Source organism: Streptosporangium vulgare (genome assembly GCF_042428775.1).
Lineage (GTDB): Bacteria > Actinomycetota > Actinomycetes > Streptosporangiales > Streptosporangiaceae > Streptosporangium > Streptosporangium vulgare.
The window spans coordinates 1-57,325 of sequence record NZ_JBHMBS010000006.1; the positions used below are offsets into that span (position 1 = coordinate 1).

General features: G+C 66.7%; 50 protein-coding genes, 4 tRNA genes and 2 pseudogenes (1 of these 56 cut by a window edge). 33 read left to right on the forward strand and 23 right to left on the reverse strand.

From position 1 onward, the window contains the following. Positions 1 to 923 precede the first annotated feature (923 nt). Positions 924 to 1,625, reverse strand: coding sequence for a DUF6461 domain-containing protein (locus ACFFRH_RS14120; protein WP_344749657.1), 702 nt, complete (start codon positions 1,623 to 1,625; stop codon positions 924 to 926). A gap of 311 nt (positions 1,626 to 1,936) precedes the next feature. Further along, positions 1,937 to 2,009 (reverse strand) — tRNA-Arg (locus tag ACFFRH_RS14125). Positions 2,010 to 2,578: 569 nt separating this feature from the next. Between ACFFRH_RS14125 and ACFFRH_RS14130 the strand changes: the two genes are divergently transcribed. Both ACFFRH_RS14130 and ACFFRH_RS14135 read left to right on the forward strand, forming a co-directional pair. Next, positions 2,579 to 3,706 carry a sensor histidine kinase gene (locus tag ACFFRH_RS14130; RefSeq protein ID WP_344749656.1) on the forward strand — a complete coding sequence of 376 codons (1,128 nt, stop codon included), beginning with the start codon at positions 2,579 to 2,581 and terminating at the stop codon, positions 3,704 to 3,706. A 192-nt stretch (positions 3,707 to 3,898) separates the two neighbouring features. After that, positions 3,899 to 4,534, forward strand: coding sequence for a response regulator (locus ACFFRH_RS14135; protein ID WP_344749655.1), 636 nt, complete (start codon positions 3,899 to 3,901; stop codon positions 4,532 to 4,534). Positions 4,535 to 4,675: 141 nt separating this feature from the next. Here the strand turns inward: ACFFRH_RS14135 and ACFFRH_RS14140 are convergent, their stop codons facing one another. Continuing rightward, positions 4,676 to 5,140 (reverse strand): MaoC family dehydratase, encoded by a 465-nt coding sequence (locus ACFFRH_RS14140; protein WP_344749653.1) that lies wholly within the window; start codon positions 5,138 to 5,140, stop codon positions 4,676 to 4,678. Positions 5,141 to 5,150: 10 nt separating this feature from the next. Next, on the reverse strand, positions 5,151 to 5,651 hold the full coding sequence (locus tag ACFFRH_RS14145) for a hypothetical protein (RefSeq protein WP_344749652.1): 501 nt from the start codon (positions 5,649 to 5,651) through the stop codon (positions 5,151 to 5,153). Between the two features lie 171 nt (positions 5,652 to 5,822). Here ACFFRH_RS14145 and ACFFRH_RS14150 point away from each other — a divergent pair, with 171 nt between their 5' ends. The 3 genes from ACFFRH_RS14150 (at position 5,823) to ACFFRH_RS14160 (ending at position 10,643) form a co-directional block, all read left to right on the forward strand. Beyond that, positions 5,823 to 7,112: an esterase-like activity of phytase family protein gene (locus ACFFRH_RS14150; protein WP_386156833.1), complete on the forward strand. Its 1,290-nt coding sequence runs from the start codon at positions 5,823 to 5,825 to the stop codon at positions 7,110 to 7,112. A gap of 498 nt (positions 7,113 to 7,610) precedes the next feature. Then, positions 7,611 to 7,985 carry a hypothetical protein gene (locus ACFFRH_RS14155; protein WP_344749650.1) on the forward strand — a complete coding sequence of 125 codons (375 nt, stop codon included), beginning with the start codon at positions 7,611 to 7,613 and terminating at the stop codon, positions 7,983 to 7,985. A gap of 2,028 nt (positions 7,986 to 10,013) precedes the next feature. Next, positions 10,014 to 10,643 (forward strand): hemerythrin domain-containing protein, encoded by a 630-nt coding sequence (locus ACFFRH_RS14160; RefSeq protein WP_386157319.1) that lies wholly within the window; start codon positions 10,014 to 10,016, stop codon positions 10,641 to 10,643. 257 nt (positions 10,644 to 10,900) lie between these two features. On the opposite strand, the gene ACFFRH_RS14165 is transcribed toward ACFFRH_RS14160, so the two are convergent. Continuing rightward, positions 10,901 to 12,745, reverse strand: coding sequence for a pyruvate, phosphate dikinase (locus tag ACFFRH_RS14165; protein WP_344749648.1), 1,845 nt, complete (start codon positions 12,743 to 12,745; stop codon positions 10,901 to 10,903). Between the two features lie 17 nt (positions 12,746 to 12,762). On the opposite strand from ACFFRH_RS14165, the gene ACFFRH_RS14170 reads away from it, so the two are divergent. Next, positions 12,763 to 13,389, forward strand: a complete 627-nt coding sequence (locus tag ACFFRH_RS14170; protein WP_386156836.1) for a transcriptional regulator — start codon at positions 12,763 to 12,765, stop codon at positions 13,387 to 13,389. A gap of 406 nt (positions 13,390 to 13,795) precedes the next feature. On the opposite strand, the gene ACFFRH_RS14175 is transcribed toward ACFFRH_RS14170, so the two are convergent. Next, entirely contained in the window at positions 13,796 to 17,149 is a 3,354-nt protein-coding gene (locus ACFFRH_RS14175; RefSeq protein WP_386156839.1) for a S8 family peptidase, read from the reverse strand. A gap of 121 nt (positions 17,150 to 17,270) precedes the next feature. Between ACFFRH_RS14175 and ACFFRH_RS14180 the strand changes: the two genes are divergently transcribed. From ACFFRH_RS14180 to ACFFRH_RS14200, 5 genes are all read left to right on the forward strand, one after another. After that, positions 17,271 to 18,293 (forward strand): TrmB family transcriptional regulator, encoded by a 1,023-nt coding sequence (locus tag ACFFRH_RS14180; RefSeq protein WP_344749645.1) that lies wholly within the window; start codon positions 17,271 to 17,273, stop codon positions 18,291 to 18,293. Between the two features lie 438 nt (positions 18,294 to 18,731). Continuing rightward, positions 18,732 to 19,985: an SGNH/GDSL hydrolase family protein gene (locus ACFFRH_RS14185; protein ID WP_344749644.1), complete on the forward strand. Its 1,254-nt coding sequence runs from the start codon at positions 18,732 to 18,734 to the stop codon at positions 19,983 to 19,985. A gap of 236 nt (positions 19,986 to 20,221) precedes the next feature. Beyond that, entirely contained in the window at positions 20,222 to 20,740 is a 519-nt protein-coding gene (locus ACFFRH_RS14190) for a GNAT family N-acetyltransferase (protein WP_344749643.1), read from the forward strand. Positions 20,741 to 20,932: 192 nt separating this feature from the next. After that, positions 20,933 to 21,013, forward strand: a tRNA-Tyr gene (locus tag ACFFRH_RS14195). A gap of 2 nt (positions 21,014 to 21,015) precedes the next feature. Then, positions 21,016 to 21,089, forward strand: a tRNA-Glu gene (locus ACFFRH_RS14200). 293 nt (positions 21,090 to 21,382) lie between these two features. Here ACFFRH_RS14200 and ACFFRH_RS14205 read toward each other — a convergent pair. Both ACFFRH_RS14205 and ACFFRH_RS14210 read right to left on the reverse strand, forming a co-directional pair. Beyond that, entirely contained in the window at positions 21,383 to 21,727 is a 345-nt protein-coding gene (locus ACFFRH_RS14205) for a VOC family protein (RefSeq protein ID WP_386156844.1), read from the reverse strand. Between the two features lie 191 nt (positions 21,728 to 21,918). Further along, a complete protein-coding gene (locus ACFFRH_RS14210; protein ID WP_386156847.1) occupies positions 21,919 to 23,169 on the reverse strand; it encodes an amidohydrolase family protein in 1,251 nt (416 codons plus the stop codon). A gap of 121 nt (positions 23,170 to 23,290) precedes the next feature. On the opposite strand from ACFFRH_RS14210, the gene ACFFRH_RS14215 reads away from it, so the two are divergent. After that, positions 23,291 to 23,866 carry a TetR/AcrR family transcriptional regulator gene (locus ACFFRH_RS14215; RefSeq protein WP_386156850.1) on the forward strand — a complete coding sequence of 192 codons (576 nt, stop codon included), beginning with the start codon at positions 23,291 to 23,293 and terminating at the stop codon, positions 23,864 to 23,866. Between the two features lie 232 nt (positions 23,867 to 24,098). Next, positions 24,099 to 24,374 (forward strand): tyrosine-type recombinase/integrase, encoded by a 276-nt coding sequence (locus ACFFRH_RS14220; protein WP_386157321.1) that lies wholly within the window; start codon positions 24,099 to 24,101, stop codon positions 24,372 to 24,374. A 317-nt stretch (positions 24,375 to 24,691) separates the two neighbouring features. Here the strand turns inward: ACFFRH_RS14220 and ACFFRH_RS14225 are convergent, their stop codons facing one another. The 3 genes from ACFFRH_RS14225 to ACFFRH_RS14235 all read right to left on the reverse strand — a co-directional run bounded on the left by ACFFRH_RS14225 (position 24,692) and on the right by ACFFRH_RS14235 (position 25,899). Next, positions 24,692 to 24,952 (reverse strand): hypothetical protein, encoded by a 261-nt coding sequence (locus ACFFRH_RS14225; protein WP_344749638.1) that lies wholly within the window; start codon positions 24,950 to 24,952, stop codon positions 24,692 to 24,694. 110 nt (positions 24,953 to 25,062) lie between these two features. Continuing rightward, positions 25,063 to 25,491 (reverse strand): SCO4402 family protein, encoded by a 429-nt coding sequence (locus ACFFRH_RS14230; RefSeq protein ID WP_344749636.1) that lies wholly within the window; start codon positions 25,489 to 25,491, stop codon positions 25,063 to 25,065. A 153-nt stretch (positions 25,492 to 25,644) separates the two neighbouring features. After that, complete coding sequence (locus tag ACFFRH_RS14235; protein WP_344749635.1) at positions 25,645 to 25,899, reverse strand: hypothetical protein; 255 nt, start codon at positions 25,897 to 25,899, stop codon at positions 25,645 to 25,647. A 475-nt stretch (positions 25,900 to 26,374) separates the two neighbouring features. On the opposite strand from ACFFRH_RS14235, the gene ACFFRH_RS14240 reads away from it, so the two are divergent. After that, the gene (locus ACFFRH_RS14240; protein WP_344749634.1) at positions 26,375 to 26,770 is read left to right on the forward strand and encodes a hypothetical protein; all 396 of its coding nucleotides are present in this window, start codon (positions 26,375 to 26,377) and stop codon (positions 26,768 to 26,770) included. Between the two features lie 959 nt (positions 26,771 to 27,729). Here ACFFRH_RS14240 and ACFFRH_RS14245 read toward each other — a convergent pair. Beyond that, positions 27,730 to 28,149: pseudogene (locus ACFFRH_RS14245) on the reverse strand (DNA polymerase III subunit beta); the annotation flags it as partial. Positions 28,150 to 28,705: 556 nt separating this feature from the next. Further along, positions 28,706 to 29,737: pseudogene (gene dnaA / locus ACFFRH_RS14250) on the reverse strand (chromosomal replication initiator protein DnaA); the annotation flags it as partial. A gap of 513 nt (positions 29,738 to 30,250) precedes the next feature. On the opposite strand from dnaA, the gene ACFFRH_RS14255 reads away from it, so the two are divergent. Then, a complete protein-coding gene (locus tag ACFFRH_RS14255; protein ID WP_486389163.1) occupies positions 30,251 to 33,481 on the forward strand; it encodes a type I restriction-modification system subunit M in 3,231 nt (1,076 codons plus the stop codon). Between the two features lie 97 nt (positions 33,482 to 33,578). Here ACFFRH_RS14255 and ACFFRH_RS14260 read toward each other — a convergent pair whose 3' ends face one another. Continuing rightward, positions 33,579 to 34,382 (reverse strand): putative endonuclease domain-containing protein, encoded by an 804-nt coding sequence (locus ACFFRH_RS14260; RefSeq protein WP_386156859.1) that lies wholly within the window; start codon positions 34,380 to 34,382, stop codon positions 33,579 to 33,581. A 658-nt stretch (positions 34,383 to 35,040) separates the two neighbouring features. On the opposite strand from ACFFRH_RS14260, the gene ACFFRH_RS14265 reads away from it, so the two are divergent. From ACFFRH_RS14265 to ACFFRH_RS14280, 4 genes are all read left to right on the forward strand, one after another. Next, positions 35,041 to 35,880: a helix-turn-helix domain-containing protein gene (locus tag ACFFRH_RS14265; protein WP_344749631.1), complete on the forward strand. Its 840-nt coding sequence runs from the start codon at positions 35,041 to 35,043 to the stop codon at positions 35,878 to 35,880. A 95-nt stretch (positions 35,881 to 35,975) separates the two neighbouring features. Next, positions 35,976 to 36,383 carry an ATP-binding protein gene (locus tag ACFFRH_RS14270; RefSeq protein WP_344749630.1) on the forward strand — a complete coding sequence of 136 codons (408 nt, stop codon included), beginning with the start codon at positions 35,976 to 35,978 and terminating at the stop codon, positions 36,381 to 36,383. Positions 36,384 to 36,795: 412 nt separating this feature from the next. Beyond that, entirely contained in the window at positions 36,796 to 37,638 is an 843-nt protein-coding gene (locus ACFFRH_RS14275; protein ID WP_344749629.1) for a sigma factor-like helix-turn-helix DNA-binding protein, read from the forward strand. Position 37,639: 1 nt separating this feature from the next. Beyond that, positions 37,640 to 38,461: an integrase gene (locus ACFFRH_RS14280; RefSeq protein ID WP_344749628.1), complete on the forward strand. Its 822-nt coding sequence runs from the start codon at positions 37,640 to 37,642 to the stop codon at positions 38,459 to 38,461. 21 nt (positions 38,462 to 38,482) lie between these two features. Here the strand turns inward: ACFFRH_RS14280 and ACFFRH_RS14285 are convergent, their stop codons facing one another. Beyond that, a complete protein-coding gene (locus ACFFRH_RS14285; protein ID WP_344749627.1) occupies positions 38,483 to 38,743 on the reverse strand; it encodes a hypothetical protein in 261 nt (86 codons plus the stop codon). Between the two features lie 213 nt (positions 38,744 to 38,956). Here ACFFRH_RS14285 and ACFFRH_RS14290 point away from each other — a divergent pair, with 213 nt between their 5' ends. From ACFFRH_RS14290 to ACFFRH_RS14320, 7 genes are all read left to right on the forward strand, one after another. Further along, positions 38,957 to 39,391, forward strand: coding sequence for a plasmid replication, integration and excision activator (locus tag ACFFRH_RS14290; protein ID WP_344749626.1), 435 nt, complete (start codon positions 38,957 to 38,959; stop codon positions 39,389 to 39,391). Beyond that, positions 39,388 to 39,711, forward strand: coding sequence for a hypothetical protein (locus tag ACFFRH_RS14295; RefSeq protein ID WP_344749625.1), 324 nt, complete (start codon positions 39,388 to 39,390; stop codon positions 39,709 to 39,711). Before ACFFRH_RS14290 ends, ACFFRH_RS14295 begins: the two co-directional genes overlap by 4 nt. Positions 39,712 to 39,795: 84 nt before the next feature. Continuing rightward, positions 39,796 to 41,220, forward strand: coding sequence for an FtsK/SpoIIIE domain-containing protein (locus ACFFRH_RS14300; protein WP_344749624.1), 1,425 nt, complete (start codon positions 39,796 to 39,798; stop codon positions 41,218 to 41,220). Continuing rightward, complete coding sequence (locus ACFFRH_RS14305; protein WP_344749623.1) at positions 41,217 to 41,411, forward strand: hypothetical protein; 195 nt, start codon at positions 41,217 to 41,219, stop codon at positions 41,409 to 41,411. Before ACFFRH_RS14300 ends, ACFFRH_RS14305 begins: the two co-directional genes overlap by 4 nt. After that, positions 41,408 to 43,102, forward strand: coding sequence for a replication initiator (locus ACFFRH_RS14310; protein WP_386156868.1), 1,695 nt, complete (start codon positions 41,408 to 41,410; stop codon positions 43,100 to 43,102). Before ACFFRH_RS14305 ends, ACFFRH_RS14310 begins: the two co-directional genes overlap by 4 nt. A gap of 1 nt (position 43,103) precedes the next feature. Beyond that, entirely contained in the window at positions 43,104 to 43,304 is a 201-nt protein-coding gene (locus ACFFRH_RS14315) for a helix-turn-helix domain-containing protein (protein ID WP_344749621.1), read from the forward strand. After that, positions 43,304 to 44,650, forward strand: a complete 1,347-nt coding sequence (locus ACFFRH_RS14320; RefSeq protein ID WP_344749620.1) for a tyrosine-type recombinase/integrase — start codon at positions 43,304 to 43,306, stop codon at positions 44,648 to 44,650. Before ACFFRH_RS14315 ends, ACFFRH_RS14320 begins: the two co-directional genes overlap by 1 nt. 89 nt (positions 44,651 to 44,739) lie before the next feature. Here ACFFRH_RS14320 and ACFFRH_RS14325 read toward each other — a convergent pair. Further along, positions 44,740 to 44,829 (reverse strand) — tRNA-Ser (locus ACFFRH_RS14325). Between the two features lie 272 nt (positions 44,830 to 45,101). Continuing rightward, complete coding sequence (locus ACFFRH_RS14330; protein ID WP_344749619.1) at positions 45,102 to 45,665, reverse strand: YceI family protein; 564 nt, start codon at positions 45,663 to 45,665, stop codon at positions 45,102 to 45,104. Positions 45,666 to 45,767: 102 nt separating this feature from the next. Here ACFFRH_RS14330 and ACFFRH_RS14335 point away from each other — a divergent pair, with 102 nt between their 5' ends. Then, complete coding sequence (locus tag ACFFRH_RS14335) at positions 45,768 to 46,271, forward strand: MarR family winged helix-turn-helix transcriptional regulator (RefSeq protein WP_344749618.1); 504 nt, start codon at positions 45,768 to 45,770, stop codon at positions 46,269 to 46,271. A gap of 54 nt (positions 46,272 to 46,325) precedes the next feature. On the opposite strand, the gene ACFFRH_RS14340 is transcribed toward ACFFRH_RS14335, so the two are convergent. Beyond that, the gene (locus ACFFRH_RS14340; RefSeq protein WP_344749617.1) at positions 46,326 to 46,829 is read right to left on the reverse strand and encodes a SigE family RNA polymerase sigma factor; all 504 of its coding nucleotides are present in this window, start codon (positions 46,827 to 46,829) and stop codon (positions 46,326 to 46,328) included. A 306-nt stretch (positions 46,830 to 47,135) separates the two neighbouring features. Between ACFFRH_RS14340 and ACFFRH_RS14345 the strand changes: the two genes are divergently transcribed. Both ACFFRH_RS14345 and ACFFRH_RS14350 read left to right on the forward strand, forming a co-directional pair. After that, positions 47,136 to 48,086: a hypothetical protein gene (locus ACFFRH_RS14345; protein WP_344749616.1), complete on the forward strand. Its 951-nt coding sequence runs from the start codon at positions 47,136 to 47,138 to the stop codon at positions 48,084 to 48,086. Between the two features lie 5 nt (positions 48,087 to 48,091). Continuing rightward, positions 48,092 to 48,937 carry a MauE/DoxX family redox-associated membrane protein gene (locus tag ACFFRH_RS14350; RefSeq protein ID WP_344749615.1) on the forward strand — a complete coding sequence of 282 codons (846 nt, stop codon included), beginning with the start codon at positions 48,092 to 48,094 and terminating at the stop codon, positions 48,935 to 48,937. 119 nt (positions 48,938 to 49,056) lie between these two features. Here the strand turns inward: ACFFRH_RS14350 and ACFFRH_RS14355 are convergent, their stop codons facing one another. Together ACFFRH_RS14355 and rplK are read right to left on the reverse strand one after the other, a co-directional pair. After that, entirely contained in the window at positions 49,057 to 50,229 is a 1,173-nt protein-coding gene (locus ACFFRH_RS14355; RefSeq protein ID WP_425581868.1) for a DUF8462 domain-containing protein, read from the reverse strand. A 311-nt stretch (positions 50,230 to 50,540) separates the two neighbouring features. Continuing rightward, on the reverse strand, positions 50,541 to 50,966 hold the full coding sequence (rplK, locus tag ACFFRH_RS14360; protein WP_344748569.1) for a 50S ribosomal protein L11: 426 nt from the start codon (positions 50,964 to 50,966) through the stop codon (positions 50,541 to 50,543). A gap of 65 nt (positions 50,967 to 51,031) precedes the next feature. On the opposite strand from rplK, the gene ACFFRH_RS14365 reads away from it, so the two are divergent. Together ACFFRH_RS14365 and ACFFRH_RS14370 are read left to right on the forward strand one after the other, a co-directional pair. After that, entirely contained in the window at positions 51,032 to 51,934 is a 903-nt protein-coding gene (locus tag ACFFRH_RS14365; protein ID WP_344748498.1) for a MerR family transcriptional regulator, read from the forward strand. A gap of 57 nt (positions 51,935 to 51,991) precedes the next feature. Further along, on the forward strand, positions 51,992 to 52,837 hold the full coding sequence (locus ACFFRH_RS14370) for a M15 family metallopeptidase (protein WP_344748499.1): 846 nt from the start codon (positions 51,992 to 51,994) through the stop codon (positions 52,835 to 52,837). Positions 52,838 to 53,040: 203 nt separating this feature from the next. Here ACFFRH_RS14370 and ACFFRH_RS44750 read toward each other — a convergent pair whose 3' ends face one another. Continuing rightward, entirely contained in the window at positions 53,041 to 54,171 is a 1,131-nt protein-coding gene (locus tag ACFFRH_RS44750; protein WP_425581833.1) for a DUF4328 domain-containing protein, read from the reverse strand. Between the two features lie 175 nt (positions 54,172 to 54,346). Between ACFFRH_RS44750 and ACFFRH_RS14385 the strand changes: the two genes are divergently transcribed. Beyond that, positions 54,347 to 55,210, forward strand: coding sequence for an NUDIX hydrolase (locus ACFFRH_RS14385; RefSeq protein ID WP_386156879.1), 864 nt, complete (start codon positions 54,347 to 54,349; stop codon positions 55,208 to 55,210). A gap of 30 nt (positions 55,211 to 55,240) precedes the next feature. Here ACFFRH_RS14385 and ACFFRH_RS14390 read toward each other — a convergent pair whose 3' ends face one another. Both ACFFRH_RS14390 and ACFFRH_RS14395 read right to left on the reverse strand, forming a co-directional pair. Beyond that, positions 55,241 to 56,053, reverse strand: a complete 813-nt coding sequence (locus tag ACFFRH_RS14390) for a PrsW family glutamic-type intramembrane protease (protein ID WP_344748501.1) — start codon at positions 56,051 to 56,053, stop codon at positions 55,241 to 55,243. Positions 56,054 to 56,105: 52 nt separating this feature from the next. Next, positions 56,106 to 56,717 carry a cadmium resistance transporter gene (locus tag ACFFRH_RS14395; RefSeq protein WP_344748502.1) on the reverse strand — a complete coding sequence of 204 codons (612 nt, stop codon included), beginning with the start codon at positions 56,715 to 56,717 and terminating at the stop codon, positions 56,106 to 56,108. Between the two features lie 110 nt (positions 56,718 to 56,827). Between ACFFRH_RS14395 and ACFFRH_RS14400 the strand changes: the two genes are divergently transcribed. Continuing rightward, a protein-coding gene (locus ACFFRH_RS14400) for a hypothetical protein (protein WP_344748503.1) crosses the window boundary here: on the forward strand, positions 56,828 to 57,325 show its 5' portion. 219 nt of this gene lie beyond the right edge of the window; only the first 498 of its 717 coding nucleotides appear in the window; its start codon is at positions 56,828 to 56,830; the stop codon falls past the right edge of the window.

A 57,325-nucleotide genomic window follows, 5' to 3' on the forward strand; every position in this document is an offset into this window, starting at 1 on the left:
TCCGCTTCTGTCTGAATACCTCATACATCCAGGCTGTCACCCGCGAAAACGATCCCGATCAACGGGGCACAAGCTTGTCACGCCTACGTTTCTTGATCAGTACAGCACTTCCGTGAACGCAACCCCTGGGAGAACAGGCCTTCGACCCTGAAGCGCCTGCAGCAGCCGTTCATGAAGGGGGACTTCAGGCAGGTTCCCCACCTCATCGAGTCCGGCGTCGTCACAGCTACTCGAAGTACTGAGAGCCACGAGCTTTTACGAACGCGGTAGACAAGCGCGATCAGAAAAGGGAGGAGAATAATCGACAAGGAGAGCGGTCAGGACTCAAAAAGAGGAATCTCGCCACATGGTCAAGTACCAGCCAGAATGACTCTGCGCCACATGAAACCGATGGTCTGCCCGACGTCTGGTGTCGGCTCAGAGATCGAGAACGACGGCGAGGATCTTAGCGGTGTCGCCTCTGCTCGCGAATCGCCGCCTCCAGGCGTAATCCAAGCCCGATCAGCGCTATGAGCCATGACAACGACGAGAACCTACTTCCGAAGAGCAGAACGCCGAAGGACAGAACGATGCTACCAACCAATGCGATGGCTCCCAGCAAGCGAACAGACGCAATGTCGTCGTCGGGTCTGGGGCCAGGAATGTAGGGAGGCGGGGTCTCTGTGGGTTCAGTCATGCTGGAGAGAATCCCATAGTGGATCCAATCAGCGAAATGGCCGTACTCGATTGTCGCACGTTTTTCGTGCCGTACTCAGGACCGGGTCCTCCGCTCCGGCGTTCGGACCACGCGCAGCACCGTTGACCGCCGCGTGCACACGCCTGCGGCTGACGGTGACATCGCCGACCTCGGGCAGAGCGTCAAACTCGCCCTGCGATGCCTTGCTCTCCGCTGCCAGTCCCTCACCGCCGAGGCGGTGACCGTCCTAGCCGCTGCGCTGATCGCGGATCACGTAGCGCGTGTGGGCACCGTTCATCCACTCCCTGTCGATCTCTCTGCCCGTCACCCTGCCGACAAGCGCCAGGGCCGACGTGAGGCAGGTCGCCATAGGCGGGCTGTATCCGTTGTGGACAAGCCCGATGAAGTCCCCCCACTCGTCGGGGATGTCCTCCTCCCCGTAATCCTGTCCGCTCTCCATCCGGGCCTCCTCCCACGCGCAGTACTCCAGCCATCCCACCGGCAGTTCGGGATCGCTCTCCCAACCGGAGTCGTCGAGGTCGAACTGCAACCCCTGTGCGTAGGAGTCGAGTGCCTGAGGATCACTTCCCCAGCGCTTGCCGGGGACAGTGACACTGAAGTCCGTCACATAGTGACCGTTGACCGCGTATTCGAGATCACGCGGCCCGTTGATGTCCCAGCGCATCAGCAACGCCCGCCCGCCGTACGAGAGCTCCCGCAAAGCCCTCTCGCAGTCGAACCCCTGCACCTGGATGATCTGTGTCCAGTCCGCCGTCAGCCGGCCGACCCAGACGGCCCCCGCCTCACCGTCGGAAGGCCACCCGCGTAGGACATCCGCCCAGGTGCACTCGACTGAGTCGTCCACATCCGCGACCGACACCCCAAGGCGCCGAGCGGCCTCCCACACCTCCAGACCCTCCACCCAGGCGGCCATGAACCACTCACCCATGCCGTAGGACCGGACGAGGTGCCAAAGACGCTCCGACCGCCGCATTCCCGCTCCCTGCCCGCTCAGTGCTCGTTCCTAGAGCGACTCAAGCAGACATCCCCGACAGTTCCGTGATCAACGCCATGCCGCGGTTCTCGCGACCGGGTGCGTGCCGGGACGGCCGGTCGGTTCGGCTTCATCATGAGAGAAGGCACCGCAAGAGCGGTGGGAGCCACCCTGTTAGCAAGGGTGTTAGCAAGGGCCCCGAACGACTAAGAAAAGAAGAAGGCCCCTGAGCGGATAATCCCTGCTCAGGGGCCTTCTTGCTGCTGTGCGGCCGGAGGTACTCGAAACCCCAACCTTCTGATCCGTAGTCAGATGCTCTATCCATTGAGCTACGGCCGCTCGCTGCGTAAGCAAGCATAGCGGGTTTTGGGCGATGCCTCGAACCGGTTAAACGATCGCCCTCTGATCGGCTCGGTGGTGCCGGGTTCTTCGGTGGGGACGGGGATCCGGCAGGACGCCGGGGACTGGGGGCAGGCGGCCTGGAGGATCAAGGTGAGGACATGGGGAGCGGATCTCCACCTCGGAGAGGCGGAGCTCGTGGAGGCGGAAGCCGCCTTCCGTGATGACACGGGGTAGTCGGGGTGAGGCAGGGCGCCCCTTGGGCGGCGCGGAGAGGTTCCGGGTCGGGACCGGCTTCAGGCTCGCGCGCAGAGTACCGATGGAGGAGGTCACGCCTTGGGATCGCCGGTGATCCCGCACCCGGCGTCAACAGCCCTCCTCGGAAGACGCTCTCCTCAGGAGACACGCTCCTCGGGAGACGCAGGAGACGCGCTTCTTGGAAAACGCGCTTCTCAAGAGACATCGTCGGTGCTGATGAGACGCCGATGAGCCGGATACATCCTTGTGTGTACGGGTGACCCGTCCCGCGCCGGACTCGCGGGCCGCGTCGGGGTGATGAGATGGGAGGCATGAGACGAGACGCGCTGTGGGCCGCGGCGTGCTTCGTCAGTGGTCTCCTCCTGCTCGCCGCGGGCGCCTACCAGCATCGATGGGCTCCCGCCCCGCTGTTCGCCGGACCGCTGGCGATCGCGTGCGCGGGGGTCGCGGTACGGCGGAGCAGGCCGCTGCTCTCGCTGGGACTGGGGGTCGTGGCCTTCCTCGGCGACTTCGCCATGGGTCCGTCCCTGGGTACGGTCCTGATCGTCACGGACAACCTCTACGCGGGGGTCAGGTACGGTCCGCGAGCGCTGGGCAGGTGGATGCTCGGCATCACCTCGGTGATCGCCGTCGTGGCGGGCGTGATCGCGGGGGCCCTCTTCAGGCACTGGTCGGCCGCCGCCATCTTCCTCGTCCAGGGCGGTCTGGTCGGGGTGACCCCCGTCTTCACAGCCATGCTCACGAGGCAACTACAGGACCAGGCGCTGTCCGAGCGCGCGAGGGCCGAACAGGTGGCGCGGCTGGCGGAGCTGGACCGGGCGGCGGCGGTGCAGGCCGAGCGGACCCGGATGGCGCGGGAGCTGCACGACATGATCGCCAACCACTTCAGCGCGATCGCCATCCAGTCCACCGCCGTCCTCTCCCGCAGGGACCTGGACGCGCGAGCCGTACGGGAGGTGCTGGCGTCCATCAGGGAGAACAGCGTCGAGGGCATGGCGGAGATGCGCGCCATGATCGGGTTGCTCAGGCAGGACGGCGAGGAGCCGGAGGCGACCAGGCGGCGGGTGGCCGAGGCCGGAGAGCTGGCCGAGCGGGCGCGGGAGGCGGGGCTCGACGTCCGGATGCGCGTGGACGGTGAGGCCAGGGAGCTGCCCGCCTCGGTCGACCTGGCCGGTTACCGGATCGTCCAGGAGTCGCTGACCAACGCGCTCAAGCACGGTGGCAAGGCCGCCGACGTGGTGATCGGCTACCGGCCGGGGCTGGTCACGCTGACCGTGGACAACCCGGTCGACGGCGCGGGGCGGGGACTTCCCGGCGCGGGTGCGGGGATCATCGGCATGCGGGAGCGTACGGTTCTCGTCGGCGGGGTCTTCGAGGCCGGGCCGCGCGACGACGGCTGGCGCGTCCACGCCGAACTGCCCACCCGGGAGATCACGTGACCGGCCCAGACGTCCGGGCGGGAGATGACATGACCAGGCCGGACGTCCGGCCTGGGGATCACGTGACCGGCCCGGACGTCCAGCCAGGGGATCACGTGACCGGCCCGGACGTCCAGCCAGGGGATCACGTGACCGGCCAGATGTGCAGCCGGGAGATCACGTGACCATCCGACCGCTCGCCCGGGAGATCGCATGACCATTCGAGTTCTCGTCGCCGACGACCACGCGGCGGTCCGCGCCGGGATCGTCCTCATCCTCGACGGGCACGAGGACGTCGAGGTCGTCGGCCAGGCGGCCAACGGGGAGCAGGCCGTCGCGATGGCCCTCGACCTGCGTCCCGATGTGGTCCTGATGGACATCCGGATGCCGAAGCTCGACGGGATCTCCGCGACGCGCGAGCTGAGCGGGATCACCGACGTGCTGATCCTGACCACGTTCGACCTCGACGAGTACGTCTTCGGGGCGCTGCGGGCCGGAGCCGCCGGGTTCCTGCTCAAGAACACCGACGCCGACGCCCTGGTGGACGCGGTACGGGTGGTGGCCAGGGGCGAAGGGCTCATCGCGCCCGCGGTCACCCGGCGGCTGATCTCCGCCTTCGGCGCGTCGGTGCCCGAGCGCAGGTCGTACGAGGTCGGCGGCCTCACCCCGCGTGAGCGCGAGGTGTTGACCTGCATCGGGCGGGGCCTGTCGAACGCGGAGATCTCCGCGGAGCTGGACATGGCGGAGGCGACGACGAAGACCCATGTCAGCCGGTTGCTGAACAAGCTGGGTCTTCGCAGTCGCGTTCAGGCCGCGATCCTCGCCCAGGAGCTGTCGGCCGAGAGGTGATCCGTTCCGGCTCGAAGGCGCTCCGCCGAGAGATGCCCCCTCCGGCCCGGAAGTGCTCCGCAGAGAAATGGTCCTTCCGGCCTTGAGGCGCTCCGCCGAGAAGTGACGCGGCCGGGTCAGGGGATCTCCATGGAAACCCCGTCAGGAGCCCTCAGCGGGGACGTACAGGGAGAGGGTCTCCGCGACGCAGGCCGGTTTCTTCGCGTCCTCGATCTCCACGGTCATGCGCACGTTCGACAGGTAGCCCGAGGGGGTGCCCTTGAGGTCGACGAGCTCGGCTCCGGCGCGGATCCGCGCGCCGACCGGGACCGGCGAGGGGAAGCGGACCTTGTTGAGGCCGTAGTTGATGCCCATGGCCAGGCCGCCCACCTGGAACAGTTCCGACATCAGGGAGGGCAGCAACGACAGGCTCAGGTATCCGTGGGCGATGGGGGCGCCGAACGGCCCCTGCTTCGCCCGTTCCACGTCCACGTGTATCCACTGATGGTCGTCGGTCGCGTCGGCGAACAGGTTGACCTGCTCCTGGGTGATCTCACGCCAGTCGGTGTGGCCGAGGTGCTCCCCGACGGCGGCCTTGAACTCGGTGATGTTGGCGAAAGTTCTCATGTCCGGAACTTTATTTCGCCGATGGCACGGCGAGAAGGTCGACGGCCCTGAACTCTCTGCCGCCTCCCCGGGTGATACTTCCGGCCGTCCGCGCCCCGGGTGGGGATCGTGGAGATCGCCATGGGCAGACCTTCGTGGCGAACCGGGCCTTGATTCGCCTGGTCTTCTGTTCGCCCGTCTCCTCCACGTCGTTCCGGGTCCCGTCGCCGCTCTCCCCGCCCGCGTCCGTCGCCTGCCGGGCCACCCGGGCCACCCGGGTCGCCCGAGTCGCCCGGGTCGCCCGAGTCGCCCGGGTCGTGTTCACACCTTCTCCGCCCCTGTTGGAGAAGGTGTTCCCGGCCACCGCCATGCCGTCGACCACCGCGACCGGACCGGCGACCGCGAGCACCGGCCGCTCCCGCACGCACCGGCGCCGCCCTACGTTCCCGGCGTTCCCGGCGTTCCCGGTGAGTACGTAGCCGTACCGGTACAGCGCTCTGCCCCGTGCGGCGACGAAATCGGTGAACTCCACGCATCCAGGGACGCTTCAGAGACACGTTCTGTTGCATTCCTTTTCATCCGTCTCCGGCGTACCGCTTTCCGGCTGGCGTCTTTCAGCTTTTCGTACGGTCCGCATCTTGTTTTCGCTGTACGGCCCGCGGCGCAACACCGGCCGTTCACGCGGGCTCCCTAGCGTGCCGCCATGAGACGACGCATGACGATCACCATCGGCGCGGCCGTGCTGGCACTGGCGGTGTCCGCACCGGCGGTGGCCGACCCCGGGCAGCCCGGCTCCGGCCTTCCCGTCGCGGACAACGCAGGGACCCAGCAGGCGGACGAGCAGCAGTCGGATGCCGGTCACTCCGGCACCGGTCACCCGGGTTCCGGTCACTCCGGATTCGGGCGCGCCACGCTCACCGGATTCGCGTCCCTGCCCGCGCTCACCTTCGTTCCCGGCAGCGAGCCGTCGGGGTCCCAGCTCGGCACGGCTCCCGTCAACGGGGTGACCCCGCCGTTCGCCGGGCAGCCGGTGCAGGGCTTCAGCGGCATCGTGCGGCGACACGACGGCACCTTCGACGTGCTGTCCGACAACGGCTTCGGCGCCCAGAACAACAGCGCCGACTTCCTGCTGCGGGTGCACCGGGTGAAGCCCGACTTCCGTCGCGAGAAGGTCGCGGTGCTGGGCGGGTTCAACCTGAGCGACCCCGACAGGCACGTCACCTGGCCGCTGACCCGGCCGGACCGGAAGCTGACCGGCGCCGACTTCGACGTGGAGTCGATCGTACGGACCATCGACGGCACCTACTGGATCGGGGACGAGTTCGGCCCGTTCCTGCTGCACTTCTCCTCCTCGGGCAAGCTGCTCGACGCTCCGATCCCGCTGCCCGGCGTGAAGGCCCCGGAGAACCCCTCCCTCAACGGCGAGCAGCCGAACCTGGGGCGGAGCAAGGGCTTCGAGGGCATGGCGCGCTCGGTCGACGGCCGCACGCTGTACCCGCTGCTCGAAGGCACCGTGACCGGCGACGCCGCCGGGACCCTGCGGATGAACGAGTTCGACCTGCGCAGGCGGGCCTACACCGGCAAGCGCTGGACCTACCGGCTGGAGAGCCCCGACAACGCGATCGGCGACATGATCGCGGTTGACCGGTACCGGTTCCTCGTCATCGAGCGCGACAACCTCCAGGGGGACGAGGCCAGGACGAAGCGCATCTACCTGGTGGACACCCGCCACGCGGACCTTCGCAAGACCCTCGTCGCCGACCTGCTCGACCTGGCCAACCCGCGCGGCCTGGGCGGGTTCGGGGAGACCTTCCGCTTCCCGTTCCAGACCATCGAGGACGTCGTGATCCTCGACGACCGGACCCTGGGCGTGCTGGACGACAACAACTTCCCGTCCTCCGCCGGCCGTACCCCGGGCAAGCCCGACAACAACGAGTTCATCACCGTGCGCCTGTCGCGGCCCCTCCAGGCCGACATCCGCGTCTATCTGTGACGCCGGCGGGCCTTCCTTCCCTCTCTTCCTCTCCGCGAGCCCTTCCTCCCCTGCCGGGAGGGAGGGCTCGTCCCTTTCCGGGGACTCGGCTCGTCCCAGAGGTTCGGGCTCGTCTTGAGGGGTCCGGCTCGTCGCGAGAGGTTCGGTTCTCCCGGAAGGTTCGGCTTGTTTCGAAGGGGGGGCGCCGGACTGTCACGGTCCCGGTGTGATCCGGCCCGGCGAAATTCCGGATGCTCCCATCCCCTCACCAAGCGAATAATTACGACAAAACAGCAAATAGCAATAGATAAGATCTCATCATTCTTCACGGCGTCATTTATTTGCTCTGCCCCAACCGTTTCAATGCGCTATCTCATTGTCCGAGGGGTATCTCCTACCTGCTGCCACTTATAGGGCAGTGAGGGATATCAGATGTTTTCGGAACCAGAAATGAGATGGGGAAATAACGTGCTTCCTCGAAAGAGCGGACGGACACCGGGGGCGACCTCCGGCAGGCAGGTGGGCGTCCTCGCCATCGCGGCAGTCGCCGGCATCCTCATGACGTCGAACCAGGTATCGGCAAGCGCCACCATCGGGCAGGACCGAGTGCTCGGCTCGATCTCACAGCTGAATGCCGACAGCACTTCCGGCGACCGGCTCTCCGGCCGTCCCGACCCCTCCCGCCGCCAGCATCGCGGGCACGAGACGAGGCCCTCCGACAGGTGGCGGGGAAGATCACAGCGCCACCAGGACCGTCCCTACGACCGCTACCGCGGACGCAGGGGTGACAACGCGGCACCCGCCGGGCGTGAGCGTCTTACCCGTTCCGAGCGGATGATGAGGGAACTGCAGGATGACCCGTCGTTCCCGGAGATCATCGTTCGCGAGAAATGAGCCCGATGGACGACTCCCCGTCCCGGCCGTGACAAGGCGCGGGAGGACGAGGCCGAGCGGACCGGGCCGGAAGGACGAGGCGCCGGGGACGACACGCCGCCGAGGCGGGGAAGGGTCACCGAGCTCCGACGGGTGACCGACAGGGCATGACGAAGAAGAGCGGCCGACCTCCCGGCACCGGATCGGGTGTCGCCGGGTCGCGGAGGAAACGCCTGCGCCGTACCGGTGCCCACCGGTACGGCACACATCGATTCACCCCCTCCCGAAGACCCGGCTCCCATCACCGCATCCCCTTCTTCCAATGACCAGCTGAAATCATCCGTTGAACGCCATGGACGAATAATCACAACAAATACGAACAAATCATAGATGAGGTGTAGGTTTTCCTTCACAACACTGTTTATTTGCTCTTCCTCAACTATGGCGGCGCGTTATCCGCATAAGCCTCGGGTATCTCCTGTCCGTCGTCACTTCCGTGGCCGCAGGACAGATCCGAATGTTTTCGGAATTAGCAACGATATGGGGAAATAACGTGCTTCCTCGTAGTAGCAGATGGGCGCCAGCCCTTTCCGGTAAGCGCGCCGGCGCTCTGGCCATCGCGGCGATGGCCGGCATCCTCATGATGTCGTCGAATCAGGCGCCGGCGAACGCCACCGGGGGGACGAACCTTCTCGACCTCACCCCCTACGGTGACACCGGGGGCACCGGGGGCACCGGGGGCACCGGCGGCAAAGCCCGTCTCCAACCTTCCGTACACCCCGGCGAGAAATCCCTTCTTCGTCCCTGCCGACCCTGCCGCTGCCCACACGGGGCCCGTAACTGTGACTGCCCCGGCGGTCGCGGCGGGGGCGGCGGGGGCGGCGGGGGCGGCGGGGGCGGCGGGGGCGGATGTGGCAGGGACGACCGGGACCGAGACAGAGATCGGGCGCGGGATCGGGCGCGGGACGACGATGACGATGACGCAGTGATCGCCGTTCCCATCCCTATCCGCACCCCTGTCACGCCCACAGGCACTCCCACCGGGACACCCACCGGGACCGGTTCTCAAGGACCTCCCGGGCCCATGGGGAGCCCCGGTCCCGCAGGACCGGCAGGGCCTCCGGGACCGGCAGGACCCGCAGGGCCCGCAGGGCCTCCCGGACCGGCAGGACCCGCAGGGCCGGCAGGACCCGCAGGGCCGGCAGGACCCGCAGGGCCGGCAGGACCCGCGGGGCCGAGAAGCCTCGCAGGGCCGGCGGGACCGGCTGGACCGGTGGGCCCCGCAGGACCCGCGGGACCGGCTGGACCGGCTGGACCCGCTGGACCCGCTGGACCCGCTGGACCGGACGGACCGGACGGGCCGGCTGGGACGGACGGACTCGCCGGACCTCCGGGAGCGGCAGGACCCGCTGGACCCGCAGGGCCGAGAGGACCGGAGGGACCGGCAGGACCTCCGGGAACGGTGGCAGTCGTGGAGCCGCCCAGCCCCACGGGATGCACCACGGCCAGTCCTCTGGTCGTCCTCCAACCCGTGTGCGCCGTCACTCCTGTCAGCATTCCCATCGTTCCTGTCACTCCTGTCGACCTCTCCGGACCTCTCTGTCTCTCCGGTCCTGTCAGCGCCGTCAGCGTTCTCAACGTGTCAGGAAGCGTTGGATGCGTGTAGCTCGTGGCGAAGCGGCGCGCTTCCGTGACCCGCACGGGACAGGGCGCGCGCCGCTTCGATACGGGCACGACCTCGCGGAATCCGTACGGCATCGGACCGCACCGTCACGAAGCCCGATGACGGCGCGGCCGTAGCCGGTCGGCACGGCCACCGAGGTGATCTGCCGGGACGAAACCCGAAGATCACCTCGGTGGCCGTGCCGTCGCGGGTCCATGGCACGTCCGCCGGGCGACACCCCCTTTCCCAGATCGCCGAGCGTCACCCCTTTCCAAGAGCACGGCAAGTCGCTTCCAAGACGGTTCTCGCAGACTTGGTCCGCCGCCCCTGGCAAAGGACGAAAGATGCTTGCGATGAATGTCACAGACCGCCCGTACACCCACGAGATGGTGGTAGTCCACCGCGTCTTCCGGCGAGAGTCCGGTTTGATGCCCAGGTTCGTCCGGGCGGTGCCCGAAGGCGACACGGCTCGCGCGGCCGAGATCGCCGAGCACTACCTCGACTACGCCGAGGGCCTGCACCACCACCACAGCGCCGAGGACGAGCTGGTGTGGCCGCTGCTGCTGTCGCGGGTCCGTCTGGAGGCGGACATGGTGGTACGGATGGAGGACCAGCACGAACGGATCGCCGAGACCCTGACCCGGATCGCCGAGGTGCTGCCCGAGTGGCGGCTCACCGCCTCGAAGGGAGCCGGTGAGAAACTCGCGATCGCGATGGAGGAGCACCGCGCCGCCCTGGTCGAGCATCTGGACGACGAGGAGCGGTACGTGCTGGCGCTCGTCGCCGAGCACATGTCGGTCGCGGAGTGGGAGGCCGTCGGCGCACGCGCGGTGGAGCAGATCCCCAAGAAGAAGCTGCTGATCTCGATGGGCGCGATCCTGGAGGAGGCCGACCAGGAAGAGCGCGGGTTCTTCCTCGGCAAGTTGCCGTTCGTCGCCCGGCTGCTGTGGAGAACCGTCGGCCGCCGCCAGTACGCCGAGCAGGTGGCGCGTCTCCGAGGACCGCTGGCGGCGTGAGCCCGGCCGACGGGAACCACCCGGTGAGCCTGGCCGCCGGGGGCCACCCGGCGAGCCCTGCCGGCGGAAACCGCCCGATGAGCCGACCGGCAGGGGCCGTCCGACGAGCCGCCTGCCGGGAGCCGCGGGAGCTGTGGGAGCCGCGAAACGCACGCCTCGCTCCTTGACGCGGAACGCGCGGGAACACGGAACGCCGAACGCACGGAACACGGAACGCCGAACAGGACGGGAAGGGCTCCCGCCGACCCCAGGCCGGTTCAGTCCGGCAGGACCGCGCGGGCCGCCATGAGGCGTTCCGTCTCGTCGCGGTCCGAGTCGTCGCCCGAGACCTCGTCGGCCCATGCGAGCAGGCGGTGCAGGTGGGAGTCGGTCGTGGCCGTGACGACGCGGTGGCCGCCGACGAGGACCTCTCCGCCGGTCCCGTCGATGGTGATGAGCGTGCCTTCGGGGAAGGTGCGCCCACCGGCTCGCACGCGGGCGGCGGCGACGTCGACCGTGAGGTCCGCGGCCCCCACGACGGCGGGTTTGCCCATCGCCCTCGCGACGACGGCGGCGTGGCTCGCCGGTCCGCCGCTGGCGGTGACGACCCCCACGGCCGCTGCCAGGCCGTGCATGTCGAGCGGGGAGGTGTGCGGGCGCACCAGGATCACCGGGCCGTCGGCGGCCATCCGCGCCGCCCTGTCGGCGGTGGTCGCCACCCTGCCGACCGCTACCCCCGGGCAGGCGCCCAGCCCTCGGGTGAGGATGTCACCCGCGTCGGCCGTCTCGACCCGGGGCGTACGAGCGTGGCGAAGGTGGTGCGGGGAGACCCGGAGCAGCGCCTCGCGGCGGCCGATGACTCCCTCGTCGGCCAGGTCCACCGCGACGCGGACGGCGGCGCGCCCGACGAGGTTGCCGGGCCGCACCTGAAGGACCCACAGCTCACCCGCCTCGAAGGTGAACTCCACGTAGCAGGTGTCGCGGTAGTGCCCCTCGATCCGGCTCATGGCCTCCAGGAGACCGGCCCACACGGCCGGTTCTCGTTCGGCCAGCTCGGTCAGCGGCCGGGTCACCGACCTCCCCGAGACGACGTCCTCGCCCTGGCGGCCGAAGAGGACCTCACCGAACGGAACCCTCTCGCCGGTGTTGGGGTCGCGGCTGAACGCGACACCGGTGCCGCTGTGGTCGTCGCGGTTCCCGAACACCATGGCCTGCACGACGACGGCCGTGCCGAGCTCGTGCGGGATGTCGTGCAGTTCGCGGTAGGTCCTGGCGCGCGGCGTGTCCCAGGACGAGAACACGGCCCTGACGGCCGGCTCCAGCTGCCCCATCGCGTCGTCCGGCACCGGTGTGCCGGCTCGTTCGCGGATGAGGGCCTCCACTCCCCGGATCGCGTCGGCCAGGCGGGTCTCCTCGCTCCCGGCCTCACCCCTGGCCTGGCTTCCGGACTCGCTCGCGGCGGTAGGCCCGGCCTCGCTCGCGGCCTCGCTCCCAGGCTCGTTCGCGGACTGGCTTCCGGACTCGCCCCCGGACTCGTTCGCGGACTCGCTTCCGGCTTCGTTCGCGGCGGTACGCCCGGCCTCGCTCGCGGCGCCGCCCTCGGCCTTGGTCCCGGTCTTGGTCCTGGCCTCGATCCCGGCGCCGCGCTCGGCCGCCTCGCGTGCGACGGCTTCCAGGCGTTCCGGTTCCGTACCGAAGACCGCCGAGGCGAAGCTGCACAGGAATCGCAGACGGGAGTCGAGCGCGAACCGTGGGTCACCGGTCTCGGCCGCCAGCCTCGCCGTGGTCTCGGCGGTGAGACCGAGGTTGAGGATCGTGTTCATCATGCCGGGCATCGACACGCTGCCGCCCGAGCGGACCGACACCGCGAGGGGCCGGTCGGGCCCGCCGAGGCGCCGTCGCGTGGCGGCTTCGAGATCGGAGACGGCGGCCGCCAACTCGACGTCGAGGCCGCCGGGAAGCTCCCCGTCACGGAGGAAGGCGCGACAGGCCGCGGTGCCGATGACGAACCCGGGGGGCACCGGCACGCCGAGACGTCGCAGCACGACGAGGCCGTACCCCTTGCCACCGAGGACGCTCGCCGTCTCCTCGACCTCTGCGGAAACCGGGTGAATCCAGGCCATCGATGTAGCATATCGGCGTGCCGAATCCGCCCTATGCGACCAGTATCGACCTGTTGACACTCCACACGCTTCGCTGCATCGGGTTCGCCGGCCTCCCCCGCGTGGCCCAGGCGATAGGGCTTCCCGAGTCCGACGTCGAGTCCGAGCTGATCGATCTCGCGGTGGCCGGCCTCGTCACATACGCTTCGGGCGACTTCGGCGGGTGGGGGCTCACCGAGGCCGGTGTCGCCGCGGATGCCGAGCGGATCTCCGCCGAGCTGGACGCGGCGGGCACCCGGGCCACGGTGTCCAGGGCGTACGACGGCTTCCTCGTGCTCAACCCGGAGTTGCTCGATCTCTGCACGGCGTGGCAGCTGCGATCCGTCGACGGCGTCGCGGTGCCGAACGACCACACCGACTCCGCCTACGACTCACGGCTCCTGGCCCGGTTCGCGGACCTCGACCAGCGTGCCGACGGCGCCTGCGCGGACCTGTTCGCGTCGATGCTCAGGTTCCGGCGGTATCGGACCAGACTCACCACCGCGCTCACCCGCGCCGGGTCCGGCGCGCTGGACTACGTGTCGGACGACCTAGAGTCCTACCACACCGTGTGGTTCCAGCTTCACGAGGACCTGCTCGTCACCCTGGGCATCCCGCGGCACTGAGCCGTTCCGGTCCGTCCGGCCGTTCCCTTCCCTTCCCTGTCCCTCCCACTCCTTCTCCGTCCTTCCCTGGCCTTCCCGGCGTCGACGACATGCCAGGGCGTGAGTCGCCTGCGACAACGGCACGCCGGGGATACGGGTCACCGCATCGGCGAACGTCGGGTGACGCGGGCCATCCGATGACCGTCCTCGGACGGCCGCCCTCGGACGGCCGTCCTCGAAGCCGTCCGGCATGGCGAGAACCCCGCCGCGCCCGGAAGGCGCGGCGGGGTTCCAGCGGTTCGGGGTTCCCACGGTCCGGAGTTCCCGCGGTCCGAAGTTCCCGCGGCTCAGGATCCCGAGCGGCTCAAAGTTCCCAGCGGCTCAGGGTCCCCGGCGGGCTCGGAGTCCCCGGCCGCCGACGTGCGGCCTACTTGATCCCGTAGGCCCTGATGACGGTCTCGGTGAAGACGTTGCCGCCGGTGTCGGCGGCCTTCACCCGCAGCGAGGCGAACTTGCCGCGTGCGCTGACCGGATTCCAGGTCTCGGCGGACCAGGTCCCCTTGCCGGTCGGAAGCACCGGCGTGGGCCACCAGGTGCGGCCGTCGTCGTAGGAGATCTCCGCGGAGAGCGTGCTCACCCTCAGGTCGGGCGAGCCCTCCTGGCGCTGGACCCGCAGCGGGACGCGCGTGTGGCCCGTGCCGGCGCGGTTGCGGTCGTCCAGCTCCGGGCTCATCCTGACGACCATCAGCGGCAGCACCTGCCGCCTGCCCGGCTCGGGGGTCTTCGACCTGAACCGCCACTCGGCGCTGACCCGCGTGGAGAACTTGGTCATGACCGGGTCGCGGTCGGCGGTCATGGTGAGCCGGTACTCGCTCTCCTTCCCGTCGGCGGGCACCTCGATGCCGCCGGGCAGGTAGGCGTCGGTGTAGATCTCCTTGCCGTCGCGGTAGAGCCTGGTCTGCGGGGCGGTGTACTCACCGTAGGAGAGGCGCTCGGGCACGCTGTCCTCGAACAGCCCGGTGGCGAACTGCAGCATGTTCTCCTCGCGCCAGGAGTAGTCACCGCCGGGCATGAGCCCGGCCGCGAAGACGCCGTTGTTCCAGCGGTCGGAGACCTTCTGGCCGGCGCGGTAGACGGTGGTCTCGCCGAAGAAGAACTGGTCGACGTTGTCCCAGACGTCCAGCGCCTTGTACTGGATGAAGGACGGGTACCAGCCGGTGTCGCCGGGCGTGTAGTACTCGGTCCGCCGGAACGGGAGGGGGAACCGGGACACGTCGCCGTACGGCATCCAGGCCAGCTCCGTCCCGTACAGCACGGGCAGGGCGAAGTGCTCGCCGAACTTGGCGTCCTGCTGGGTGGCGTACGTGGAGGTGACCTTGGCGAGGTCGCGTCCGCGCGGGCGGTAGCCGGGGTCGGCGGGGATGCGCGGCTCGGCCTTCATCAGGTGGTAGAAGTACGGGCTGTCGTTGTAGGTGCCGTCGCCCTTCGGCTTGGCCCACTGCGTCCAGCGGTAGAAGGCGAACTTCTTGCTCGCCGTGCGGGTCGTGGGGATGGCCTTGACGCCCTCGATCCGGTCCGCGCCCCACATGTCCGCCAGCTCGACGTCCACGCCCATGGGCTGGACGCCGTCGGCGAGCTGGAGCATGCCGAGCATGCCGATGGCCAGTCGCGCGGTCGGCTCCTCGGTGCGTACGTCCACCGGCTTGGCCTTGCGGGCGTCGGCGGTGACGGTGCGGTCGGCGTCGAGGGTGAACTCCGGCTCCGCGGACATCACCAGGGTGCCGTCGTGGTCGAGTATGAGGGAGACGATCGTGTAGCGGCGTCCCTTCTGCAGCCTGAGGTCCAGCGTGCCACCGGAGATGTCGTAGTTGACCTGCTCCTTGGTGTCGAGGTCGATCACCCCGGCGAAGGAGTTCCCCGCGGGCCGCCCGTCCGAGCCGGTGAAGGCCAGCTTGAGCCCGCGCTTCTCCGGCTCGACCCGCATGCCGATGCCGGTACGCACGGAGACCTCGGCGTTGGCGGCGATGACCGTGCCGCTGTACATGCCGACCGCGCCCGGCTCGGCGGTCACCTCGACCGGCGCGGTGCCGTGCGCGGGGATCTCCACCGTGGTGGCGCCGAGCTTGAACGGCGTCACCGTCTCGCCGTGGCCGTCCTTGGCCTTCACGCTCAGGTCCAGCCGCACGGCGGCGTCGCCGTCGTTGCGGTAGGTGAGCGTGCCCTTCTTGAGCGCGGAGCCGGGCAGCTCGATCTCTCCCAGGCTCAGCGAGGCGGGCTCGACCGTGACCTGCTGGTTGACCGCGCGGGCGACGTCCACGCGGCCGGAGCCCTGGACGTAGGCGCCGAGCTCGTCGCCGGGCGCGGTGGAGGCCATCAGCGCGGCCTTGATCTGGCCGGCCTTCCAGTCGGGGTGCCGGCCGGCGACGATCGCCGCCGCTCCCGTCACGTGCGGGGTCGCCATGGACGTGCCGCTCATCTCCGTGTGGAGGTCGTCCACGGGGAAGCCGCCCGAGGTGCCCGCGGCCCTGGCCGCGACGATGCCCGCGCCGGGCGCGATCAGGTCGGGCTTGACCGCGGCGTCGCCGACGCGCGGCCCGGTGCTGCTGAACTGGGTGACCGTGTCGGCGTCGCGGTAGGAGGCGCCGACCGAGAGCGCGTGGTCGGCGCTGCTCGGCGAGCCGAGCGTCTGGGGGCCCTCGTTGCCCGACGCGATGACGAACAGCGTGCCGTACCGCTCCGAGAGCGTGTTGACGGCCTGCTCCAGCGGGTCGACGCCGGGAATGTCGGGGCCGCCGAGGCTGAGGTTGGCGACGCGGGCGCCGTTCTCCGCCGCCCAGGTCATGGCCTCGATGATGCCCGAGTCCGGGCAGTTCCCGCTCTGCTCGCAGACCTTGCCGATGAGCAGCTTCGCGCCGGGGGCGACGCCCTTGTACCTGCCTCCGGAGGCGGCGCCGGATCCGGCGATCGTGGAGGCGACGTGGGTGCCGTGGCCGTTGAGGTCGCGGACGTCGGGCTCGGAGGTGAAGTTCTCAGTCTTGGTGACCAGGCCCCGCAGGTCGGGGTGGTCGGGGTCGTAGCCGCTGTCGAGCACCGCGACGGTGACGTCCTTGCCGGTGTAACCGGCCTCCCAGGCCTTGGGCGCGCCGATGTGCGGGACGCTGACGTCGAGGGACAGCCTGGCCTTGCCGTCCAGCCAGATCTTCTCGGGTCCGGCCTCCGTCCTGGCCTGCCCGGACGGCTTCCCTGCCGTCTGTTCTGATGCCTGTCCTGACAGGGACTTCCAGAGCGTTCCGGCGGCGGCGCGGGGCTCGCTCCGGGCGATGCCGTTGATCGCGGGCAGCGGGCGCCCGCCCGCGACGCGCAGCGTGGCGGCGTCGGTCTGGCCGGGGTACGTCACGATGAGCGGGAGCGCCGGGCTGGCGGCGTCGTCGTAGCCGAGTTCGGCGAGCCGGGTGACGTTGAACAGCCGGGGGTCCAGTCTGCCCGCGGCCAGAAGGGGCATCGCGTCCACGGGGACGATGCTGAGCCCTTCCTTCGCCCGGCGGTGCACGAAGTTGACCTTCTCCCTGCCGGGGCCCGGCTCGACGTCGAGCTGGGTCTGCTTACCCGGGAGCGAGCGGAGCGTGACCTTGTCGCCGGTGATGAGAGTGATCGTCTTGGGCGGTCCGGCCTTCGCGGCGGCCTGCCCGGCCTGGGGGGTGGAGGCCGAGGCCTTGGGGGTGGGAGCGGGGGTGGGGGTCGCCTGGACCGGCGTGGCGGCCGCTATCAGGGCCGTTACCACACTGCCGATAAGGACGGTTCTCTGAAGCACATTCCGATTTCTAACGGTATGCGAATTTTGGTGACAAGGTGGTTCGTGTGGCCTATTGCGGCAACTGCCGAAAGTGGCCAAGCTCGTACGCATGCTTGATGAAGGTCCGGCACTGGCGGTCGTGGGGATCAGCGCGTTCGACGAACGGATCTACCGCGAGGTGCTCGCCTGCCCCGGCATCACGGTGCAGGAGCTCGTCATGAGAAGCGGGGAGAGCTCGGGGCGCATCCAGACGTCGCTGGCCAGGCTCCGCGCCAAGGGCCTGGTCAGCCGCTTGTGGGGACGGTCGCCCCGCTGGACGGCGACGAACCCGGGGACCGCCATCCGCTCGCTGGTACGCGGCATGCAGAGCAACCTGGACCGGCTCACCGACACGGCCGACCAGTTGGAGGAGACCTTCCGCACCGTCGGCCAGGACCTGGAGGAGGGTGGCCAGTTCGAGGTCCTGGCGGGACCCGAGGAGCAGGCCAGGTCGTACGTCCGGCTGCAACAGGAGGCCAAGGAGGAGGTGCTGACCTTCGACCGGCCTCCGTACGTGCTGGACTATCACAACCCGGTGCAGACGGGCCTGCTCCGCAAGGGCGTCCGCTACCGGACCATCTACGTGCCCGAGGCGTTCGACCACGCGGGGGCGCTCGACGAGGTGGGCAGCCTGGTCAAGGCGGGCGAGGAGGCGCGGGTCCTGCCCGAGCTGCCGTTCAAGATGGCGCTCGTCGACCGGCGGCAGGCGGTCATGCCGCTGCACATGGACCTGCCGCTGACGCGCGGCGTGCTGATCAAGGGGTCCACCATGGTGGTCGCCCTGGTCGAGCTGTTCGAGCGCCTGTGGCAGGAGGCGCTTCCCATCTACCCGCAGCCCGCGTCCCGTGACGGCGCTCCGGAGCCGGCCGGCGGATCCCGCCGGGACGAGGAACAGGGGTGGGCGGAGCTCGACCCGGACGATCGCCGGCTCCTGGCGCTGCTCTCGGCCGGGCTCAAGGACGACGCCATCGCCCGCCAGCTCGGCACCAGCCCGCGCAGCCTCCGCCGCCGCCTGCGCCACCTCCTGGACGAGCTGAACGCCGAGACCCGCTTCCAGGCGGGCGCCCAGGCCAGCCGCCGGGGCCTCGTGTGACCTCTGGAACGGAGGTCTCCTGAAGAGTTCCGGACCTTCAGACATGCATGCCTTCGGGCCTTCAGGCATTCGGGCCTTCGCCTCTTCGAACCGCGGAGCCCCGGAGGCGGACGGCGGCACGGAGCACGGCGTCACCCTCTCCGGCGGCGAGTGGCAGCGGCTCGCGCTCGCGAGGGCGTTCCCGCGCGACGACCGGAAGCGATCACCGCCGGTCGGCGAACCGCCCGCGCGCAGGTCCGCGCGCTCTGCCCCGAACGGGCCAAAGCCGGTCGCCGGATGCCCTTAAAACAAGCAAGCGGGTGGTTGGCAATCGGGCCGATACGTGATCTCCTTAAAAAACGCGAGCCGGGCTCATGGAAATCTTGACGTCATCTGCGCGGCATGTTGTGATCTAGGCAGTCATCTTTTCATAGTCATTTAGTAGGAAATGGGGCAGCTGTGAGGGTTCTCCGGCGTGCGGCCGCGATGGTCGCGCTCCTGGTGGGCGCGGTCGGCGTCCAGGTCATCCAGGGCGGAACGGCGCAGGCGGCCCTGCCCACCGCCGCCGTCGCACTCGGCGACAGTTTCGTCAGCGGGGAGGGCGCGGGGGACTACCAACCCGTCGTCGACACCTCCGGAACGGCACAGGGTTTCCCCGGTTGGTCGGCGGCGAACAGTAACGCCTACTTCTGCCACCGGTCGGCGAACGCCTCGTTCTTCAAGGCGTCGCTCCCCGGGATCCAGGATCGCTTCAACCTCGCGTGCTCCGGTGGCCAGCCCGCCGACATCGCCAACGCCTCCAGCGCCCGCCCCAAGGGCCGGTCCGTCGCCTCGCAGCTCGACCAGCTGCGTGCCGTCGCCCAGACTCACGACATCGACGTCGTCCTCATCGGCCTCGGCTCCAACAACAGCCAGTTCACCTTCGGCGACGTGGCCACGGTGTGCGCCAACCGCTTCATCGCGGACGCCTGGACGGGCTGGTGGGAGTTCTGGGCCTACCTGGGCGGCGACGTGCCGCAGGAGCCCTGCACCGTCTCGGACCTGGCCTCAGACGCCGAGGTCGCCGCCGCCACCACCGAGACCACCGCCGCCCTGCGCCAGATCCTCGACACCCTCGCCCAGGTCGACGCCGACGGCGTCCATCAGGTCGTCCTGCAGAACTACACCAACCCGCTGCCGCTCGACGTCGCCCCGGAGTATCGGGACGAGGACAACCGCACCGACACCCGCGACAAGTTCCGCGACCTCGGCGCCGAGCGGTACGCCGCCGGCTGTCCGATCCACCGCGCGAGCCTCGCCCCGGGTCACGTGTTCTCCCAGAACCTCGGCAACCTGGTCAAGAACGCCTACACCACGCTGGCGGCCGAGCGTCCGGCGGCCAACCTACGCGTGCTGGACGTCCAGAAGGCCTTCGACGGAGCCCGGCTCTGCGAGAACCCCGGCAGCCCGGGGAACGCGCTCGCCACCCCGGTCCGGGTACAGGAGTCGCCGAACGGCAACGTCGTCAACAGCCTGTCCGGCTGGGACAAGATCCGCGTCCAGAAGGCGGCGAACACCTGCGTCACCTACTTCCAGACCTGCCAGGAAGCATGGCACCCCAACGCCGCGGGCCACGTCGTCCTCGGCCAGTGCCTGACCGGCGCCCTCACCGCCGCACCCCGCACGATCGTCACATGCGCCCGTAACCCGAACGGCTCACTGACAATCTCCTGACGTCTCCCCTTCAACGCACGACGGTCCCCCTTCAACGCACGACGGCGCGCGTCCCACCTCCGGGACGCGCGCCGTCCTGCATTCCGCGACGACCACATCCGAGACGAGCGAACGAGCACACGACCTCCAACGGCGTACAAGCCGCTTCACCGCTTCACCGCTTCCGCTTCACCGCGAACCGGCTTTGGCGATGGCCTGCCCGGCCGATGTTCCCCCGTCCCCCATAGGGTGACCCTGTGACCAAGAACTTCGCGATCTTCCAGGCTTCCGCCGAACACGGGGACGTGCTGGGCGAGATCCACGCGGAGTCCTGGAAGGCGGCCTACGCGGGCTTCTTCACCCCGGAGTTCTGCGCCGAGGCGGTACGACACCGGCGCGGTAAGTGGCACGATGTGCTCGCCAAGGGGCAGGACACCGTCCTGATCGCCGCGCTGGACGAGCGTCCGCTGAACTTCTCCTACTTCGGTTCCTCCCCGACACAGCCGGGATCGGCCGAGATCTTTGGTTTCTACGGCCACCCGGACAGCTGGGGCACCGGCAGCGCGGGCGCCCTGATGACCGCGACCCTGCGCAGGCTGCGCGGGGACGGCTTCAGCCGGGTGCACCTGTGGACGCTGCGCGACACGCCCCAGTCACGTCGCTTCTACACCAAGAGCGGCTTCACCGAGTCGGGCGCGGCCCGCGGACACGACTTCGGTGACGGCAACCTGATCGACCAGGTCGAGTACGAGTTCGTCGTGACCGAGACCGCGTGAATGACGCCACGGCGACAACCGCCCGAACACCTCACACATCCAGGTTGTCATCCGCGAAACCGATCCCGATCGGCCGCACCCCGGCTCGGGACAACGGGGATCTCCTCTGCACCCGTCACCTTCCGAGCGGGGACCTGCGCGCGAAAACGAGGTGAACCCGCCGGGACTCGCTCGGTAATCTCACCTCAACGCGCAGGGGCTGAGCACGTGGTGAGCTCACTCGGTTGTAACCCGGACGCTTCGGCTGTGGCGGTTCGACTCCGTCCCCCTGCACCGCTCTCGTTGTCCAGCGGCCGAGGACACACGCCTTTCGAGGCGGCGGGCGCCGGTTCGAATCCGGCCGAGAGCACCGACCAGCCGCTGGGAGTCCCTGTCGTTCCTCCGGAGGACAGCGCGAACAGCGGCGGCGAGCTCGGGGTCCATACCGCCCCGCAGGCCAATGACCGGATTGGAACGATTTCTCTCCTCGTGGGCAAATATCTGTGGGCTGGAGCGGATAGCCGCGCGACCGCAGGGCAGAGGGGCGCGCATGGTGAATCCCTTGGACATCGCGCTGGTCTTCCTCCTCATCGCCGCCGCGGGCCTCTTCGTTCGTTCCTGCACGCGGCAACGCCGCTGAAACAGGGCGCCGCCGCGCGGCCGCTACAGGTGTTGCCCGCCGTACGGAGGTGAGGGCGTCGTCCCCTCCTCGGTGACGCGCAGGTCCACGACGCGGCCGTCAGGGTCGGTGAGGACGTGCCGGCCGGGTGCGAAAGCCTGGGCGGTGGAGCCGGCCGGGACCGTGAACCCGAGGCGCAGACTCCCGGTGGCGGGGCGACGGCCGTCGGCGGGGTAGAGCTCGAACACGGTGCCGTCGAGGACAGCGGCGTAGTGTTCGGGCCCTGCGCCGTGCCGCTCCTTGGTGAAGGTGAGGCCGAGCCCGGCATAGAAGGCGTGGCAGCCGTCGAGCCGATCGGTGTAGATGACGATCAGACTGGTGTGAATCACAGGGCTCTCCTCGATACCTGTGAGAACAATTCGGCAGTGTGTTGGCGTGATCAAATATCGTGTCCCGGGACATGCTTGACACTGCAGTCCCACCAGATGCTTGACAGTCCTGGCTGTTCCGAACCGGGCGGCGCTCACACTCTGCGGCATGAGCATGCGTTGCTCGGCACGCGTTGACGACAGGGTGCGGGTCAGCGGTTCTCGTGGTGTGACCCGCGGCGCCACACGCCTGTGATGTTGAGGGTGTCGGAGATGGTGACAGTCGGGTCTCCGTCGACCAGGACGAGGTCTGCACGGAGGCCTTCTGCGATACGTCCTCGATCGTTGAGTCCGAATCGTCGTGCCGGAACCGATGTCGCTGTGCGAAGTGCATCCACCGGTGTCAGGCCTGCCCGGACGAGGAGTTGCAGTTCGTGGTGGATGCTCGCGCCGTGCGCCATGCCGCCGAGGAACGGAACGGGCACGGCCACGTCGGTCCCTGCAAGGAGGTCCACGCCGGCTTCGTGGAGGGCTTTGACCGAGGCGAGCACATCCTCGAGGTTGCCCTGCGGGTATCTGTTGTAGCTGCTGCGGAGTGTCGCGAGCCAGGCGGGATCGAGTTTGGAGCTGACACGGGGGTCTGCGGCGAATGCCTCTCCGGTGATGCCCATCATGGAGGAGTTCAAGACGACGCACGGTGCTACGAATGCTCCGGATCTGGCAATCAGGTCGATGATCGCGGGGGTGTGGGGTCGGTCCATGAAAAGGTGGACGAGGCCGTCGATGCCGGCCTCGATCGCGGTTCGTGTGGCGTCGACGGTGAGCGCGTGCGCGACGGTGAGCATGCCGCGGCGATGAGCCTCAGTCACTCCTGCAGCGACAGTGGCTGCGTCAAGCATCGGAAGGCCAGGGGAACCTTCGATGGAACCGTCATCGATCATGAACTTGATGTAATCCGAACCCGCCGCAATCAGTGCAGGGATGTAGCGGACGGCCTCTTCGGGTGTCGTGGAGAACGGCATGACGATCTCGCCGGACCCGTGCTCGTCGTCATCGTCGACGACGCCGCCATCGTGTCCGGGCCGACGTCCCGGCGGAAACAGCTCACTGGGGTGCCCGCCCGGAGGGGTGATGCCGAAGCCGGCCGATCGCACGTCGGCAACGTTGTCGTTGTCGGTTATCTCGCCGCGATTGCTCCTGGTCAGGGTGCCCTGCATTTCGAGTTCGGTGGTGACTCCGAACCGTAGGGCAAGAGCCAGCCCTGCTACGGAGGTGTGCACGTGGGAGTCGATGAGTCCTGGCAACAGTGTCGCCCCGGTCGCGTCGATGACCTTGGCGCCGTCGGGGATCGCCCCGCCGACAGCGACGATCGTCGTTCCACGGACGACGACCGTGTGGTCTTCGAGAACTCGTTCACCGTCAAAGACGCGAGCGTGCGTGATCGCCGTCATGGTCATGGTCATGGTCCTTCTTCCGTCGTTCGGGGCCAGCGGACCGCTGACGGCATCACCGTACGCGTAGTGACTACGTATTTGCAACCACTACATATTCGGCATCGATAGGAGATTCTGCTAAGCTGGGCGGGTGGTTACCGAAGCAGGCCTGCGAGGGCGGAAGAAGGAGCGGACGCGTCAGTCGCTCCACGAAGCGGCGTTGCGCCTGTTCCTGGAGCGAGGATTCGACCGTGTCACGGTGGCGGAGATCGCTGAAGAGGCCGAGACGGCCGTGACCACCCTGTTCAAGTACTTCCCCGGCGGCAAGGTCGCGCTCGTCTTCAGCCATGAGGAGGATCGCGCTGCTGCGTTGGCGGATGCGGTGCGCAATCGATCCGCCGACACCGATCCACTGACGGCGATCGAGGATTTCATCGGCACGCGTCTACCATTCGATCCTCATATGGACGCTGCTTCGCCGCTCCTGCGGCTCATCTTCGAAACGCCCGAATTGCGCGCCTACGCACGACAGAAGTGGACCGACTGCGAAGACGCGCTCATGGCCGTACTCGTGGAGCAATGCGGTTACCCCGACGACGCGCCGCTGCGCGCGCTGGCCCGCCTCATCCTGCAGTCGCCCGACATCGTCGCCCAGCACAGCACCCCGCGTGCGGCACTGGCGATGATCTTTGCGAACCTGCGACGCGGATGGCAACTCGACGCATAAGCCGGCAGCCGAGTTGATCCGGGTACACCACCGTCATCTGCTTCTAACCCACGACGTACTGACAGGTGGCCTGAGCGATCGCCAACCGAATGCCGCCGACGTCCGCTCTTCGGCATGAGCGGACGTAGCGGCTCCTTCTTAGGCCTACGGTCACGGACGATGAATCGATGCACGATCCCTGGGCCGACCGTCAAGCATCAACTGGGACAGAAACGTCAGTCATCTTCTGGGACTGGACACCCGGCACGGCAGGCCAATGGAACGAAGCGAGGACTACGAGGCGTGGAAAGCGCTTCTGAAGCGGGCGGGCGTTCGTGACGCACGACTCCACGACGCTCGTCACACGGCCGGAACACTCCTTGTGGAACAAGGTGTGCATATCCGCGTCGTACAGGAGATCCTCGGCCACGCGCGGGTGACCACCACCGAGCGCTACCCCCACGTGGCCGGCGCGTTGACGCAGGACGCGAGCACCCGCGTGGGAGCCGCCCTCTGGGGCGGCGCGTGAGAACTGCAACCCCTGACAGGGTTCAGAGATCAAAAAGGCCCTCTCCCAAGACTCGGGAGAGGGCCTCTGACCTGCGGAGGCTCGGGGATTTGAACCCCGGATGGGCGGTAAACCCAAACCGCATTAGCAGCTCTGATCTTGCCCGTTCAGATCAGTTCCACCTGGACCAACGGGCGCGGCCGGTCCCTCCGGAACGGGGTTGAACTGAGCTGGATTGCAACTAGAACTGCAACTAGGCCAGCCGCTCCAGCTGTCTGCACATCCCCGTGCGCATCGCTCTTTCATCGGTCGTCTGATGAGCGGGTGGCACGACTCGATCAAGAGGGGAGAGACCAGGGCTGGGCCGGCATGAGGGCGAGCGCACGGTGAGCAAGTCCTCTGAGTTCCTCCCATCCGAGATGGGAGTGCAAGGCTTCCTGGGTCCATGCCGAAGGGCCTTGCTCGGTGAGGTTGACCAACTTCTGGTCGATGACACTGAGCAGGGTGGCGAGTTCTTCGGAGATCCATCCGGCTTCACGAGACTGCCACGAGGCCGGATAGACGGCATCGAAGTCGAGGGCCAGTTCGTCGATGGACATGGAGCCGATCCATTGGAGCTGTTCGTGTGCGGGCGAAGCGAGGTGGTGCACAGCTTCCCGTAGGAGGCTCCAGTTCCCCTCGGCTGCTTCCCTATCGCTTCGACGGTCGCTCATTCGATCATGGTAGGAGGCCAGCGGTGTCCGGCGTCATGCAGCCTACTCAAAGCGGTGAGGTCGTTCGTTACCAGCACGTGAGCCAGTCGCGCCGCTGCAGCCAGTACAGCCGGCCAGCTGGGCGATCCTAGGTACGTCTCGTCCATGGCGGTCACACCTACTGACTCCTGTACTTCGGAATAGGCGGCGCCGAGGTCTTCCATCAACGAGACCTCCTCGTCTGTGCGCAGGCTCTTTCCCAGCCAGGACTGTGGCTGGCGTGCATCGCAGAAGTCATCGAAGAGGACGTGCACCACGTAGTCGAGATTCTCGAACTCGTTGGGGTTCAGCCACACCTCACGTTGCCAGGATGAGCTCGCAAGTGCGACGACCGCAGGGACAACATGCAGACGGTATTGAGGAAACTCGACGCCATGATCGATCACCCGTCAAGGGTATCGAGGAGCTGATCGTCAGGATCCGGCGTAGCGGTTTTCAAGTGGGCTACGTTCCCAACGCAGACAGGGCCTCTCACCAGGGCGGGATCGTCTTTCCCTGCCCCGACCACTGAAGATCATCCCACGCATATCCCGCAACGGCTATTCATCGACCTCGGCGTGCCTGGCACGCTCTCGCAGCCGACGTAAGCGACGGTCGTACTGACCGGCATATGACCTCTCGGCTCTGTCGACCAACCGGTTCTGCGGGTCGGAGGAGCTTTCATACAACTCGGTCTCGAACGGATCGTGGTCGTACTCGATCAGCCGGGCCAGCGCCTCACGGTCCTGCTCGATGGAACCTCGCGCCCGAACCTGTTCGCGCCACCTCTTCGCACTCGCCATGGCCTCATCCACACCTCGACCTTAACCGCGATGCCAGGCGAGAGGGCACCTGCCCAAACCGCATTAGCAGCTCGGGCCGTGATCACTCCAGTACGTTCAACCTGGACAGACGCCCGTGAACGGCCGCTCCTGAACTGGGCGACATGGCGCGAAACTGCAACCCAAACTGCAACCGCGCTCGACAGTTGCCATGCCTAACATCCTGCTTACGAATCTGCCCGATCTTCAGATGGCGAGCTGGGCGGCGGGATGTCTGTGAGTGACCGCGCACCTCCCTCATTGGTCGCCCTTAATGGCATATCAACGGCGTGCGATCACGCTCTCGAACTAGCACAGCGGATTATACAAATCTTGGCCCCCGATGTTCTGCTGTCTAGCGTGATGATGTACCCCTAGGATGCGAGCCTCGTCAACGTGACATGCACGTAGCTCTGGGGTGAATACTTGCTCTCTGTTCATACTCTGATGCATTCAGTAGTGTCCGGACATGGCCAAACGAAAATCGGGATCACTCGGGAAGTATTGGGGTTACCTGCTTTTTGTGGTGGTGATCACAGGTTGGCTGACTCAATCAGTCGGTCCTGCGGGCTTGCTTGCTCTGTCCGGGTTGACCACGGTGTTCTTCCTCTTTCGCGTGCCAGTGTGGTGCGGCGCCCTCACGCGCGATAGACAACCCTGCCGGAAAAACGCTCACGGCCTTCTGATGGGGTGCTCGTATCAGCAGCACAAGTGGCAGAAGCTGAAGTTCGCTGTGGTACCGCCGAAGTGGCGTGAACTCAACCGAGGACTATGGGTTGCGCCAGAGAAGTCGGTGGCTACCACCGCTGCCTTCTGCGGCATGATCTCGGCCGTCGTCGCCACGATTGATCTCATTGCCAAATAGAGCAATCGCACCTCCTAATGGAAGGGTGCATAACAGGAACCGCGAGCTGCTTGAGCGCCACCTCAGCGTTGTGTGCGTGCTGGCGGCCATCACATGCCGTCAACTACAATCTCCCGCGATTGCCCGACCCATCGGGCACGCAACGGGCACGGCCTGACCTTCAAGACCGCTTCCTTATCAGGACCATCCAGGCCGCCGTCAAGAGCTTACGACCTGCCCTCGAATGGTGCTAGATGAGTGTGATCGTGAGGCGTTGTGAGGGACTGTTGCAGTACTCGTTGCAGTACTGCATCGTCTCCAACTCTTTCCCGGCTCTCCTCGGAGCTGCCAATCCCAGGGTGAGGCCACTGAGCCAAGGGGACATGAAGCTGATCGCAAAGCGACACCACGGACGCCCTTGGCTCAGTGGGTTTGGCTTGGACTCTTGTCTAGGGAGGAGGACGTGGTGAGAACCCTGCGTTAGTCAATTGCCTTCTGGAGCCAGGTCGCGAGGAGCACAGCGATCCCGATGCCCGTGGTCAAACCAGCACCTACACCTGCAATGCCACCTACCGCGAAGCCAGCCACCACACCAACGATCGATCCAACGAGTCCGGAGAACCCGAGGATGGTTGCCCAGCGGTGGGGAAGCCGGGGTGGTTCGGAGGCAGATTCAGTGTTACTCCGTGAGGATCTTTGGAATAACCTCATGATGAGACGTCCCTTCGTACTAGCTGAGTGGATCGGGCGTGAGAGCGGCTCCCTGTTGGCGCAGGGGGTCGTTCGCTTTGGGGCGACGGCCTCGCCGGTTCTCAGGTAGAGAGTCTGGGGGGTGAGCATGACACTTTCGCTGCTCACCCTCGAAGGATGTTGCTCCTTCCGTGAGCAAGAGAGGTAGCCCTAAGTCTTCTCCAGTAGGAACTGGTGGTTGAAGGCGATGTTGATGTCGTCGCCCTCGAAGTCGACCGCCTGCGCCTTGTCGGCAGAAGCGAGTGGTACTTGGGGAACTCGGGGTCGAGTAGCCAGGTGGTGTTGCAGCCTCCCGCGCTGGAGAAGCCGATCATGCCCTTACCGGTACCTCCTAGGGTTTTGGCCGTATCGGCGAGGGTCCTGCCCGAGATCACGAACACGTCGCTGCCGACCTTGCCGGCGGCGGGGGGCATGGTCGGCAGGGAGGGGTAGTCCTCCACAGGCATGGTGAGGAGGGTGAACCGGGCGCTGCCGCAGGTGACGACCGCCTTGGCGCCCTCCACGACGAGATCCACAGGCTGTGCGGGGAGCGCCCTGGTGATCCCGGCCAGAAGCCTTCCGGAGACGAGCACCACGCCCGCCTCGCCCGTCTGCAGCTCAAGGGTCGCCTCGGCGGAGACCTCGTAGTCGAAGCCCGAGAGCTTGAGCTGCCCATCTTCAACAAGCACGTCTGGGTCGACCCGGAACATCACGTAGATCCGCCTCCTGTGTGTCGAGCGCCATCCGCTCGGTGCCTGGGGTTCAAATGTTCACTGTCGCGCACCTGCGCTCCCTCGGAACCCTCTTATGGCTCTTGGGTTTCCTAGTTAGAGATACAACTGGTCTTCGTATTAGGGGCTGTGGATACTGTGGAAAGCCCTTGTTTCCGCAGGTCAAGTGCTGTTTTTCATCCACCGGTACTGTAGGCGGAGACTGTGGACAACTCTTGGGGCTGGGGAAAACCTGGGAGTACACACAGGCCGTCCCCAGATTCAGCGCCCTCTGTCCACTAGCCATCCACGAGGTTTCCCCAGGTTATCCACGACGTGTCCCCAGGCTGTCCCTGACTTCTCCCCAGCGTTATCCACAGGTTCCGATGGGAACTTAGGCTGACTAGTCTTTGGACAGTCGCGGTTAGGCGCTCAGATGGCTTGCTCTGAGCATGATCTCGCTATTCATCCACAGCGCTTTCAACAGCCGTACCGCCAAGAAAACCTCCCTGTCGCGGGACTGCTGCTTGATCCGGGTCGTCAGCTCGTTGACCTGGTTGTAGATCGAACGACGCTCGGCCATGAGAGAACGGATCTTCCGGTCGGCGTGCATGACCGTGGTGTGGTCGCGGCCGCCGAACTGCTGGCCGATCTTCGGCAGTGACATGTCGGTGAGTTCTCTGCACAGGTACATGGCGATCTGCCGGGCGGTGACCAGGACGCGCGAGCGCGACCCGCCGCACAGGTCGTCGATCGACAGGCCGAAGTAGGCGGCGGTGGACGCCATGATCGTGGCGACCGTGATCTCGGACCCGGCCTCCTCGGTGATCAGGTCCTTGAGCACGACCTCGGTGAGCTGCAGGTCGACCGACTGCCGGTTGAGGCTGGCGAACGCGGTGACCCGGATCAGCGCCCCCTCCAGCTCGCGGATGTTGGTGGAGATCCGGCTGGCGATGTACTCCAGCACCTCGGGCGGCGCGGCCAGGCCCTCCTGGATCGCCTTCTTGCGCAGGATCGCGATGCGGGTCTCCAGCTCGGGCGGCTGGACGTCGGTGATCAGGCCCCACTCGAACCGGTTGCGCAGCCGGTCCTCCAGGGTGACGAGCTGCTTGGGGGCCCGGTCGCTGGAGATGACGATCTGCTTGTTGGCGTTGTGCAGGGTGTTGAAGGTGTGGAAGAACTCCTCCTGCGTCTGCTCCTTGCCCTCCAGGAACTGGATGTCGTCCACCAGCAGGATGTCCACGGCCCGGTAGCGACCCCGGAAGTTGTCGGCCTTGTGGTCGCGGATGGAGTTGATGAAGTCGTTGGTGAACTCCTCGGAGCTGACGTATCGCACCCGCGCGCCGTCGTAGAGGCTCTGCGCGTAGTGGCCGATGGCGTGCAGCAGGTGGGTCTTGCCCAGGCCGGAGTCACCGTAGATGAACAGCGGGTTGTACGCCTTGGCCGGCGCCTCGGCCACCGCGACCGCGGCCGCGTGCGCGAACCGGTTGCTGGAGCCGATGACGAAGGTCTCGAAGGTGTACTTCGGGTTCAGCCGGGCCGGCTCCCCCTGCGGGCGGCCGCCGGCGACTGATGGCACGAGGGCTATGGGGATAAGCGGGGCCTACTGACGACGCCTACGTATACCTTCGTTCACGTCGCTGGCCCCCGCTATCGGCCTGGTTTTACCTTCACCTCAAGGTAGATGCGTCCCGGGATCCATCCAGCGCACGACCTGTGTTCGCACTGATTTCGTCGTCAAACGATTTGCGACCAGCCCCATGGGCTTGATCAGGTTCTTGCAGGTGCGCAGGACGTGTATCTCGTACTGCGGTCGCGCAGCCCAATCCGTCGCCCACTCGCGTGCCCGCTCCCCACTGCAGCAAGCTGCAGCCTCGATGCGGGTTTCTGCAGGTCAGAAGCCGCTCTGTAGAAGCCGCTGGCCCGAGACCTGAAAACCTCAAACGATTGAAACAAAAAATGTCACGATGACTGATGAACTGGCAGTGATCAGCCAGGAGCTTCGAAGCGAGGGAACACGGTGCACAGTAACCACGAGACGTACGCTGACCTCATCTGGTCGGTGGCCGACCTGCTCCGCGGGCACTACCGCCAGCCGGAGTACGGCAAGATCATTCTCCCGTTCATCGTGCTGCGCCGCCTCGATTGTGCGCTGGCGCCTACTAAAGCCGCAGTCCTAGCCAAAGCTGTGGAGCTTAAGGACAGCCATCTGTCCGATGACATCAAGGACCGCATGCTGCGTACCGTCTCTGGCACGAGCTTCTACAACACCAGTGAGCTCGATTTTGGCAAGCTCCTCAGCGACTCAGACCACCTCGCGACGAACCTACGTTCCTACGTCGGTGCGTTCTCGCCGGACTTGGCCAAGGTGCTGGAGAAGTATCGCTTCGACGAGCAAATTGCCCGGCTAGATGAGGTTGGACTGCTCTACGTGGTCACGGCGAAGTTTGCCCAAATCGACTTGCATCCTGACGTGGTCGACAACCAGCAGATGGGCTACGTCTTCGAGGAACTGATCCGGAAGTTCTCCGAGATCTCCAACGAGACGACCGGAGAGCACTTCACCCCGCGCGAGGTCATCCGACTGATGGTCAACCTGCTGATGTCCCCCGACGACCCGGACCTGATGACGCCCGGCATCATCCGCGAGGTCTATGACCCGGCCTGCGGCACTGGTGGCATGCTCTCAGCCTCCGAAGAGTACATCAAGGGTTACAACGCCAAGGCCACAGTCAAGGTCTCGGGCCAGGAGCTCAACCCGGAGTCATGGGCAATCTGCCGCTCCGACATGTTGCTTAGGGGCCAGGACCCCTCAAAGATCGCCTTCGGTAACTCCTTTACCCAGGATGGCCACCTAGGCGAGACGTTTGACTACCTGATGGCCAATCCGCCGTTCGGCGTGGAGTGGAAGAAGGTTCAGACGCAGATCATGGACGAGGCAAATAACCTCGGCTGGGCTGGCCGTTTTGGCGCGGGCACTCCTCGCATCAATGACGGCTCGTTCCTCTTCCTTCAGCACATGATCTCTAAGATGAAGCCGGTGGAGCAGGGTGGCTCTCGCATCGCGATCATCTTTAATGGCTCGCCGCTGTTCACCGGTGCGGCTGGGTCAGGGGAGTCGGAGATCCGCCGCTGGATCCTGGAGAACGATTGGCTAGAGGCGATCGTCGCCTTGCCTGACCAACTTTTCTACAACACCGGTATACCAACATACTTCTGGATTCTGTCCAACCGAAAAGTGCCCGTACTGAAAGACAAAGTGGTCCTACTAAATGCCCGGGAACATTGGACAAAGATGCGTAAGTCCCTCGGCGATAAGCGCAAGCTCATCACCGACGACCAGATCGCCGAGGTGACCTCGATCTATAAGGATGCCCTCGCTATCGCGGCGGACGAGGGGCACGAGCACCACGCGAAGGTGAAGGTCTTCCCGCGCCACGTCTTTGGTTACCAACGCATCACGGTCGAGCGCCCGCTGAGGTGGCGCTTCGAAGTTACGGAGGAAACGGCCAGCGCGGTGGCTACGGCCAAGGTAGTGGCCAACTTCGAGCAACGAGATGTATTGCTCGCGACGCTCCGCTCGCTGGCTGGTACGGCATGCGGTACGAAACTGGAGTTCGTCAAAAGACTGGATGCGGCTCTGGCCGAGCAGAACCTGAGCAAGTTACCGGCTCCGGTGGAAAGGGCAATCTGGGTCGAGGTCGCGGTCAGCGATCCCGCGGGACAATTACAGACCGACCGGAAGGACAACCCACTGCCCGACCCGGATCTACGCAACAATGAGAATATTCCTCTGACCTCGATGCATTCGACCCCGGATCAGTTAGAAGTCGAGATCGAGGAATACATGAAGCAGGCGGTGCTACCTTATTTCCCCGAAGCTTGGGTAGACAATTCCAAAACAAAAATCGGTTACGAAATCCCTCCAATGTTGTTCCTTGCGACCCGGTGGAAAGATCCTTTCGAGCCACTCGGGAAGGTTGTACGGCAAGTAACACCACGGTCAGTGACAAGGAAGGCAGAGCTACAACTACCGATTCTGAGGATCGGCGATCTTCAACTGGTCGATTTCGCTTCGGAGCTGTCCGAGTTTCCTGCCCTTGGGGAACTACTAACACCTTGCTCTGGTGGGGAAATCGTTGGCCGACCTGGAAACTGGCGGCTTCTTCCTGATGGGTTTGGATCGGCCCTTACTCCGCTCAAAGTCCTTCGCCCCTTACGCCATAGCGGAAGGGTGTTGTGCGAGTGGCTCAATTCGGCAAAGATCAATGAATACGTTCGCGAGCCGTGGTTGCCGACGACAGTTCCTGTTCCTATTACAGCAATCATGGATCAAGAGCTGAATCGCTTGACAGAAGATCTACATGATGGTCGGCGCAGTCTCAGAAGAACAACTTCGAGAATTCTACCCAACATTTTCAACGAATTTATAAATGACACTGAAGGCATCCGGAGAGCAACTAAATCTTTGGCATCCGAAGCACATTTAATCGACGAGCTTGTGCGCCCAATTGAGGATCCTCTATGGCGTGCCGAATGGAGCTATCCATATCATATCGCTGCTCTTGCCCGACAGTATCGGATTGCCGCTACCCCGGATGTACAGAGAGATGGCGTTCTTAAACTAGGGGAAGGCGTCGCGCGAATACTGGGGATAGTCGCGTTAGCTTTGGAGATTCGCAGGCGCGGATCTTTTAGTTCTAAACTGCGCAGCTATTTTCGTATCGGCGCGAGTTTTGGTACGTGGCTCAAGATAGTCAAGCAGCTGGTAGAGGCCGATGCCGTTCCAGAATTTCCGGAGCTAAGCAGTACGCTTAATCCGGGGGGCGCATACGAGATGCTACATCAAATACAGAATTTTAGGAATGTCTCTCACCATGCACACGGCGTACCCTCTCATTATCAAATAAAGAATGAGGTTGCTCAGCTGGAGCCTATTCTAATGGCGAGCCTTGAGTCGGTGAGCTGGCTGTCAGGGATTCGCTGGGAATTGGTAGATCAGTGCCACTTTCTCGGCAACGGCAACAATCAGCTGATCGGTGAGCTTCTTCGCGGCAGTCACCCAGACTGGGAGCCTTTTTCTCGACTCAGCATTGAGCAGCTTACTCCCAATCGAATTTATGTAAGAAGCCCTTCTTCGAGCGACCCTATCGATCTTTGGCCCATCGCGTCGGGTGAGTTTTGTACAGAATGCGATAAGCGGGAATTATTTCTGCTTGACAAGGTTACTCAGAACGGCCTAGTTCTTCGCAGTCTAAAGGGGCATTTGATCGACCGTGATTTCAGGTGGTAACCATATCCTCCTTGAGCGTTTTTCACCCCACCACATGAACAAGAAGATCACCCCTAAGTGATTCTACGTTGCTCGGGGGATGCTGTATTGGTTAGCATCAGGATTGGATGGAGAAGGGGATATCATGTCGTTCGAACAGACCGATGAAAAATTCTCTAAGCATAGCGCTTATCGATGCAGCATCAGACCTAGGCCGATCCCCTGGGATCAATTCGGCTCCGCCGAATCGATAAACCTCGTATCCGGCAAGGCGTAGCCGTCTATCTTCAGATACCATCTCGGCATACAAGCGCGGGTCGGCCCGTCCGTCCTTCGAGTAATGATGCGCTCCGTCAACTTCAAGGACAACACGTGCTTGATGGGGCAGAAGCAATAGGAAGTCCATTCGCTGCCGGATTACCTTGCCCCGGCCTAGCTGTTGAATCCACTTTTGTGTGTACGGAGTATAGTGGAGATAAACCTGCGGAATCAGCGCCGGCAAATCCCAGCCGCTAGGCATGCGGTACAGGTGGCCGTAAGCGTTAAAGAGTCGTTCTTCGGCTGGCGATGCGAGTGATGCTGAGAGCCTCCTAAAGAGCGAAGCTGCAGTTTCGAGGTCATCTACCCGTTGGCCAGTCTTTCCAGCCCACCATGTTACGAGGTCGCGCCAACTTAGCCCATGTTGCTGTAGAGGTTGATCGTAAACGAGACAGTATTCCTCGTTTTCGACGATCTCAAGTACGTTGTTTACTGCATCGCTCAGTATAATTTTTGGCTTGTGGCCATTGGCCGCAAAAATTAGATTTCTAAATTCCCCTTGCACGCCTCGTGCACCCAGACGGGTTAGCAGCTCTTCTAAATACTCATCCCCGTATTCGTCTACGATACGACGCGCAATTGCCGCTATCTGGGGTAGAGACAATCCTTCGACTCTACGAAGAACGTACAAGCGCTTACTGCTGAAGGCTTCGCTATCGTCACCATCCGCGAGCCCATAGCGGGCGCATACGGCCGGTAGTTGGTAGGACTTAAGAAGCGATGCAAGCGATCCTGCGACTGCCGTGGAGAGCTCATGGAGCTTTACAGGTCCCGACATAGTGCCACGCTACAACTAGTCGAAGCTGAAGGGGATAGGTGCGGCCATCCTGAACTCTCTTGGTGAGGGCACATGCAAGACGAAGGGCTCTGAGCAGGGTACATTCTTGTCTCAGATTGGGAACGGCGATCAGCCATGTTGCTCGGTGAGCCAGGGTGAGGAACGAACCCTGGGTCGTCGATCGCCCCAAGCATGTACGGTTGCCAGCCACCTTCAGGCGATCGTGAGGGCTGCATCTGTGCGGCGGCGTGGCAACCCCCGGCCGGAGCGTTTGGTCGCTACGGCGCGGCAGGCGTGCGGCGCCCGGCCCGTAGTCCCGCGCCGTCCGGGACCGGCCTCCAGGCCGCATGCCCGGACGGCGGGCGGGCGGAGGGCCGGGGGTGTGGCGGCGCGGCGCGCCGCCGCTTGATACCTATGAGAACAATTCGGCAGTGATCCGGGATGGGCGACGCTCGATGCGTGAGCGGCTGGTAGAACGCTTGGTGTGGAGGATCGACGGGATCGCCTTCGGGCACTGGGCGAGTTGCTGCGTCGACTACGTAAGGACGCCGGGCTGACCGGTAAGGATCTGGCGTTGCGGGCTGGGGTGGCTCAGCCGACGATCTCACGGATCGAGACAGGGCAGCTTCTTCCGGTTCCGGAGACGGTCGATCGACTCGTCGAAGCGCTGGACCTGGACGACGTAGGCCGCGGGGAGCTGGATGCCCTGCTCGTACGGCTGCGTGACGAGGTCTCCCGCCTCAAGGGTGGGCTTGCCGGCCGGGAGGCGGCCAATGCTGCCCGGCTGCGATCAGCTCAGCGGGTGGTGTCGTTTCAATCGGCAATGATCCCGGCATTGCTCCAGACGGCCGAGTACGCGCGGCTCGCCTTGGCCTTCGGCCGGGACGTCGACGAAGAGGATGCGGCGAAGGCTGCGGCGGTTCGGGTGGAGGCGCAAGCCGTCCTGTTCGAGTCGGGGCGTGAGTTCTCCTTCGTGCTGACGGAGGGGGCGGTTCGGACGTGGCCGGGGTCGCCGGCGTTGATGCGAGCGCAGCTTGATCGACTGCTTCAGGTCTCGACGCTTCCCCATGTGGGGCTTGGGATAGTGCCGTGGTCGGTGGAGGCTCCGGGGTTCCCGCTGCACGGGTTCACGATCTATGACGGGTCGGTGAGCGTGGTGGAGAGCCTCACCGGTGATCTCACGCTGAGTGAGCCGGGAGAGATCGCGGCGCACGGGGACACTTTCGAGGCGTTCGCGGCGGCGGCCGTTTATGGCGATGGGCTGCGGGATCTTCTGGCACAGATCGGGGCGGAGTATCAGAAGTTGATGACCCACCTCGAATAGCTGACGTATTTATGCGTCGAATACCTTGAGCCTATTCCAGGTCGCTCATACGCTGGCGGGGTGGATGTATAGCCCCCTAGACGTCGGAGCCCGCCATGTCGCTCTTCCGTATCTCCCGCACCTTCCTCGGCTCTCCCCTATCCGTCGTCGAAGCTCGCCGGTTCGTCACCGCGATGCTGAGCGGCTGGCCGGAAGCCGAAGACGCCGAACTGATCGTCAGCGAACTGGCGACCAATGCGGTCCGACATTCCGAGAGCGGCCGATTCGGGGGCCGGTTCACGGTGTCAATCCAAGCGGAAGCCGATCGGCTCTGGCTCGGCGTCCTGGACGAAGGCGGTCCTCGCTCTCCTCGCGCCTTCCCGCATCACGTGGATGGGGAAGACGGACGGGGGCTGATGCTGGTCACCGAACTCTCGGCGGGTTGGGGTGTGACCGGGGACGACAAAGGGCGCATCGTGTGGGCCGTCCTGGAGCTGCTGCCCCAGCCGGTGGTATGGCAGTGAGCTGTCTGGCTGCTCACGTTCCGATGCCCCAAGCCGGTCATGTTCGGCTCACCTGGATGGATCCGCGGCCCGGTGAGCGGTGCCGGGTGCTCGCCTGGACCTGCCACTGCCGCTCGGTCGTCTACGAGCTGTGCGCCTCGGGCGGTCAGGTTTTCCTCCGCCGAACCGTGCAAGGAACACCGCGCACAGTCCAGGAGACCAACCGGACACGCATGGCCGAAGGTCAGGAGCTGTGGGCGGCAATGCTGACAGGTCGCGCTCGATGACCAGGGGTGTACCGAAGCGTCGTTCAGCGATCCGGGCAGTAAGTCTAAAAACGGGTGAAACGCTTAAATCCGTACTGTCAAGGGGGATAGACGGCATTTCGTCTAGGGGTCTAGACTCGGCGGAGCACCACCGAAGGGGAACCACCGTGCCGCCGAGTGACCTTGACCGGATCGCCGCCATCGACGATCCGTACCTGTTGATCCGAACCGCGACCGAACGGCTCAGCGCCGCTCAACAGGAGGTCACCGAGCTGGCCCGGCTACGGCGCCGGGTGATTCAGGAGCTACATGCCCAAGGTGTCTCCTACGCCCAGATCGCCGAACAAGCCGGGCTGTCACGCGGGCGCATTCACCAGATCAAACACACCGGACCAGCTCCGGAAGGCGCGTTCCTCGGCACGGGCATGGTCACCGTGGTCACTCCCCTGCGGCTCGACCCCGAGAAGAAGCGGCCCGTCCTTGCCCTGGACGACATGCGCTCGGGCCAGCGCCTGGAAGAGCTCGCCAAATCCTTCGGGCTCGCCATCGCCTCAGACAACGTCACCATCGACGGTCAGATCGACCTCAACCGGCCCAACCTCGTGGTCGTCTGTGGTCCCCGCATGTCCGAGGCGATGCAGGCGGCCTACGACACCGACCCCGTCATCCGGTGGGAACGCGATGACCTCGGCTGGTTGCTGCGCGACACCCGTACCGGTGTCGCCTACCGGTCGGGCACCCAGGTCGTCCCGGAACAGCCCACCGATTCGGCGTACCTCGGCCGTCTCCCCCGGCCGGACGGCAACGGCACCTTCCTGGCCATCGCCGGAATCCGCACCAACGGCTCCCTCGGCGTGGTGGACCTGCTCACCTCAGAGATCGCGACGATCTGGGGACAGGTCGGAGACCAGCGCTTCTCCACCGTAGTCAGCGTGGAGTACGACCCCGACAGCGGGGAACCGACCCGAACCCAACTTGCCAGTCCGCTCTATCGACACGAGGACGACTGACATGCGGCTCACCCTCGCCACCGAACCCGCTTATCCCGACCGGCCCAACGAAGACTTCATCGGCGCCACCCCTGACGCCGTCGTTCTCCTGGACGGTGCCGGCACCCCTGCGGATCTGGAATCGGGCTGCTCCCATGGCGTCGCCTGGTACTCGCACACCCTCGGCTCAACCCTCCTGGCCGGCGTGACCCAAAGCGCCGACTCCCTGACCACGATCCTCGCCGCAGGGATCAAGGCCACGGCCTCGATGCATGACTTCTGCTGCGACCTCTCCCACCCCGGCTCCCCCTCTGCCACCGTGGTCATGCTCCGCCGCAGCGCCGACACCCTGGACTGGCTCGTACTGGCCGACTCCGTACTCGTCCTCGACATCCTCGACGCCGACCCCATGGTCATCTGCGACGAGCGAGAAGCCCTGACCGGTAACCGCTACCGGGACCCGATGAACGCCGCTACCGGGGGAAGCCCGGAACACCTCCTTGCCCTGAGCCACTACATAGAGGCCATGCGCGCACACCGCAACGTCGACGGGGGATTCTGGGTCGCCGCAGTCGATCCCCTGGCCGCGGAACAGGCGTTGACCGGAACGGTGCCGGTCGACCGGGTACGGGCCGTTGCGGTCCTGAGTGACGGGGCGTCCCGGCTCGTCGACCGATTCGGCCTGGCCACCTGGCGCCAGGCCCTCGACCTCCTCGACCACGACGGTCCGGCCGAGTTGATTCGCCAGGTCCGCGAGGCCGAACGCTCCGACCTGGACGGCTCCCGCTGGACGCGAGGAAAAATCTTCGATGACGCCACGGCCGCCTACGGCAGGATCACCTGACGCCGAAAGCAGCGCGCTTCCCTACCAGTCGTGTCGGCGGAAGACAGAGGTCATGCGCAGGTGGCCAGTCGCAATCCCGACGTACATCTCGGACGTGTGAGCCAGCAACCATCCCTGACGCTCCACGCCTTCGATCAACTCCGAGATGTCCCACGCCGTGTAATCCTCCTTGCGGAAATCGATCATCGCAATAGCTGTGAAGATCATGCGTCCTTCCGCACGCGCGAGTCGGGCGTCTTCGACGATCTGCTGAACCTCGCTGTTGTTCATGGCTTTCGGCACAGGGAACCGTCCTTCAGGGCCAACGCATAGCGGTCACCACGTCGGAAAACGACCTTGCTCCGAAAAGGGTTCCGACTTAAAGCGCACGACTCTTGTTTACCCCCCTAGACAGTTGGGGAGAGGAAGCCTAGAGTTCCCCGCATAGCCCCCTAGACAGCTCGCCCCGACAGAACACCTGTCACTGTCTAGGGGGATAGACGAAAGGTAGAGCCCATGGCCATCCAAGGCCCCATCCCCGTCCACTTCGAGCAGGTCTTCCCGCACGGCTGCTTCATCGTCGGCGAGGTCGAGCAGGTCAAGGACTTCGACGCCTCCTCCAAGGGCCGCACCGTCTACGCCAAGGACAAGAACACCGGAGAGCTGGTGTGGCAGGTCGCGGTCATGGACGCCGACCCGACCGTCAAGGCCGGCCAGAAGACGGTCTCGGTCAAGATTCTCTCCCCGGTCCAGCCGACCGTTCCGGCCGCGCTGCCGGGCCTGCCGTTCGTGCCGGTGGAGTTCGACGGCATGACCGCCACCGCCTACGTCGCCCAGAACACCGGACGCCTGGCCTGGTCCATCCGAGCAACGTCGATGCGCCCTCCCCGCACCGCGGCGTCCCCGGCCAAGGCTTCGGCTTCGACGGCCGGTAAGGACGTGGCCGCGTGAGAGAGCACCTGCCCTACACCCGCGCCGTGGTGACCCTCGATGAAGACGGCACCCGACTCGACACCTCGTTTCGCACCCCGCACTTGTCGGTCATGGCGCTGGTCGCCGACGGCGGACGGCCGTTCCTGCACCTGTCCTCCCGTGAGGCCCAGGTGATCGTCTCCACCACCGGCGGCGGACCGGTCACCGAACAAGACGTGGTGCTCGCCCGGCAGATCGCCGACGTCGCCGCGCGCTACCTGGCCGACTGCGAGCGCCTGCACACCGAACAGTCCACCAACCCCCACCAGGCCGAGCCCGAGCAGGGCAAAGCGGCCTGACACGAAGCGGGGCCGCTGGAAGCGGCAACTTCCGGCGGCCCCTCGGTTCTCCCCAGACGCGAATCAAGAGAGGGCTCAAGCCTAATGTTCAAAAAACTGCCCGGCGACGAGGCGCGTACCCTCGTCACCACCACCCCCGACACCGCCGTCGTGTTCCGCCCGGCCGTGGTGCGTACCCCGGCCATCGTCACCATCACCATCTTCCTGTGGCGGCTGCTGGCCGGAATCGTCCGGCTCGTCTGGCGTCACCCGATCGCGGTGGCCGTGCTCGCCGTTCCCGCGGTGCTCGGCATCTTGTACGGCTGGCGCCTCGCCCTGGTCGTGGTCGCCGTTCCCCTCTCGCTGCTGGCGCCGTGGCCGTTCTTCGATCGAGCCTCATTCAACCGCTGGATGGGCTGGCGGCTGCTGGCCTGGTGGCGGCTGGTGTGGGTGTATCGCCGTCACTGGCAACCGGTGATGATCGTCTCCGGTCTCGGCCGGAATCTGCACGGCCGGGACTACCTGCCTCGTATCGTGCGCGTCACCTGCACCTCGTGGGCGGACCTGGTCACGGTGAAGATGATCAGCGGCCAATCGGTCAAGGACTGGACCGACCGCATCGAACACCTCGCCCACGGGTTCGGCGCCACCTCGTGCCGGGTGACGGTCGCCCGGTCGGGCCGGTTGCTGCTGGCCTTTCCCCGGCGTGACCCGCTGGCCACCCCCTTACCCGCCCTGCCCATCCCCGAGGTTGCCTCGGTCGGGCCAGTCGAGATCGGCCGATGCGAGGACGGCACTCCATGGCGGCTCAAAGTCCACGGCACCCATGTCCTGGTCGCCGGCGCCACTGGGGCAGGCAAGGGCTCCATCATCTGGTCCACCATCCGGGGCCTCCTACCTGCGGTGCGGGCGGGCCTGGTTCAGGTCTGGGCGCTGGATCCCAAGCGGATGGAACTGTCCTTCGGACGCGCCCTGTTCGGCGACCGCTACGCCGCCAGTCCAGCGGCCTGCGCCGATCTGCTGGAAGCGGCGGTGACGGTCATGCAGGAGCGAGCCGATCGGTTCGCCGGCCTCCAGCGCAACCACACCCCCACCGTCGATGACCCGTTCGTCCTGGTGGTGGTCGACGAGGTGGCGTTCCTGACCGCCTACCAATCCGACAAGGGCCTCAAGCTGCGCATCTCCGCTGCGCTGGCGACGCTCACCACGCAGGGCCGTGCGGTCGGGTTCGGCGTGATGGCTGCCCTCCAGGACCCGCGCAAGGAGGTCATGAACGTCCGCAACCTGTTCCCCGACAAGATCGCCCTTCGCCTCGATGAGTCCGAGCAGGTGGACATGGTCCTCGGCGACGGCGCACGCGACCGCGGAGCACTGGCCGATCACATCTCCCCGGTTCCCGAGCAGGGGGCGGGCATCGGCTACATCCGCCTGGAGACCTCACCCGATCCCATCCGCGCTCGCGCCGGCTACGTCTCCGACATCGACATTCGCGCCATGGTCGCCGACTTCGCTGCGGAGGCACACCAGTGAAGATCATCATTCAGGGCACCCTCGCCGAGATCGACACGATCCCCTTCCGCCTCCTCAGCCCTCTGTCCGACTCTCCGCCGCGATTTGAGCTGGTGCTGTCCGACCTGGTGAACATCCGGGTGCGCCGTGATCCCTACAGCGCCTCCTACCGCTTCACTGCCGACGTGCTCGCCCGAGAGGAGGACAGGTGACCGACACCCCCACCCCCTCGCCGGACGGCTCCGACCGCACCCTTCCCCGTCTTATCCGTGACACCCTGCCCTTCGCTCTGGACGTTGCGGTGGAGGTCGCCAAGAACAACGGCGTCTGCATCCGGCCGATCGAGCTGCGGCGCCTCGACACCCATACCGGTATGACCGAGTCGTTCAACATCCCCTGCGGCGCCACCCAGGAAGCCAAGTGCCCGCCGTGTGCCACGCGCAACAAGCAGCTGCGTAAGGCTCAGTGCCGCGAGGGCTGGCACCTCGACCACGAACCGATCACTGAACCTCACCCCTCCACCGACGACCAGAGGTGGCTGATCGAGTTCCTGGCCGACGTTCAAGCCAAGCGCGACGAGGCCGAACGCGACGGGGAAGACACCCTCGACTGGGACGAGGCGATCGCCGGGATCGATGCGGAGATCAACGCCGCTGGGATGCGGGGCAACGTGCTGGGCGGCCGGGCAACCTCGAAGCGCTCGCGTTCGACGAGGCGGCGTCAGGATGCGCCGGATCTGCCCAAGCGGGCCAAGCAGGACACGACCCTGGGGCGGACCTTCATCGCCTCCGACGGGAAGGTCTATCGGCCGTCCCTGTTCGTCACCCTGACGCTTCCCTCCTACGGGCGCGTGCACAACGGTGTCCCGGTCAACCCGGCCACCTACGACTACGCGGCGGCGGCACGCGACGCGTTGCACTTCTCCAAGCTGGTGGACCGCTTCGTGCAGAACCTCCGGCGGGTGGCGGGCTATGACGTGCAGTACTTCGCCTCCGTCGAACCCCAAAAGCGGCTCGCCCCGCATCTGCATATGGCCATCCGCGGCACCATGCCGCGTGCGGAGGTCAAGGCCATCGCCGCGGCGACCTACCACCAGGTGTGGTGGCCGTCGGTCGACGAGGTTCGCTTCGATGGTGATCACCTGCCCATCTGGGCACAACGGGCCGAACGCGCTGAGCCCTACCCCGACGGACAGGCCGGCGACTACCTCGACCCAGCTACCGGGGAACTTCTGCCCACCTGGGACGAGGCCCTCGACCAGCTCGGCACCGACGAGGCGGCCGAACCGCTGCACATGGTGCGCTTCGGCGCTCAAGCCGATGTTCAGGGCGTCCTGGCCGGATCGCCGGATGCCGACCAGTGCCTCATTTACCTGTCGAAGTACCTGACCAAGAACCTCGGCGACCCCCTCGATCCCAAGGACGTCGCCAATCAGGCTCGCCGTGACCACGCGACCCGGATGGTCGAAGCGCTGCGTTATGAACCCTGCTCCCCGGCGTGCGCGAACTGGCTGCGCTACGGAATCCAGCCCAAGGGCGCCAAGGCGGGCATGCTGCCGGGCCGATGCAAGGGCAAGGCGCACAAGGCCGAACACCTCGGCTATGCGGGCCGTCGCATCCTGGTCTCCCGCAAGTGGTCGAACAAGACCTTGCGCGAACACAAGGCCGATCGGCGGGCTTGGGTGCTCGACATGCTCGGCCTGCCCGACGACACCGTGACCGACCCGCACCGCTACGTCTGGCGGCCGGTCTCCTCCAAAGACCCCAACCGCACCCCGCTGGCCAAACGGCTGCTGCGTGAGGTCGCCAACCGCCAGCGCACCCGCGCACGCCTGATCGAACTCCAAGCCAGAGCAGACGGACGACCGATCGAGGATCTTTCGGTAATCGGAGAGGCGGCCTGACATGGAACCGCTGTTCTACCGGCCCAAGGATGCCGCCGTGATGCTCGGCATGAGCCGTACTGCCGTCTTCCGACTGATCAAGTCCGGCGAACTGAAGTCGATCAAAGACGAGGGATACCGGCTGGTCCCCCGGTGGGCGCTCCACGAGTTCGCCCGTGCACTGGAGGCCAAGGCGGGGCTCTCCCAGGACGAGGCGGCGTGATGGCGAAGAAACCGGACGGCCGGTCCTCGATCTACTTCGGCAATGACGGCTACTGGCACGGCTGGGTCACTTTGGGCATCAAGCCGGACGGCTCCCTCGACCGCCGTCACCGGATGGCCACGACTGAGGCCGAAGTGACCCGCAAGGTCAGGGAACTGGAGAACAACCGGGAGTCGGGACAGGTCACCAAGCCTGGCCGTGCGCCCACCGTCGCCGAGTGGATGACCGAGTATCTCGACGTGATCTGTGAGCGGCTCGTGATCTCCGGCAAGATGGCGCCGCGCACGCTGACGGACTACCGGTCCAAGACGCGCCACTGGATCATTCCGCTGCTCGGACGGCATCGGCTCAACCGGCTCGCTCCCGAGCACCTCGACACGGCTTACACCACGATGCTTGAGAAGAACCTCTCGACCAGCACCGTGCTCAAGGTTCATCGCATCCTGTCGCGGGCGCTGACCATCGCGGTGCGCCGCAACAAGCTCACGCGGAACGTCGCGACCCTCGTCGAGGCTCCCTCGGCAGCTTCCACCGAGATCGAACCACTGAGCCGCGAGGAGGCCCGCGACATCCTCGACGTGGCCGGCACCCGGCGGAACGGGGCGCGCTGGTCGGTCGCTCTGGCTCTCGGCATCCGCCAGGGCGAGGCGCTCGGGCTCCGCTGGCAGTACGTCGACCTGGAGACCGGAGTGATCAGGGCGTGGTTCCAGATCCAGCGCACCGAATGGCAACACGGGTGCGTCGATCCCCATAAATGCGGGGAGAAGTGGCACCGCTGGCCCTGCAAAAAGAAGTGCAGCGATCACGGGCATAACCCCGGCTGCAAGGAGGGCTGCAAAAAGCAGGGGCACACCTGCTTCAAGAGGACCTGTCTCAAGGACTGTACGAGCCACGCCGACAGGTGCCCGAAACGCACGGGCGGGGGCATCGTCTTCCGCCAGCGAAAGGGCAAGAGCAAGCTCACCCTTCAATGCCCTCCCGAGTTGCTCACTCTCCTCAAGGCACACCGCAAGATCCAAGCCGCGGAGCGTCTCAAGGCGGGGGATCGCTGGGAGGATCACGATCTCGTGTTCGCCACCCGCCACGGTGGCCCGATCGAGCGGACCGAGGACTGGAAGGTGTGGAAAACCATCCTCAAGCAGGCCGGGGTTCGGGACGTCCGGGTGCACGACGCTCGCCACACCGCCGCGACGCTGCTCATCGAGCAGGGCGTGAACATCCGGGTCGTTCAGGAGGTCCTGGGCCACACGAGGGTGACCACGACCGAGCGTTATGCACATGTGTCCACACCGCTCATGCGCGACGCCGGCGAACGCCTGGCTTCGGCGCTCTGGGGGAAGTCCTGAACCCTCGTTGCAACTAGGACTGCAACTATGACGCCCTTAGAGATCAAAAAGGCCCTCTCCCCGTGTCTCGGGAGAGGGCCTCTGAACTGCGGAGGCTCGGGGATTTGAACCCCGGATGGGCGGTAAACCCAAACCGCATTAGCAGTGCGGCGCCATAGACCTGACTAGGCGAAGCCTCCTGGTTGCCGTTCGGCTCAGCACAGAGTACCGGCCATCAGGCAAGGCGGCAAAGCGGTTGACGATCGCGTCTCGGGCAAGAGTTGGGGGAGAGTTATCCACAAGCAGTGGATAACTCTCCCCGACCCTGTGGACAAACCGAGGAGTCCGCAGATGAGCAAGGCGGAAATCCTGTGGATTCTCGGTTCGCGAGACGCTACATCTCAACAGGTGAACACCATTGAGGTCCCTCTCCGTCCGGCGAGGCGGGAGAGACCTCGGGTGGTCACGGAGATCAGGCGGCCGGGTTGGCCTCGCCCTCGATCTCAATCTTGATCTTCTTGCCGACCAGGACGCCGCCGGTCTCCAGAGCCTGGTTCCAGGTCAGGCCGAACTCCTCGCGGTCGATCTCGGTCTTGATCGAGAAGCCCCAGACGTCCTGACCCCACGGGTTGGTGCCGGCGCCGCCGTACTCGACGGTGAGCTCGACCGACTTGGTGACGTCGCGGATGGTGAGGTCGCCGACGAGGGTGAACTCGTCACCGGAGTGGCCGAGGACGCGGGTGCTGCGGAAGGTCAGCTCCGGGAACTTGTCGGCGGAGAGGAAGTCGTCGCTGCGCAGGTGGCCGTCGCGGTCGGGAGCGCCGGTGGTGATGCTCGCGGCCTTGATCGAGAGCTGCGCGGAGGAGTCCAGCGGGTTCTCGGCGATGGTGACGGTGCCTGCGAACTCGTTGAAGTGACCGCGAACCTTGCTCACCATCATGTGCTTGACGACGAAGCCGATCTGGGTGTGGGCGACGTCCAGAGCGTAGGTGCCCGGGGCGGGGATCTGAAGGTTCTCCCAGGTCCGAGTGGTCATTTTTTGCTCCCGAAGAGATGCTTGCCGAGTGGATGCTTGCGTCAACAGATTTCTACACGAGGAATATTCCTCTCGTCAACTACTGTCGGGTAGGGTGTGAGCGTGAACCACTTCGACGACTCCCGGCTGACGGCGATGGGCCTCCTTGCCGAGGTCTACGCCGGCATCTCGGCGAAGACGCAGGAGTCCTTCGCCGCCGCGAAGCTCTCAGAGATCGACTTCGAGACGTTGATCAGGCTGGCGCGCTCGCCACAGCGGCGGTTGCGCATGAGCGACCTGGCGGCGCAGACGGGTTTGTCCACGAGCGGGACGACCCGGGTCGTCGACCGGCTGGAGCGCGAGGGGCTGGTCACGAGACAGGCGTGCGCCAGCGACCGGCGGGCCTCCTACGCGGCCATCACCGAGGCCGGCGCCGACCGGCTCGGCGGCGTCCTCCCGCAGCACCTGATCGACATCGACACCTGGTTCACCGGGCTCCTCCCTCCCGCGGAGCTCGACACCTTCCTCGGCACCCTGAGAACCATTCGCGACGCCGTACGACCGTGCGCCACCGCTGGGGCGGAGGGCCTCCGGCCGGAGGAGAGCGCGCTCATCCCGTCCGAGTGACGCACCCCTCCGGTACGAGGTCCCGCGACGAGTCCTACGGGGGTTCCACACAGGTCAGATCTGTGGTTCCAGGTGTCGCGGTTCGGAGGTGAGGTCGCCCCGGAGTTTGGCCATCCCCCGGGAGACCGTGCTCTTGACCGTCCCGACGCTGATGCCCAGGGCCTTGGCGATCTCCGGCTCGGTCATGTCCTCGTAGTAGCGCAGGACGACGGCGGTCCGCATCCGGGTGGGCAGCCGGTCGAGGGCCTGTTCGACGCGCTCGGGCAGGTGCTGGGCGCCCGCGACGACCGGCTCGGGGAGTTCGCCCGACGGATACTCCTCCAGCTTGCGCCGCCGCCACCAGGAGATGTTGATATTGACCATCGCCCGGCGTACGTAGCAGTCCAGGGCGGTGCGGTCCTGGATGCGGTCCCAGGCGAGGTAGGTCTTCACCAGTGCCGCCTGCAGCAGGTCCTCGGCGTCGCTCGGATGCCCGGTGAGCCGGTGGGCGGCGCGCAGCAGCGCCGGGCCGCGAGCAACGACATACTCGCGGAACTCCTCGTCGGTTCCGCCGGCCACCGTGATCACCAGCCTGAGCTCTCAGGTGCGTATGGTGGCCAGAATCGCAGCCGGAGCCCATTCTGCGGCTGAACCGAAATCTATATTTCATCCCATCAACGGTAAAGATCAGCTTCGATGGGCGATGGAGCACGCAAGAAGCATTAGATAGCGGTTTGTCATCGGGCGGACACCAATGCGTTCTACCAGGGAGGGGAACTTTAGTACCTGGTTGGACACCTGCCGTGATTATTGGTGGAGCGGACAGCGGGATTCCGCGAAGCGTGTGACGCTGGCTGCGACACCTCGCAGATTTGGGGAGCGACGATGCCCTATCGCAGCGCCGATCGCCGCCGTACGCTGGCGGCCGCCGCGCTTGGCCGGACCGTCCAGGAGCCGGGCCCCCTCCCCTCGGAAGGTGAGTCCTTCCACGCGGTCAGCGGCACGATCCTCGACGTGAGCCCGCACCTGATCGTCATCGACACCCCGGCCGGCGACGAGGAACGGCTCGTCATCGCACCGTGGGCGACCGCCTGGCGCGGGGAGGCCGTGAGCCCCGCCGATCTCCCCACGGGATCCAATGTGATCATCAAAGCGCTGCGGGCCGGCCGGGTCGTGGACCGGATCTGGGCGGACATCACCAGGATCACCGGAGTGATCCAGTCGATCGGCTCCGAGGGCAAGGACCACACCGTGGAGCTGCACTGCGGGCCGCACCGCGGGCGGCGCACGATCGTCATCCCCTACCGGTCCTCCGGGCGGCTGCGGGTCAGGCACCCGCAGTTCGAGCCCGGCTACCTGTTCGACGCCATCGGGGTCCGCGAGGACGGCACGGCGCTGGCGCGACTGCCCGCGACCTCGCAGCCGCCCTACCGATGGACGGCCGTGCCGCCACCGCCCCCCGGCTACGTCGGCGTGCAGTCGCGGATCTCGGGCACGGCCACCTGGTCGGACACCTTCGACTGCGGGGAGCAGGGGGTGGCCTACCCCATGCTGGAACGGGCCGACACGGCGTGCGACGACACCGGGGTGTCCTGCGCCGGTCTGCCCTACCTGGCGCTGGGGTCGATACTCAACGTACGCAACGTGTGCGCCGGACGAACCTCGGTCCTGCCGATCGTGGCGTGCGGCTGCCTCGCCGGCCGCTTCTGCGACCGGTGCCTGGAGTGTGGCACCTCGCCGCGCGGCCGGATCCTGGAACTGTCCCCGAGATCCTTCGTGGAACTCGGCGGAGACCTGACCACCGGGTGCTTCAACGCCCGGCTTGGAATGGGGTGACACAGATGCTGACGACGATCGCCGCCGCGCAGTTGCCGGTCGTGTTCCTGCTGCTGGCCGCGGGTACGGTCGCGAAGATCTGGACGGTCGCGCGCGAGACCGAGCCGGGCATGCTGAGCAGGCTGGGACCGGCCGTGCTGGTGCCCGAGCGCTGGCGCACGCCCGCGATGCTGGGCTGCGCGCTCGGAGAGCTGTTCCTGGCGAGCGGGCTGCTGCTGACCGGCCATCCGTTCTTCCGGTGGGGGATCGCCGGGTTCTTCGCGGTCTCCACCTACGTCCTGTGGGAGTTGCGGCGCCGTCGCCCGGACGCGGGCTGCGGCTGTTTCGGCGAGGTGAGCGCGCTCCCGGTGGGACGGCGGTCGCTGGGCCGCACCATGGTGCTGACGGCGATGGCCCTGGGGCTGCTCTGGACACCGGAGGTCCCCGGCTGGGTGGCGATGGCGGACCTGACGTGGACGCACGCGCCGGCCATGCTCGCGGGGCTGCTGGTGCTCGCGGCGCTCTCGCCGGAGATCGAGGAGACGGTCGCCAGGCTCCGCTACCGGGCCCCCTGCGAGCAGCGCCGCCTCGACCCGGCCACCGCGCTCGGGCGGCTGCGGTCGAGCACGGTCTGGCGCTCGCACGAGGGGGTGCTGGCGAGCAAGGAGCCGGTCGACAGCTGGCGGGAGCTGTGCTGGCGGTTCTTCGTCTATCCGGGCAGCAGCCACGCGGGCGACCCCGTCGAGGTGGTCTTCGCGGTCTATCTGAGCGGGCGGCACCCGGCGGTGCGGGTCGCGATGGTCGACTCCGACGGGCGGCCGGTGACGCCCGGGACTCTCGCCGAATCTCTGCCGATATCGGCTGGCCACTAGAGAGCCCTAGATTTTTCTAGGGCAGCACGATTGAGCTCTATACGGCTCTCTAGCTTCCCCACTAGAGAGCCGTATAGAGGGCTAGTGGCTCCCCCGCATCATATCGAACAAACGTTCGGTCAGACCGGTTGTGACCGCAGGAACTTCCCGAAGTGCGGCACGGTGAACGCGATCAGCCCGCGTTCGGCGCTGTAGATCAGACCCTTCTTGATGAGGCTGTCGCGAGCCGGGGAGAGGCTCGACGGTTTGCGGCCGAGCCCCTCGGCCACCTCGGCGGTGGCGACGGGCTCGTCGCCGATGGCGGCCATGGCGTGCATGTAGTCGCGCTCGGCGGGGGTGGCCCGCTCGTAGCGGCTGCCGAAGAAGCCGACCGCGAGCTCCTCCTCGGCCTCCGGTGCGGAGACCCTGATGTCGTCCGCGGTGATCGGGCTGCGCAGCGCCAGGTCCCAGGCGACCTTGCCGTACGCCTGGACGAAGTAGGGGTAGCCGTCGGCGGCCACGTAGAGGGCGTCGAGGGCGTCCTGGGTGAACTCCACGCCCTCGCTCTCGGCCGGGGCGATGAGCGCCAGGTCGGCCGCCTCGCGATCGAGACGGTCGATCCTGGCGTAGCGGAAGAGCCGCTCGGAGTAGCTCTTGCTGGCCGACAGCACGCTGGGCAGGTGCGGCAGTCCCGCGCCGACCACGATCAGCGGGCCGCCGCTCTGGGAGAGCTCGTGGCAGGCCGCGCAGAGCGCCGAGACGTCGGGGGCCTGCACGTCCTGCATCTCGTCGATGAACAGCGCGATGCCGACCCCCAGGTCGGTGGCGACCGCGGCGGCGTCGACGAACAACTCGGTGAGGTCGATCTCCAGGTCTCCGGAGTCGGCGCGCCCCCGCCCCGCGGGCACGTCGATCGCGGGCGACCAGTGCGAGGTGCCCTTGGCCGCGGACGGGTCGCGCATCGCGAACGCCTTGAGCACGCCGAGGAACTCCTCGATGCGCTCGGGCGCCCGATGCCTCGGGGCGAGCTCCCGCACCGCCATGTGCAGGGCGGCGGCCACCGGGCGCCGGATCGACTGGTCGGGCCTGGCCTCGATCTTGCCGGTGCCCCACAGCCGCTGCATGGCCATCGACTTGAAGGTGTTGAGCAGAACGGTCTTGCCCACGCCGCGCAGCCCGGTGACCACCATGCTGCGCTCGGGGCGCCCTCGGGCCACCCGTTCCAGAACGATCTCGAACTGCTGTAGCTCGCGGTCGCGGCCGGCGAGCTCTGGGGGGCGCTGCCCGGCACCGGGAGCGTAGGGATTGCGCACGGGGTCCACGCTCTCGGACTTTATGACGGGATATAGCGGCCGGCTTAGAATTCCGTAGAAAGTGCTACGGCGTGTCGCGCCGCGCTCCACCGGCGACCGGGAGGACGGGGGGCGCACGGCCGGCGGCACCGCGAGCATCGCCATGGCACACCCCTTCACCTGCGAGAACGTCAGCCCGAACCCGTGTTCGATCCCGTGCCCACGACTGTAGCGCGGGTTCGAACACAGGCGCGATACGTTTCGATGAAAAGCCTCCCCAAGGAATGCGCGGACCAGGCCGCAGGCCACACAGGACGTACAGGACATACATCTCAATCCTGGACGATCAGCCCCATCGAGCGTGCGGTGCCGGCGACGACCTTCTCCGCCTGGTCCAGGTCGGCGGTGTTGAGGTCGGGCAGCTTGGTCCTGGCGACCTCCCTCAGCTGCGCGCGGGTGATCACGCCCGCGGCCTGGTGTCCCGGGCGGGCGCCGCCCCGGTCCAGGCCGACGACCCGGCGGATCAGCGAGGCCGTGGTGGGCATCTTGATCGTCAGCTCGAACGAGCGGTCCTCGAACACGGTGACGACGACGGGGACGACGAACCCCCGCCGGTCCTGGGTGGCCGCGTTGTACCGGCGGCAGAACTCCATGAGGTTCAGGCCCAGCGGACCCAGGTCCTTGCCCACGGTGGCGGGACCGGCCTCACCGGCCTGGAGCTGCAGTTTCGCGATCCGGCTGACCTTCTTCTTCGACATGCCCGCCAAGCTAAAGTCTCCTGTAACTGGAGACTCAACGGAATAATCGCGGAATAATCGGGGCCATGAACTACACGATCGGACAGCTCGCCAGGCTCTCCGGGCTGCCGGTGAAGACGATCCGCTTCTACTCCGACATCGGGGTGCTCCCCGAGCGCGGCCGCACCCGGAGCGGCTACCGCCTCTACGGCGACGAGGACCGCGGGCGGCTGGAGCTCGTCAGGACGCTGCGCGAGATCGGCGTCGACCTCGCGACCATCAGGTCGCTCGGCGAGCGCGACCTGGGCGAGGTGCTGTCCCTGCACCTCCGTACGGTGGAGACGCAGATCAGGGCGCTGCAGCGGACCCGGGCGGTGCTCAGGGCCACCCTGGAGCGGGACGAACCCGCCGACGACGACCTGCGCCGCCTCAACGCCCTCGGGCGGCTCGGCGCGGCGGAGACGGCGGCGCTGGTGAACGATTTCGTCGACGAGGTCGCCGGTGAGAACGCCGCCAGGCAGGAGTGGCTCGGCGGCCTGCGCGCGGCCATGGTGCCCGACCTGCCCGACGAGCCGGGGATCGAGCAGCTCGACGCCTGGCTGGAGCTGACCGAGCTGCTCGCCGACGACGGCTTCCGCGCCTCACTGCGCGCGATGAGCGGCGACTTCTGGCAGAACGCCGACGGGATCGACGTGGCGGCCTGGCACGAGGCCAACACCCTGGTCACGGAGAGGGCACTGGCCGCGGCGCGGGACGGGGTGCCCCCGGAGTCGGAGGCCGCCGCGCCCCTCGTGGCCGAGCTCGTCGCGGCTCTGGCCGGGGCGCAGAGGCGCACCCCGGAGTCGGTCGTACGGGACTACGCGGAGCACGACCCGCGCGCCGGGCGATACTGGGAGCTGGTGGCCGTGGTCAACGGCACGCCCTGGCCACCGGAATCCGTGATCGCCCACGAGTGGATCGCCGCGGCGGCCACCACCCACCTCGGATAGCCGATCAACTACAATGACTTTTTGTCGCTTTTGTCCGTTTTTCTGAGGAGGCGGCACGTGTCAGGCTCCAGATTCACGATCCGTACGCGGGCCGTGCTCGCGACGACCGTCGGCTGCCTGGCGGCGGCCTCGTGCGGCACGACCGCCTCCCAACCCGCTTCCCAGCCCGCCCCGGCCGCGCCTCCGGCCACCTCGGCACCGATCTCGGCGTCCTCCCCCGCCACCGATGTGGCCGCCCCGGAGCCGACCGCCCCGGAACCGACCACTGTGACGCCGACCGCCGTGACGCCGACGGCCGGTCCGTCCACCACCGTGTCGCCGACCCCGACGGGCCCGCCGGAGTTCTCCGCGAAGGTCTCCCGGGTCCCCCGCGAACGGCTCGAATACTCGTGGCGGCCCGGATGCCCGGTCCCGGTGAGCGACCTGCGGCTGATCACGATGACCTACTGGGGCTTCGACGACAAGCCGCACACCGGCGAGCTGGTCGTGAACAAGGCCGCGACCGACGACATCGTCTCCGTCTTCCACCGCCTGTACGAGTGGCGCTGGCCCATCTACAAGATGCGGCTCGTCGACGCCTACAAGGCCGACGACTACGCCTCGATCGACGCCGACAACACCTCGGCCTTCAACTGCCGCCCCGCGGAGGGGTCGAGCAGCTGGTCCAAGCACGCCTACGGCCTGGCCATCGACATCAACCCGCGCGAGAACCCGTACATATACACCAACGGTACGGGGTCCCACAAAAATGCCAGCAAGTTCTTCAAGCGCCCCGTCCGGGCCCCCGGGGTGATCAACCCGGGCGACCGCGTGGTCAAGGCCTTCCAGCAGAAGGGCTGGGAGTGGGGCGGCTACTGGTCCGGCATCAAGGACTACCAGCACTTCTCCAAGGGCGGGAACTGAGCGAGCCCTTCCGGCGGAGAGGCCGGGAACGACAGGACCGACCCGGCGGAGAAGCTCGGAACGGCAGGACTGCCCCGGCGGAGAAGCCGGGAACGGCAGGACCGACCCGACGGAGAGGCTCGGAACGATGGGACCCGGACGTTCGTTCCGCGACCCTCTTGACCGTCACCGGCGGTCAGCCGTGGAACCGGGGCCTGCCGGGCTCAGCCGTACGCCGGTGAGACGTCGGCGGGCTGGAACAGGTCCCAGCGGTTGCCGTACAGGTCCCGGAAGACGACGACCTCGCCGTAGGGCTCGCTGCGCGGGGCCTCCTCGAAGACGACTCCCGCCGCCAGCAGCCGCTCGTAGTCGCGGGCGAAGTCGTCCGTGTGCAGGAACAGGCCGACCCTGCCGCCGGTCTGGTCCCCGATCCGGGCCTCCTGTTCCGGGCCGTCGGCGCGTGCGAGGAGCAGGGCCGTCTCCCGGGCGCCACGGGGACGGACGGTCACCCAGCGCTTACCGTCGCCCAGCGGCGTGTCCTCCAGGAGCTGGAAGCCGAGGACGCCGAGGTAGAAGCCGAGGGCCTCGTCGTAGTCGCGCACGACGAGGGTGGTGAGCCCGAAGTAGGACCCCACGGGCGGCCCCGGCCTTTTCCTGGGCCCTCCGCTCGCGGGCAGACTGGTACGGGCCGTCTCCTGGAGATTGGTGATCTTCAGGATGACCCGGGCGGCGAGCAGGCCCGTGACGATCGGCAGCGGGACACAGGCGACCAGGGTGACGGTCTCCAGAGCGGTCATGTCCGCCCTCTCGAAAACCGCGTACGCCGCCTCCGTCATCATCCACAGCAGCCACGCCACCCACCACGCCCAGACCAGACCAGAACGGCGTCCCCGGTAGAGGTCGGTTCCCGGCCGCAGCCCGCCGGGCCGGGAGGTGGTCAGGATGTCGTCGACGAGCCCCTTGGGAATGAACAGGCTGACAGGGGGAGCGAACCACGCGAACACCAGGAACGGCGTGGCGTACCTGTGGAAGACCCCGGGAGAGATCGCGTACGCGTTGCCCCGGGCACGGAACAGCCAGCACACGAAGGCGAGGCCCGTCAGCAGGATGAGGGCCGTGAAGAGGAGGCTGACCGGGGAGAGGAGCAGCAGCAGGGCGTTCAGCTCGTCGATCGTCAGCTCGTGAAGCGCCGACAACAACCGGTCCCCCCGGTAGACGAACGCCAGCGCCGAGTCGCCGGCGGAGGCGACGGAGGTCAGCGCGATCAGGGTGAGGGCGACGGTCGCGTACGCGCGGATCGGCCGCAGGCGGCGGACGGGCGCGAAAAGCGGGCTCGGGTACACGCTCGGGTGCATGGGGGGGTCCTTCAACGAGGATCAAGGTGGCCAGTATGCCGGATCAGGACATAGCGCCATTAATGCTTTTCCACCTGCCGTTGTCCCCTCCGTCACCGGCGTCCTGCCGGTGGCCGGTGACCGGTGGCCAGGGGGGCGGAGGGTGCTCTGCCGTGGCCTGATGCATCATTGGTCCATGACGGCCGGGGACGGGGACGGGTGGGCTCGGTGCGATCTCGGGCACCGCCACTGGGGGGTGTACGGCGCGGCCGGTCTGCTCGCCGTCCACCACGACGCCGCGGGCGAGCCCCGCGTCCTGATGCAGAAGCGTGCCGCGTGGAGCCACCACGGCGGCACCTGGGGACTGCCGGGCGGCGCTCGCGACAGCCACGAGGACGCGGTCGACACCGCCCTGCGTGAGGCCTTCGAGGAGGCCGCGCTGGACGGCACCGGCCTGCGGGTCCAGGGGGTCTACCTCGACGACCACGGCGACTGGTCCTTCGAGACCGTGATCGCCGAGGCCGCCGGGCTGCTGCGCGCGATCCCCGCCAACGCCGAGAGCGACGAACTGCGATGGATTCCCGCCGAGGAGATCACCGCCAGGAACCTCCACCCCGGTTTCGCCGCGACCTGGCCGGTCCTCGGCCTCACGCTCGCCCCCTCCCTCGTCGTCCTCGACGTCGCCAACATCGTGGGCGCCCGCGCCGAACACGGCTGGTGGCGGGACCGCGCGGGGGCGGCGGCCAAGCTGCTCGCCGAGGTCGGCGCGCGTGCCGCCGAGGGCCGGTTGACCGTACCCGGCCGTGCCCCGCTGCTGGCCCGCTGGTTCCCCCGGCTGACCGCGGTCGTCGAGGGCGCCGCCCGCGACACCGCCCCCGCGCCCGGCGTCTCCGTGATCGCCGCCCCGGGAAGCGGGGACGACACCGTCGTCCAGGCCGTACGGGACGCCCGCCCCTGGGAGCGGGTCCTGGTCGTCACCGCCGACCGGGGACTGCGCGAGCGGGTCACGGCACTGGGCGCCGAGGTCACCGGGCCCCGGTGGCTGCTGGCGTGGTTGTGATGTTCGTGGGACGCCTCCGGTTTTCCGGGGTCAGGCGTGGGACGGCTCCGGCGCCGGGGTCGGCACCGGCTTCAGATCTCGGGTGGCCCGGTGGAACAGCCAGTAACTCGCCACGGCGACGGCGAGGAAGAGCAGCCTGACCGGCCCGGGGATGTCCAGGACGAGCAGGCCGTCGCTGAGCGAGTGGAGCGTGGCCGCCACGACGAAGGCGGCGACGACGGGCAGGGTCACGACCGCGCGGCTCCTGACCTGCCAGGCACCGAAGGCCACCGCGCAGACCAGGCCGGTCCAGACGAGGTGGCTGAAGGGGGTGCTGAGGCCGCGCAGGAGCAGGACCGTACCCGCCCCCACGGCGCCGTCGTGGTTGGCGAGGCTCTTCCAGGCGTAGGCCATCGATTCCATGATCGCGAACCCGGTCGCGCAGGAGAGGCCGAGCGCGACCCCCGCGGCCTTGGTGAGGTGGCGGCCGGTGAGCGCGACCGCGAGGGGCGGGACGAGTTTCGCGGGTTCCTCGATCCAGCCGACCCGCAGGATCGAGGTGCTGTTCCTCGCGGAGATGAAGAGCGCGTCGAAGTAGCCGCCGAGCAGGAGGGCGACGCCCCCGCCGAACAGGAACATGCCCATCAGCGTCATGGGCGGCACGCTGGTGGCGATGTGGATACGGTCGTGGATGGCGAGCAGGAGGGCGAGGGGCCCGGCCGCGGCCCCGTAGAAGAAGGCCGCGGGCAGGAGCGCCTGGTTTCCGGCCGCCTGCATCATGGCGATGAGCGAGAAGGACAGAGCGATCAGGGCGATCCACACCTTGAACCATCGATGCTGGTAGAAGCGCAAATGGTCTCGCATGGCAGGTAATTTCCCCGTGCGTTTGCCCTAGATTCGGGCGATTTGTCGATATTTATCTAAATATCGACTCCGCCGCGATGACGGCGCCGATGACCATGAACACCACGGGCACCAGCCACGCCCCCGTCCGCTCCACCAGGGCGATGACCTTCCTGTGCGACCCGAGCCAGGAGGCCGCCGCGCACCAGACCGCGACGAGCACCGCGAACACGACCACCGTGACGACACTGGACACCGGGCCGATCGTGCGGAACATCGGGGTGTAGACGGAGATGTTGTCGGCCCCGTTCGCGACGGTCACCCCCGCGATCGAGAGCACGCCCGAGGCGACCCGGGACGACCCGTCGTCGCCGGCGTCACCGTCGTCGCCGTCCTTCCCCGCCCGCCGGGCTTTCCATGCTTTGACCAGCCCCCACGCCCCCATGCCGAACGGCACCAGGCCGAGCAGTCCCACCCAGCGGTCCGGCACCACCGCGAGCCCGAGGGCCGCCGCGGCCGAGACGGCCACCAACGCGGTGATGCCCGCGTACTGCCCCACGACGATCTGCCAGGGGCGGGGGACACCCCCCGCCCTGGACGTCAGGAAGAGCACCGTCAGAATGATGATGTCGTCCACGTTGGTACCGGCGAAGACGGCGGCGGCCGTACCGATCGTTTGAAGCACGCGCGCATTATGTCGTTCCCCTTCCAGGTGCGCGACGAGCGTGGTCAGCCGAGAGCTGCGGGCGTTATGATCACTTTCATCCGCTCTTGCCAGTCCCCCGGAGACCGCACGTGGGCTATCCGCCGCAGCACGGCCAGCCGTCGCGGGGCGAGACGGGGAGAGGGCTGGTCGTGATGGTCGTCATGGCCATCGGCGTCGCCATCGGGGCCGTCGTCACCGTCTTCATGGTGTTCAACCCTCCTTCGTCCCCGCCGAGCACGGCGACTCCGACGCGCGGCGGCGAGCACTCGGAGGCCTCGGTCCGCCAGGCCGTCCAACCGGCGCTCGACGCCTACGGCAGCGGGTTGTACGGCGACTTCTGGGACCTGTGGACCACCGAGGCGCAGGGGCTGATCGCGCGGGAGGAGTACGTGAGGCTGTTCGAGATCTGCCCCCCGCTCGTGCCGAACTCCCCGCTCACCATCGGCACCGTCACGATCACCGGCGACAGCGCCAGGGTCCAGGCGACCCGGCTCAACGACACGACGGACTTCGACTTCGCCTTCGAGGGCGACACGTGGCGGTACGAGCCCTCGCCCGAGGAGCGGCTCACGTACCAGAGCCCGGTC

Bases quoted from the DNA above. Each gene is read 5' to 3' on its own strand.
- ACFFRH_RS14120 (WP_344749657.1), bottom strand. From the start codon at position 1,625: ATGGGTGAGTGGTTCATGGCCGCCTGGGTGGAGGGTCTGGAGGTGTGG.
- ACFFRH_RS14130 (WP_344749656.1), top strand. From the start codon at position 2,579: ATGAGACGAGACGCGCTGTGGGCCGCGGCGTGCTTCGTCAGTGGTCTC.
- ACFFRH_RS14135 (WP_344749655.1), top strand. From the start codon at position 3,899: ATGACCATTCGAGTTCTCGTCGCCGACGACCACGCGGCGGTCCGCGCC.
- ACFFRH_RS14140 (WP_344749653.1), bottom strand. From the start codon at position 5,140: ATGAGAACTTTCGCCAACATCACCGAGTTCAAGGCCGCCGTCGGGGAG.
- ACFFRH_RS14150 (WP_386156833.1), top strand. From the start codon at position 5,823: ATGAGACGACGCATGACGATCACCATCGGCGCGGCCGTGCTGGCACTG.
- ACFFRH_RS14160 (WP_386157319.1), top strand. From the start codon at position 10,014: ATGGTGGTAGTCCACCGCGTCTTCCGGCGAGAGTCCGGTTTGATGCCC.
- ACFFRH_RS14165 (WP_344749648.1), bottom strand. From the start codon at position 12,745: ATGGCCTGGATTCACCCGGTTTCCGCAGAGGTCGAGGAGACGGCGAGC.
- ACFFRH_RS14180 (WP_344749645.1), top strand. From the start codon at position 17,271: ATGCTTGATGAAGGTCCGGCACTGGCGGTCGTGGGGATCAGCGCGTTC.
- ACFFRH_RS14210 (WP_386156847.1), bottom strand. From the start codon at position 23,169: ATGACCATGACCATGACGGCGATCACGCACGCTCGCGTCTTTGACGGT.
- ACFFRH_RS14225 (WP_344749638.1), bottom strand. From the start codon at position 24,952: ATGTCCATCGACGAACTGGCCCTCGACTTCGATGCCGTCTATCCGGCC.
- ACFFRH_RS14240 (WP_344749634.1), top strand. From the start codon at position 26,375: ATGGCCAAACGAAAATCGGGATCACTCGGGAAGTATTGGGGTTACCTG.
- ACFFRH_RS14270 (WP_344749630.1), top strand. From the start codon at position 35,976: ATGTCGCTCTTCCGTATCTCCCGCACCTTCCTCGGCTCTCCCCTATCC.
- ACFFRH_RS14280 (WP_344749628.1), top strand. From the start codon at position 37,640: ATGCGGCTCACCCTCGCCACCGAACCCGCTTATCCCGACCGGCCCAAC.
- ACFFRH_RS14290 (WP_344749626.1), top strand. From the start codon at position 38,957: ATGGCCATCCAAGGCCCCATCCCCGTCCACTTCGAGCAGGTCTTCCCG.
- ACFFRH_RS14300 (WP_344749624.1), top strand. From the start codon at position 39,796: ATGTTCAAAAAACTGCCCGGCGACGAGGCGCGTACCCTCGTCACCACC.
- ACFFRH_RS14315 (WP_344749621.1), top strand. From the start codon at position 43,104: ATGGAACCGCTGTTCTACCGGCCCAAGGATGCCGCCGTGATGCTCGGC.
- ACFFRH_RS14320 (WP_344749620.1), top strand. From the start codon at position 43,304: ATGGCGAAGAAACCGGACGGCCGGTCCTCGATCTACTTCGGCAATGAC.
- ACFFRH_RS14330 (WP_344749619.1), bottom strand. From the start codon at position 45,665: ATGACCACTCGGACCTGGGAGAACCTTCAGATCCCCGCCCCGGGCACC.
- ACFFRH_RS14345 (WP_344749616.1), top strand. From the start codon at position 47,136: ATGCCCTATCGCAGCGCCGATCGCCGCCGTACGCTGGCGGCCGCCGCG.
- ACFFRH_RS14350 (WP_344749615.1), top strand. From the start codon at position 48,092: ATGCTGACGACGATCGCCGCCGCGCAGTTGCCGGTCGTGTTCCTGCTG.
- rplK (WP_344748569.1), bottom strand. From the start codon at position 50,966: ATGTCGAAGAAGAAGGTCAGCCGGATCGCGAAACTGCAGCTCCAGGCC.
- ACFFRH_RS14365 (WP_344748498.1), top strand. From the start codon at position 51,032: ATGAACTACACGATCGGACAGCTCGCCAGGCTCTCCGGGCTGCCGGTG.
- ACFFRH_RS44750 (WP_425581833.1), bottom strand. From the start codon at position 54,171: ATGCACCCGAGCGTGTACCCGAGCCCGCTTTTCGCGCCCGTCCGCCGC.
- ACFFRH_RS14385 (WP_386156879.1), top strand. From the start codon at position 54,347: ATGACGGCCGGGGACGGGGACGGGTGGGCTCGGTGCGATCTCGGGCAC.
- ACFFRH_RS14390 (WP_344748501.1), bottom strand. From the start codon at position 56,053: ATGCGAGACCATTTGCGCTTCTACCAGCATCGATGGTTCAAGGTGTGG.